Below are 54,545 nucleotides of genomic sequence, written 5' to 3'. Positions count from 1 at the left end.
CCTTCCTCACTGACCAGACGTTTGACCGAAGACAAAACGTCTTCGATCCCGGCTTTTACGACATTATCCGCCATTTTTCTCTACCGCTCTATCCTCAGGGTAGAGTGTAGCCAATCCTATCAAAGCGAACAACAGATAGTATTGCCCGTCAGTCCCGGCGCAACGCTTTTAGCACGCGATCCAGATCCTTACTCTGTTTGCTGACCTGAGCCGGCGCTTTTTTGACCAGATTGTAGTAGAGAGTCGGGTCGTAGATCTGCACCGCCAGTCCCAGACGCTCGGCCGTCAGCAGGCCCTGAGCCTGAAGCAGCTGATAAGCTGCCAGCGAACGCTCGGTCCGCGACGCGATCTCAGCCAGTTGCGCATCCAGCAAATCCTGCTGGGCCGTCAGCACATCCAATGTGGTTCGGGCGCCCAGTGTGGCCTCTTCCCGAATCCCATCAAAGGCTACCTGTGAGGCTCGAACGCGTTCGGTTGACGCCGTCAGACTGGCTGTCGCGGTTTCAAACCGGACATAGGCATCGGTCACGCCCTGCGTGATATCTTTTTGCACATTCAAAAGGTTCGCCCGCGACGCATCGCGTGTGGCCATGGCACGACGAACACTCGCCGCCAGTCGACCACCAGCATAAATTGGTTGGCTCAAGCTAAGAGCAACACCTGCAGTATTTTGATAATCGTCATCATCAAAGTCTTCTCTCACACCAACGTCAGCGCTCAAACTGACATTAGGACCGAGATTCGCGCGCTGCTGCTGAACGATAAGATCCAAAGCTCGCACCTGGTGCTGAGCGGACAGGATTGAAGGGTGGTTGCGCAATGCCAGATTGATTGCTTCAGATTGAGAGCGCGGCAGGTTCGGAAGGCTGGGCTGCCCTGATGTGCGACCCGGCCGCTTTCCGACAGCATTGACATATTCTGCTTGGGCAGTGCTTAGATCACCCTGCGCATCCGCAAGATCCGCACGTGAACTTGCCAGCTGAGATTCAGACAACGCCACATCGGTCCGGGTGACTTCACCTACTTCGAAACGGTCATTCGAAGCACGCAGCTCTTCGCTGGACAGATCAACGTTATTCTGGCGGATCTGAACGGTTTCTTCCTGAAGCAACACGCCTAGGTATGCCGTTGCGGCGCGGAACAAGACCTGCTGTTCAATATCAATTAGAGATTGCCGGGTGGACAGGACGGTCTCCTGCGCTGACTGCTTACCCAACACAGATGCCCCGCCATCATACAAAAGCTGGCTAAGCGTCAATCCGGAAAAGAAACGCGCCGGATTGGCCGTTGCAACAGACGCACCGGTTCGCGTCCTCGAGTAGTCCTGGCTTATATTCACTGTCCAGTTGATAATGGGGCGCAGAGCAGCCAGCGCAATCGCCACGTCTTCGTCTGCAGCCCGCAGCAACGCACGATTTTGCTCCAACAATCCGCTGGTGTTGTAGGCCCCGATAAACGCATCTGTAAGGTTATCAGCCCATGCCTGACGCAGCGGCATAACGCTTAAGGCCAGTCCTGCGGTCAATGCACACGCTCTGACCAGTTTGCCAGTCGCCGTCCTACGCATCACCAAATCCTCTCAACTCAAAAAATTTCTGCCCTGTCGGCAATTTGCGCCGTCATTTTCAACTAATCAAGGTGGCAGAACAAACTACCTTTGGACTATAGCGAAAATGCACTCTGATGGGAAAAGCTATCAAGTACCGGAGCACTGGCATTGAACGCATCGCGCCAACTGACGCGCCCACCCGCCTTGCGCCCGATGCGAACGACACCCAATCCGTCCTCAACAAACAGGCACGCAATGCGACCGCTATCCTTCAATTGATCCAGAAGAGCATCGGGAACCTGCTGCACCCCGCCTTGGATCATGATCACGTCATAAGGCCCGTGTTCTTCCGCGCCCTGCTCAAGCGGACCAACGTGAACCACGGCATTGTCAGCGGCGACTTCGGTCAGAGCGGTTTGTGCCTCACCCGCAAGCGCTTCGTCGCTTTCCACGGCAACAACCAGTTCCGCCATACGCGCGGCCACCGCTGTCGAGTACCCCAGCGCCGGCGCAATATCGAGCACGACCTCGTCATTACAAATGTTCAACGCATCCAACATCTTGGCCAGGGTCCGCGGCTCTAACAAACTACGCCCATTCCCCAGATTGATTACGTCTTCGACATAGGCGGCTTCGCGCTGCGAGTCCGGCACAAAATCCTCGCGCGGCACCGAGAGCATGGCATCAATGATAGGGAATTTCGTCACATCCGAAGGTCGCACCTGAGTATCAACCATTATGCGGCGTCGCGTTGCGAAATCTGTCATGTGATCTCTCGTCTGAAGTCTCAAGCCTGTTCGGCTTTTGCCACATCCCTTGGTCACCGGCAACGCCTCTATTGCCGCAATCCTCCATCTTCAACGATTGGGCTGAGTATGAAATCGCGGTATTTCGCACTTTGGTCCGGAAATTTCACGACTGTCCTCTGGACGCCCTGTCGCAAAGCTGCTAGAACGCCAAACACACCACGGCAAGTATCTGATTTTACTTGAAAAGGCGAGTTGGCGGAGTGGTGACGCAGCGGATTGCAAATCCGTGTACACCGGTTCGATTCCGGTACTCGCCTCCAATCTTTTCAATGACATAGCTACTGGCTTCCTTCTAGGGTATCAGTTTCACGTTCTGCCCCCTTTTCGTTCTTCTTCCTGTTACGCTTCTCTGAAGGTTGAAGCGCTCGCATGACCTGCCGCGCCTCGCCAGCGTATTTGCGCACCATGCGTTCAGTTGCATGACCGCTGAAAGACTTTATCTCGTCGTCCGAACAGCTGGCCCAAGCAAGCTCTTTGATGCCACGACATCGAAGTGCATGTAGATCAAACTCTTCGACACCTAAACGCTGACGGGCCTCGCGCATTACCTTTGCCATATATCTGTATTTCATCGCCTTACCGGTTTTTGTACGGAGGATCGGCTGATCCGGTGCAGGCGGCACGGGGAGCGCCGCGTAGGCTCTGTTGAGGGCTGCTTTTAATTCGTTGGTGCACGGCAACTCCAAAAAAACACCGGTTTTCCCCTGCCGAATTACCAGCGACTTCCATCAAAATCACCCCGGCAGAAACGCACCCAATGCCAGTGTCTCTTTTGGCCGAAGAGCGCTCAGTGCAACATCCCTACCAGGTCTTGCTCTCTTCCCAAGCGGGTGCGCAAAGGTGGCCCAAAGGGTGATCCGAGTTATTCAGAATAACCCTAAGCAGTTGTTAATTATAATGTTTTGCGGGTTTTGTGGTGCCCCCACACGGACTCGAACCGCGGACCTACTGATTACAAATCAGTTGCTCTACCAGCTGAGCTATAGGGGCGCTGACCGTCGATTACTGTCTCCGGACAGAGACTGCAAGCCGGAAATTTAGCATAGAGTTAGGGATTGTCGAATTTCCTTAGAAAGTGTGAAATCACTCGCAACGAAATGCCCGGTCTTGATAACAGTGAAGCAAAGCCGAAAACGGCTCTGCAGGACAGTCGGGCGCAAGGAACATGATGCATGTAGTCATTCACGCCGGGGTCCCCTACACGGATGCGGGGCAATTGCTGGCAAATCTCGCAGCTCACAAAGGCGCGCTGTACAAGGCTGGGACCTTACCACTAGGACCGCGCCGGTGCAGGCAATTCGTCAAGGTCATGTCCGACGCCATGGCGAGCGGTCTGCCTCTGGCAGAGACGCGCGAGCAGATGAATGCCGTGCTGCCTGATGCTGCGGATATTCAGCGTGTCGTTGTTTCCAGCGAAAAGTTCTTTGGGCCGATGCGCGCGGCCTTGCAACATGGGCAGATCTATCCTTTTGCGGGGAAGCGGGCTGCGTATACGCAGGACCTGCTGAACGGCGCGGAGATCGAAATCTTTGCCGGGCTGATGAACCCCGGCCTTTTCATCCCAAGGGTTTTGACAGCACTGGATCCAGCACGCACCAGATCAATATTGGATACGACAGACCTGAGCTGTCTCAGCTGGGTCACCATGATCGAAGACCTGGGCGATCTGGTTCCAGATGTCAAAATCACCCTTTGGGAGAACGAGGACTCGCCACTGATCTGGGGAGATATCCTGCGCGCTATGGCCGGTTTGCCCGACAGCATTGCCATCCCTGGGGAACATACCCTGCTCGCTTCTTTACTGACCGAACAGGGTAAACATCAGCTTTTGCCATTGATCCAGCAGGAACAATCCGGCGCGCGGCTTGCATCAGGCGCTGAACTGGCCGAGCTACTTGAGGCCCATGCTCAACCCGATCGGGTTGAGGAGGAATTGGATCTGCCCGGCTGGAGCACTGAAATCGTCAGTGCATTCTCAGAGCTTTATGCACAAGACATGGCAAAAATCCGAACGATGCCAAATGTACGAATATTAGAGGTCTGAAACAGTCAGACGCTCTACATCCCCAATGCCTCTTTGTACATTTCCAGCACTGCTTCTTCTTCGGCGATGTCGTCCTTGTCGCGCTTGCGCAAGGCGATGACCTTCCGCATGACCTTGGTGTCGTAGCCCCGAGCCTTGGCCTCGGCCATGACTTCTTTTTGCTGTTCAGCCAGATCCTTTTTCTCAGCATCCAGCCGTTCGAACCGTTCGATGAACTGACGCAGCTCTCCCGCTGTGACGCGGTAGTTGGCGGTGGCCTGATCTTCGGTCATGTCTTCCATAGGCGTCTCTCCCCAAGGCTAGAATCTGATGCTGTGACATCGGCACGATGCCGGATACAGTGCGACCGCCCCGGTCGCAAGCACGCAATCCCGAACCGGGCCCAAAGCACGCTTGTGCGAATTGCCTCGATCCTTTAAGCGCGGGTGCGGATCAGGCAGCTTTGCGGGGAACCATGTTTGAATTCATCACTTGGGGCGGGGCCGCCCTGTCCGTTGCCGGGCTTGCCGGGTTGGTCTGGTGCATTCTGCGCGTGATGAAAGCGCGCAAGGCCGGACTGTCTGATGATGAACTGCGTGCGGTTGTTCAGGGCGTTCTGCCCTGGAACCTCGGATCACTTTTCCTGTCGGTGATTGGCTTGATGCTGGTCATCCTCGGGATTTCCTTCGGATGACCTTGCGGAATTAGACAGGCATATTGTCAAACTGCGCTTCCATCGCATCTTCGCACAACGCCGAGTCCAGTCGACGCAAACGAGATGGGACATGCATGCCCTGACGGCGCATGCGATCAACGATCTTGCTCACACTCGGTTGCAGGGCCAGGCGCGTATCGAGACAGGCATTCTCGAGCTTTTGTTCAATCTCTGTGAATTCGGAAAACAGGGTATTCTGTTTCATATCGCTCCTCCCAGGTGGTGCCAGTATCTCCGATATAGGTAACGGGATTAAGACCAGAACAATCTAACCTCAGGTTGTGCGGAATCTTGCCGGGTAATTCGGCGGATTCGGCAATCTTTCCCGGTTCGGCTAAAGTTTAATCCAATATTGGTATGGCTGCCTTGACAGACATCAATTGCCAAATCGGCAGTTGAAACACATTCCATAGTCAATATATGTTATTTGGACCGGGACGGAGGATGATATGACCCCTAAAGTGCAGGCTTTTTTTGATGATCAAACCTTCACGGTTTCCTATGTCGTGCACGAACCCGAAGGCCGGGCCTGCGCCATCGTCGACAGCGTTCTGGATTTCGATCATGCATCAGGACGCACCGGGACGAAGGCCGCGGACGTCATCGTTAACTATATCCAGTCAAACGATCTGAAGGTCGAGTGGATCCTCGAAAGCCATGTCCACGCCGATCACCTGTCGGCCGCGCCTTATCTTCAGGAAAAGCTGGGTGGCAAAATCGGGATCGGCGATCAGATCGTGACCGTGCAGGACACCTTTGGCAAAGTATTCAACGAAGGCACTGAATTCCAACGCGATGGCAGTCAGTTCGATGCCCTGTTCAAGCAAGGCGATAGCTTTCATATCGGTCAGATGCGTGGGGATGTGTTGCACACGCCGGGTCATACCCCAGCCTGCCTGACCTATGTGATCGGCGACGCAGCTTTTGTTGGCGATACATTGTTCATGCCCGATTTTGGCACCGCCCGTTGCGACTTTCCGGGCGGGTCATCCTCAATCCTGTATGAATCGATCCAGAAAATCCTCGCCCTGCCTGATGAAACGCGGGTCTACGTGGGGCATGATTACAAGGCCCCAGGCCGGGATCAATACGCCTGGGAAACCACTGTGGGTGAGCAAAAAGCGCTCAACATTCATATCGGACAGGGGCGCAGCATCGAAGAGTTCGTGGAAATGCGCGATGCACGGGATGCAACGCTGGCGATGCCACGCCTGATCCTGCCGTCTCTGCAGGTCAATATGCGTGCGGGTCAGATGCCCCCGGCGGATGAGCAGGGCGATGTGATGCTCAAGCTGCCGATCAACAAGCTCTGACTCTGCGACATCAACATTAAGGACGTATCGGATATGGACGCATCTTGGGTGATAGGCCTTTTCGGCGGCCTGCTGATTGGCCTTGGCGGTGCGGTGTATCTGCTCGGCAATGGCCGCGTCATGGGGGCCAGCGGTATACTGGGCGGGCTGGTCGACGGCAGCGCGCGCAGCGAGAGCAGCGAGCGTCTGGCATTTATTGTCGGCTTAATCGGAATGCCCCTGCTGATGCGCCCATTGATCGCACCACAATCTGAAACGCATCTGACCGGAAATCTGCTGCTGGTCGTGATCGCAGGGCTGCTAGTGGGTGTCGGGACCCGCATCGCAAATGGTTGCACCTCTGGCCACGGCGTATGCGGCATCTCTCGGTTCTCACTGCGCGGCATTGTGGCAACACTGATTTACATCGCAGCCGGTGCGCTGACCGTTTTGGCCCTGCGGCACATGCTGGGGGTCATCTGATGCGCATCCTGATCGCTTTGATCGCAGGGGCTTTGTTTGGCACCGGCCTACTGGTTTCAGGCATGACCGACACAACTAAGGTTCAGGGTTGGCTGGATCTGTTCGGCGCCTGGGACCCGACGCTTGCCTTTGTCATGGGTGGGGCCATCCTGCCTATGCTGATCGCCTGGCGGATGACCAACGGAAGGCAACCCATCGTTGGCGGCCAGTTTCCAGCACCTCCACGCCCCGAACTGGACCGTCACCTGATCATCGGTTCTGCGCTGTTTGGCATAGGCTGGGGGCTTGTTGGGCTGTGCCCCGGGCCGGCAATGGCTTCGCTAAGCTATGGGGGCCTCGGCGGATTTCTGTTTATGCTGGCGATGATCACAGGAATGTTCATCGCACCTGGCCTTGGCGCACAGCTAGACAGGGCCGCAAACCCAACCTAAGGATTTGGCATGGAGATTCGCCCAATTACCCCCCGCTATGCCGTCTCACCGCAGATCACGGTTGAGGATGTGCCCGCCATCGCCCAAGCCGGGTTCGTCAAGGTAATTTGCAACCGACCCAATGCCGAGGTTCCCTCAGATATGCAATCCGACGCAATCGGCGAGGCCGTGCGCGCAGCCGGGTTGGAGTATGAGGTTCTGGAACTGACGCACCAGACCATGACGCCCGATAACGTGGCTCGGCAAAGGGATATGGCCGAAGCCTGTGGTGGACCGGTGTTAGCCTATTGCGCATCTGGCACGCGGTGTTCGGTCGTATGGGCCTTGGGCCAATGCGACCGTATGAGCACCGACGACATTCTAAATGCCACTACACGCGCAGGCTACCAGCTGGAAAACCTGCGTCCGGCATTGGATCATATGCGCAAGGCTGTGGACTAGGGTTCAGTTATATCCAAACGGCTAACTCACATCATCGGGGCCGCTTAGCCCCGCCAGCTGCGAAATCTCAGCCACCATTTGTTCCGAGTTCTCAAAACTCAGATCACCCTCTTGGGCTTCCAGAGTGTCCGGACCAGCGCGATAATCTGTGACATCGACGGCTTGGGCGCCCGATGGCATATCAGGTGCGTTTTGACTGGCCGAAGCTGCCTGGCTTTCGATAAATTCCTGCGTCTCAATCTCGGATAACGCAGCCAAACGGGCTTGTTCGTTAATCCGAACCGCACGCAAGCCGCCACATTGACCAAGCCGCCCAACCGCAGTCCGCGACCGATCGATGGCCAGAATTTCTGTCCGGTCGATGCGCGCGTGTTGCAGCGGCAGAATATCCCCAGCGTCAAGGCCTGAAAGATCAGACAGTGGCACATTCATGCGACATAAAACGGCGTTCAATTCGGCCCGGACAACGCCCGAAGATTGCTCCAGGCTGGGCCCCTCCTCCGCTTCGGGGATCAGGCAATCCTCTACGGGGGATGACTTTTGTGGCAACAAAACGCAGATATGTCCCTGCCGTATGCCACCTGCCAGGTCGACCGTCAGTTCGAACCCGCAATACATATCTTCAACCAGTGTCAGGCAGACGGATCGCAAATCTTGCGCACGAGACATGTATTCATAGCCGATCAGCCCCACATCATCCGATGCATTTTCGGCCAGTTCAGCCGCCTTGGCCAGCGCAGCTTCCAGCAGCGGTGCCGTCATTGCCGCATCCGTATTCGTGAACGCGCGCGCCTCTGGCGCAGTTTCGGTGACCTGACCAATGGTCTGGGTCTGCAAAATGGCCGAAACCGCATTTGGATCAAGGCAGGCGGCTGCAACTCCATCTGGCCCTTTCAGGAACAACAGCAGCCAGTCATCCCCGATCAAATTGACCAGATCATTGGCAGGCTGCAGTGATTGCTTTGCGCCAATCACTGCAAGGGGCAGGTTCAGCCGATCTGCTGCTGCCCGCGCGAATCCCAGACGCAGTGCGCGCAGCACTGAGCGCGACCGGTTCTTCAAATCCTCGCGCCCCGCTGACAGCTTACGCAACAGCGCAGTCTTCCCTGCCTCTGACATGACCAAAACTCACCAATTGTTCGAGCCTCTGACCCTTGATGTAACCCGGTGAGTGTTACAAAGTTCTTTACCCGCCCTTATTGCGCCGCTTGTTGATAGGCCAACGGCAGGCTGACCCGGAACGCAGCCCCGCCCTGCCCCGGCAGATAACTGATCTCGCCCCCAAGCCGCTGCATGATCTCGCGGCAGATCGCCAGCCCCAGCCCCGCGCCGCCGGCCTTATCGATCCCGATCCGCGCAAATTTCTCGAACACCAACGATTGGGCCTCGACCGGAACGCCGCTGCCGTTGTCAACGAAATCAATCACCACGCGTCCCCCGATATCATGGGCCGAAATCGTCAGAACGGGCTCATCCGCATCGCAGTATTTCTGCGCGTTGGAAATCAGGTTGATGACAACCTGCCCGAAGCGGTCGAGGTCGGTGTGTAGCGGAATACGTTCCGAAGCGCGTGTTCGGCGGATTGTCAGAGGTTTCGATGCTCCGGCCAGCGCGGTTGAAACCGCACGATCCAGCACCGAACGCAGGCTACCATCGCTCATGTTCAAGCTGACCTGACCATTTTCTAGCACGCTCAGATCCAACAGATCATCCAGCAAACGGGTTAGGCGTAAGGCTTCATCATGAATGGTTGCTGCAAATTTGGTCTGTTCCTCGTCGCTCAGCCCTCCGGTGTCGCGCAGGATTTCGGAAAACGCCCGGATCGAGGTCATCGGGGTGCGCAGTTCATGGCTAACCTGGCTCAGGAAGCTGTCTTTTTGTTCCGACATAAGGGTTAGCTTGGTGTTGGCTTCGCGCAGCTGCCGCGCGGTCCGGCTTAGCTCTGCCGACTTCACCTCCAGCTGACTGGAGTATTCCAACAATTGGGCGGATTCGTCCGCCACCGCCAACAAATCCTCGACCGAAATTGAGGCGCCTCCCACGATCTGACCAATCATGGCATGGGCCGTGGCCGCGCCAACCGAACCGCTGAGTTCACGTTCAAGCCGATTCAGGAAGCCCGGCGTGGGCTCGGGCAGGTGTGACCTCCCACCCTGATGCTCGGCTTCGGCCTGAAAGAACGCCTGCGCGGGACCGGTGCCCAGAATGCGCTGGGTCATGATCATCAAGTCTTCGCTTTGCGCCACCGACCCCGACCAGCCGCGCGGCGCAACGGAATGGTCAAAGACATTCACGAACTGGGCCCCCTGCAACCGCTCCAACGGGCTGGGGAAGCTAAGAAGCGACGCGACGCAAAAAGCAATTGTGTTCAAAGAGATCGACCACATCACGGTGTGGACCATCGGGTCCATCCCCTCGATTCCGAAGAGGGCCTGAGGACGCAGCCACCCTATCCCAAACGGGCCCTGTTCGATCACCGTTTGAGACATCCAAAGCCCACCCATACCCGGCAAGAGCAGCGTGTAGCACCAGAGCGCAAATCCCACCGTCAGCCCGGCCAAAGCGCCGATGCGCGTGGCCCCCCGCCAGAACAATCCACCTACAAGGGCGGGCAGCATCTGCGAGACCCCCGCAAAAGCGATCAACCCGATCGAGGCAAGCGCCGCGCCATCGCCGATCAGGCTGTAGTAGAAATATCCCAGCGCCATGACCGCAGCGATCGAAACCCGACGCGCCATCAAAACAATGGTCCGTACATCACCAGGGACAGATCCCACCCGTTCATGGGTATTCAGCCAGATCGGCATGACAATCTGGTTCGATACCATGGTGGAAAGCGCCATCGCCGTGATGATCACCATCGAAGTGGCCGACGAAAAACCACCGATAAATGACAACATGGCAAGCCAATCATTGCCCTGTGACAGCGGCACCGTCAGCACAAAGAGATCAGGGTTAGAACCAGGCGGTAAAAGGTCCAACCCGACGACCGCAATGGGAACAACAAACAGGCTCATCAGCAGCAGGTACAAGGGAAACGCCCAAGCTGCTGTCCTCAGATGGCCTTCATCGTCATTTTCAACGACCATGACCTGAAACATGCGCGGCAGACAGACAAAGGCTGCCGCAGACAGGAATATGAACGCAGTCCAGCGACCTGCGTCGATGTTCCATTGGCCAATTTCCGAGGCATCAATCCGATCCATCATTGGGCCAATCCCACCGGCAATGCCCCAGACGACAAACACACCAACGGCGATCAGGGCAAACAATTTGACCACCGATTCCACCGCAATCGCTGTGACAACGCCATGATGACGCTCGTTCACGTCCAGATTTCGCGTGCCGAATAGAATAGCGAAGACAGCCAAACCGGCCGCAACCCAGAATACATTTGATCCGCTTGGGTATAGGCCAGATGGATCAGCTTCGACAAATATCGAAAACGACAGGGTGATCGACTGAAGTTGCAGGGCAATATACGGCGTACCGGCAAGCACCGCCAAAATGGTGACACAGACCGCAAGGGTGTTTGATTTTCCGTAGCGGGAGGACAGAAGGTCGGCGATTGAGGTCACCCTCTGGCTGCGCGCAACCCGCACCAGCTTGCGCAATCCCCACCACCAACTGACCATCACCAGCGTCGGCCCCAGATAGATCGTCACGTATTCCAGACCGGACCGCGCGGCATTGCCAACCGCGCCGTAAAAGGTCCAGGCGGTACAATAGATCGACAAGGACAGCGTGTAGATTAGGGGCGAGCGTAGCCATTTCCCTCGCCCCGCCTCGGCCATTCTCTCAGCTGCGAAGGCCACACCAAACAGCAGCACCACGTAGCCTAGGCTGACCAATATTAGAATGTTAGGCGTCGCCATCAGTCTTTGTCCGCGCCAATATCGTCGCGAACGCCCAACCCTCTAGCGGTCAGGCCAAAGATCAGGCCAATCGCGATCAACACGCCCCAGCACACAAAAATATACAGCATAGCCGATGAAAGCGGCACAGCGTCGTCGCCCGCGCTCTGATCCGGCCAAAGCAGCGGCAGTGCCAAAAGCGCCGCACCCAGAAACGGCAATAACCGGGCGGCATCGGCCAGTCTGCGACGGCGGTAGCTTTGCCGCCCAAGGAATAGCGAAGACCGTTTGCCCTTTGGTATCTGGTCTATGTCGCTGTCAGGGGTCATGCCCGCGAGGCCTGAGCGTGTAGATCACGCACCGCAGTCAGCACCTCGGCATTTGAAAACGGTTTGGTCATGAAGCGGCTAACCCCGGCATTTTCGGCCATTTCCCGATCGCGGGATTGCCCGCGTGCCGTTAGCATCAAGACCGGCAAGCGTTGCATCCCGTCCAACTCGCGCAGGTCGCGCAGAATATCCATGCCGTTTTTTCCCGGTAGCATGACATCGAGGATGACAAGATCCGGGGCTGCGGCCTGAATCACCTGAACCGCATCAGACCCTTCGGCATGCGTTTCAACCTGCCAGCCTTCGCGTGTCAGCAAAAAGCGGATGGCCTCAGCGATGTTCGGCTCATCCTCGATCAACAGAACCTTACGGCTCATATTTTCAGTTCCTCCCCATGGCAGATCGCGCTCTTGGCACGCTGCCACCGCCAGATTAAGCGGTCAGTCATCGACCTGTCAAAAACCTTCGCTCAGAATCGAAGGCTCACGCCGCGATGTACAATCTCGGCTCGGGCACACCCGGCAACTGGCCCCGACATGGGTCAAAGCCGATGCCCCCTCTTCCTCGACCGGTCGCACCAGCATGACCGACCGATAAGCCGGGTCCTGATCATAGCCGGTCACCGCATGAGGCCAGGCGTAAGCGTGGCACTCGAACTCAGCCGCACTGCGCCCCAGTTGAGCGATTTGCTTTCGAACCGGCACCAGAGCGCGACTGAGAGCGGTGAACAAGGGCCATAACGGACAAGCCTCGCCATGGCGCGGCATGACAAAGCCAGGAAGCGGTTTCAGAAACAGTAGGCTGCCCGATGCATCGCACAAGGCCAGCCCTGCAGGGCGCGTCAAATCCTCCTCTGGCACAAAGGCTAAACGCCGCAAAACTGTGGGGATATCGACCGCGAAACGTTGCGCCAACGTGATAGGGTCAGGTTCGCCCTTAGCGAGAATTTGCTTTAACTCGGCAAGCGGTATCGCAATCGCGTCTTGTGCACACCAGCGTAGAATCTCTTGGGCGACAGAACGGGCGGTGGCGGTGTTCAGTCCGTCTAGGGCAATACTCTCAACCCCTGCCCCCGCTTCGAGTTCGGGAAAACTGTAGTTTCGGGCTGCAAAAAAGCTCTCAACCTCTTCCAGCGGGACACTACGGGGGGTCTTGGCCGCATCGCTTTCATCCAGATAAGACACCAGCGCCTTAGAGCTTTCGGCCAGGCGTTCAGCATCCTGATGTAGGTTCTTGTGAAACCGGTCCTGCCATTCGGTTTCGATATCCTGCGTGTCCGCCAGAATGGATGCAGTGGATCGAATGGCGGCAGCGGTTGTCAGAACCTCATGCATCGACGCGGCCAGATGCGGGTCATGTGTCAATCGGTCCGATAGCGTTTCGACCGTGCGTTCCAGTGACACGACGCGCTGATGCATTTGCGCCAGAACGCCGGCCCAGCCAGGAAAGCGACTGGCAAATTCCTCCAGCCCGTCAACCTCAGCCCGCTGTCCGACTGCATCTGCCGCGGCCTCTCGCAGTGCAGAAATCAGCGTCGCCTCGATCCCCTGGGTCAGCAGCGAGGGCTCTACATCCAAGGCTTCGGCAATATCGACTAGAAGCTTTCCTCCGATCCTGCGGCGGTTATGTTCAATCAAATTCAGATATGACGGCGAAATTCCAACGCGCTTTGCAAGCTCGGATTGTCTGAGCCCGGAGATCTGACGGCGTTCGCGGATCCGGCTACCGGTAAGCGTATCGCGCATCAAAGGCTTCTCCCTCGCCAAGCTTTCAATCACAGTCGAGCATTTTCAACATATCTTATTTAATCAATGTAGTTAAGGCAGAGTTTTCAGATAGGATTTACAAGATTAACAAAAGCAACAGTAAATCACCCACTTCAGATCCACAGCAAATTCTCATGACCTCTTCTATTTCCGACCAATTCCCGGCACGATATGACGATGAGTGACCCCGCCTTCGAATATGCCCCAATTGGGCTGGTTGAACTGGAAAACCGGATCATCCGGCGCTGCAATCTGCAGTTTGCGCGGACCTTCGGAGGGGGTGAGAGCGACTATCGCAACATGCCTCTGCTTCACCTCTACCCCTCCGTCGCGGATTGGGAAAGGATCGGCGCGCGCAGCTTGCAGGTGATGCGGGACACCGGGTATTACACCGATGAACGGGTGATGCGACGACGCAATGGCGATTTGTTCTGGTGTCGCGCACGCGGCAGGTCGCTGACACCGGATGATCCATTCCGTCATGGTATTTGGAGCTTTTCAGACATCTCGGAAGAACGCCCCCTGGTCGAACTGACCGTACGGGAACGCGAAGTGGCGATCCTGTCCTGCCGCGGCCTCTCGGCCAAGGAAATCGGTGTCGAACTCGGCCTCAGCTATCGCACGATCGAAGCCTACCGCGCACGCCTGCTGGAAAAGTTCGGCGCGCGCAAGTTATCAGAGCTCGTGGCGAAACTTTCAGGCATGCCGCTCTGACTGCACTCTACCCGCGCAAATTCCTTAAATTACCGCCTCAGACTGCGCTTTTCATGGCCCCAAGCTTAGCTTATAACGCTGCGTAATCAGACCAAAGCCCGCAGGTTTAGATGGGCCACTAGGGGAACCGTCGAGGACACTCATGACAGATACCAAGCACGACGCAGATGTAGCATTCATCAAGGCACTGGCCGAATTGCTGCGCGAAAACGACCTGACTGAATTGCAGGTGAAACGCGAGTATGGCGAAGAAGACAGCCTGAATGTGCGCGTCAGTCGCATGACACAGGCAGTCGCTGCGCCGGTTCAGGTCGCCGTTCCTGCCGCCGCCCCGACAGCCCCCGCCGCCGCACCCGCCCCTGCTGCAGCTGCCGCCGAAGCCCCTGCTGCACAAGAAGACCCGGCCAGCCACCCCGGCGCGGTCACCTCACCCATGGTGGGTACGGTTTACATGCAGGCCGAACCCGGCGCGCCGTCGTTCATTTCCGTCGGCGGAGCGGTGTCCGAAGGTGACACGCTGCTGATCGTCGAAGCGATGAAGACCATGAACCACATCCACGCACCCAAATCGGGTACCGTCAAACGCATCTTGGTTGGCGACGGCGACGCTGTGGAATTCGGCACTCCTCTGGTCATCATCGAGTAAGGCGGGCCCATGTTCGACAAGATCCTGATTGCCAACCGAGGCGAGATCGCCCTGCGCGTCATCCGCGCCGCGCGCGAGATGGGGATTAAGACGGTCGCCGTCCACTCCACCGCCGACAGCGACGCGATGCATGTGCGCATGGCGGACGAATCGGTCTGTATCGGCCCTCCGCCCAGCCCGCAAAGCTATCTGTCCGTCCCAGCCATCATCTCGGCCTGTGAGATCACCGGCGCGCAAGCGATCCATCCCGGCTATGGCTTCCTGTCAGAGAATGCCGAATTCGTGCAGATCGTCGAAGACCACGACATCACCTTTATCGGCCCTACCGCTGAACATATCCGCGTCATGGGTGACAAGATCACGGCCAAGGACACGATGAAAGCGCTGGGCGTGCCATGCGTTCCGGGTTCGGACGGCGGTGTTCCCACGCTGGAAGACGCAAAGCGCATTGGTGAGGAGTTCGGCTATCCCGTCATTATCAAAGCCACCGCTGGTGGCGGTGGTCGTGGGATGAAAGTCGCCCAAAACGCCGATGAAATGGAAAGCGCCTTCATGACGGCACGTGCCGAAGGCAAGGCCGCCTTTGGCAATGACGAGGTCTATATCGAAAAATACCTGACCACGCCGCGCCATATCGAAATACAGGTCTTTGGCGATGGCAAAGGCAAGGCCGTCCATCTGGGCGAACGCGACTGCTCGTTGCAGCGCCGCCACCAGAAGGTGTTTGAAGAGGCCCCCGGCCCCAGCATCACCCCTGAAGAACGCGCCAAGATCGGTAAGATCTGCGCCGACGCCGTGGCGAAGATCAACTATATCGGCGCGGGCACCATCGAGTTCTTGTATGAAAACGGTGAGTTCTATTTCATCGAGATGAACACCCGCCTGCAGGTGGAACACCCGGTAACCGAAGGCATTTTCGGCGTTGATCTTGTGCGCGAGCAAATCCGCGTCGCCTCAGGCCTGCCGATGTCGTTCACTCAGGACGATCTGGAAATCGAAGGCCACGCCATCGAGGTTCGGATCAATGCCGAGAAACTGCCCAATTTCTCTCCCTGCCCCGGTAAGATCACGGCTTATCATGCGCCGGGCGGTCTGGGCGTGCGGATGGATTCGGCACTGTATGACGGGTATTCGATCCCGCCCTACTACGACTCGCTAATCGCAAAGCTGATCGTACAGGGGCGCGACCGGGCCGAGGCGCTGGCGCGCCTTGAACGCGCATTGGGAGAGTTGATCGTTGACGGTATCGACACCACCGTGCCGCTGTTCCACGCGCTGCTGCAGGAACCTGACCTGCATAGCGGTGAGTACAACATCCACTGGCTGGAGCACTGGCTTGCGGAGAATATGGCAGACTAACCTGTCTGGAAGGCCGGATGGAACCAATCCTCCGGCCTTCGGGTTTTTCTAATGAGCCTGACTGCAGAACTTTTGCTGCATGGCTACTCCATCGGCATTTTTCCCATGGCAGAACATCGGGATGACCCTGAGCTGTTCTGGGTCGACCCAAAATACAGGGGCGTGTTCCCTCTGGACGGCTTTCATATCTCGCGCAGTCTGGCCCGGAGCCTGCGTAGATCCGGCTTTGACATCTCAATCGATCAGGATTTCAACGGCGTCGTCGATGGCTGCGCAGACCGGGTGGATACCTGGATCAACGGCGAGTTGCGACACCTTTATGATCAACTACACATGACAGGTCACGCCCATTCACTTGAGGTATGGGATAACGACAAGCTGGTTGGCGGCGTCTATGGCGTCGTGTTGGGGGCGGCTTTCTTTGGCGAAAGCATGTTTTCGAGGCGTACTGATGCCTCAAAAATCGCCCTGGCCTATCTGGTCGACCGGCTTAGACAAACGGGTTTCAAACTGTTTGATACGCAGTTCTTGACAACTCACCTTGCCTCGCTTGGCGCCATCGAAATTCCACGCGGTACATATCGTGAAGCACTTGAGGAAGCGATCAACGCAAGCGCTGATTTTTCCGCTGATATTCCTCAGTCAGCGGGTGGTGTGATACAGCGGATCACCCAGACATCATAGCGCGCATGATCCAAAGCATTCAGCGCCGGTGACGTCGCAATCATCCAACCGTCAAACAGCTGATCTGCTTTGCCTTTTTCCCAGATCGTCAGATAGGCAAACGCATCACCTGTGGGATTGTCCGCCGGGTACCTGCAATCCCCCAAGGCCACATCCAATCCAAACACGGGCTGGGTGTCGCCGTTTTGCATTTCGATATCGACGGTCTGGCCGTTTACTTTGTCCAAGCCGCGCAACATTGCACCAGGGCCGGATTCGACCTTCTGCTGAGCAGATGCAGCCGTTGCGCAGAACACGATTGCCATCAGCACCGAATGCTTCATTCGCTGCTGTCTCCGGCCACGAATTTGACCAGCAGTGAAATCAGGCTAACCGCGCCTTGGGTATCTTCAATCTCGTCCCCCGGCTCGAAAAAGAACGGTGAGCCGCCCGGCATGACCTCAACAAAATTGCCACCCAGAAGACCTTCGGACGAGATCACGATCGCGCTGTCATCCGGAACAAGGATCCCATCCGCAATCATAAAGGTCGTATCGGCGCGATAGGTATCTGGGTTCAGATCGACGTCGGTTACGGTGCCGATCTTGACCCCGGCCAAACGCACATCAGTGCCCACGCCGACCCCTTCAAGCGACCGGAAGGAGGCCCCCAGCTCATAACCCGCGCTGCTTTGCGACAGGCCCGTTGACTGGCTGGCGTAAACGCCAAATGACACGGCAACCGCCAGAACGGCACCACCGACGATGACTTCGGTCCAATTGTGGGTCGACATTGCTCGCCTCTGTTATTCGGGGCTCCAGGCCTCATAGTCTTTGCGCTCGACCGGATCGGGTCTGCGCAGCGATCCTGCCGGGGTGTAAGCCAGAGCGGTGCCCGTCAGGTTTTCCTGATGCGGTTTTTCCCAAGATTTATGAGGCAGCGGCTTATCGGTCGGCGGTTCATCCCAGGTGCGATGCAACCAACCGTGCCAGTCAGGATCAACCCGGCTGGCTTCGGCCTCGCCATTGAAAATCACCCAACGTTTGCTGTCATCCGAATTGCGATAGAAGACGTTGCCTTCGTTGTCTTCGCCAACTTTCACACCTTTTCGCGCAGTATAAATCTGGGTGTTCAGGGTTGCCCCGTTCCACCAAGTCACGGCCCGCAGAAGAGTGTTCAGAATGCCCATCAGGTGCCTCCGGCAAAGTGCTCGGGAATGGTATGGACCAAAGGCGCGCCAAGGTCCAGTGCTGCCCGTACGATCTGCTTAGTCAGGCAAGAATGCCGTCACTTCGATTTCGATCCGGTACTTCGGGTCAATCAAGCCACATTCGATCATCGTAGCCGCGGGTGGATTGTCGCCAAATGTTTCGGCCAGTGTGGGCCAACAAGCTTCGAACTCATGACGATCGGGCAGAATGTAAGTTACGCGCACCACATCCGAGAACCCTGCGCCCGCCTCTGACAGCGCTTTTTCGATGATCGACAAAGCGGATTTGCATTGAGCGACAACGTCCTCGCCCTGTCCAACCGTACCGGCGACATGCACCCATCCCCCAGCGACAACAGCGCGGCAATAGCCAACTTTGGCTTCGAATTCGCCACCAGAAGAAATTCGTTTCATTGCAATTTAACCTTTTTTGCGGGAATGGAGGGCGCGGCTTATCTATTGAAAGAGTGAGCGAGGCTCTGTCGCGCGCTCCGAGATATTGATAGCAAGATGCAGAAGGAACTGCGTCAATCAGGCGACGATGTCGCCCCACGACGACAAGGCCGCCAAAGCCCCTCAGCAGCTCTAGCGTTTAGCCAGCTGACGCAGATTCTGCCGTCTCGGCATAGATGATCAAAGGTTGTGCGACAGAAGTCACGGCTTCTTCGTTCACGACCACCTCGGTCACGTTCTTCATGCCCGGTAGTTCGAACATCGTGTCCAGCAAGATATCTTCAAGGATCGATCGCAACCCGCGCGCGCCGGTCTTGCGTTCGATCGCTTTTTTGGCAATCGCTTTCAACGCATCATCAGTAAAGGCCAACTCGGCGTCTTCGAGCTCGAAGAGGCGTTGATATTGCTTGACCAATGCGTTTTTGGGTTTGGTCAGAATGGTGACAAGTGCGTCTTCGTCCAAATCTTCCAAAGTCGCCAGAACCGGCAGGCGGCCAACAAATTCCGGGATCAGGCCGAATTTCAGCAGGTCTTCGGGTTCCAGATCCTTGAATATCTCACCCACGCCGCGATCATCATTGTCGCGCACATCGGCGCCGAAGCCCATGGCCGAGCCCTTGCCACGCTGTGCGATAATCTTGTCGAGCCCCGCGAAGGCTCCACCGCAGATGAACAGGATATTCGTGGTGTCCACCTGCAGGAATTCCTGCTGCGGGTGCTTGCGCCCGCCCTGTGGCGGAACGCTGGCCACCGTGCCTTCCATCAGTTTCAAAAGCGCTTGCTGAACCCCCTCGCCCGACACGTCACGGGTGATCGAGGGGTTTTCGGACTTGCGCGTGATCTTGTCGACCTCGTCAATATAGACGATCCCGCGCTGCGCGCGTTCGACATTGTACTCGCTCGCCTGCAGCAGTTTGAGGATGATGTTCTCGACATCTTCACCCACATAGCCCGCCTCGGTCAGAGTGGTTGCATCTGCCATCGTGAACGGGACATCCAGAATGCGCGCCAGCGTCTGGGCCAGCAATGTCTTGCCGCAACCCGTTGGGCCGATCAACAGAATGTTGGATTTCGCCAGTTCAATATCACCACCGGCCTTTTGCGCGTGGTTCAGACGTTTGTAGTGATTGTGGACCGCAACCGAGAGAACGCGTTTTGCCGTGGCCTGACCGATGACGTAGTCGTCCAGCACCTCACAAATGTCCTTGGGTGTTGGCACCCCATCAGAGGATTTCAGCCCGCTGGCTTTGGTCTCTTCCCGAATGATGTCCATGCATAGCTCGACACATTCATCGCAGATGAAAACGGTCGGACCTGCGATCAGCTTGCGCACCTCATGCTGGCTTTTTCCACAAAAGCTACAGTAGAGCGTGTTTTTGCTGTCACCGCCTGAATTCGTCGCCATGATCTACCTTTCGGGCTTGGTCCACTGGCCCCCAATGAAGGCCGCGCTTGCGCATGTTCATGCAGCTTAGGCCAGCACTGTGGCGGCTACAATCTCAAAAATGCGCCCGACGCCGATGGCGCCAGGCATGTTTGTTAGGCTTCTTCCGTGTCCATCTTGGCGCGGTTCTCGACGATCTCGTCGATATGGCCCCAGTCTTTCGCCTCTTCCGGGCTCATGAAATTGTCACGATCCAGCGCTTTTTCAACCGCCTTTTTTGTCTGCCCTGTATGGCGCACATAGATGTCATACAGGCGATCTTTCAGTTTCTGCGTCTCGGCCGCATGGATCATGATGTCGCTGGCCTGACCCTGATAGCCGCCGCTGGGCTGGTGCACCATGATGCGGCTATTGGGCAGCGAAAAGCGCATACCCTTCTCGCCACCGGCCAGCAGAACCGACCCCATCGAGGCCGCCTGACCGATCACCAATGTCGAACATTTCGGCTTGATGTACTGCATTGTGTCGTAGATCGACAAACCACTGGTCACCACGCCGCCGGGCGAATTGATGTAGATCGAGATTTCCTTGTTCGGGTTTTCCGCCTCAAGATGCAGCAGCTGCGCCACCACAAGATGGCTCATCCCGTCATGGATCGGACCGTTGATGAAAATAATCCGCTCTTTCAGCAAGCGTGAGAAAATGTCATAGGCGCGCTCACCCCGGCTGGTCTGCTCAACAACCATGGGGACAAGCGTATTCATGTAGGTTTCTACGGGATCGAACATTCTTAACCTGCCTGCTTTGCTATGGATCGGGAGAGTATCCCAACAAGTGTTACCCGAGTCTTAGTGTTGCCTTTGGGGGGCTGCAAGGGGTGCACCTCACTTCGCAGGCCGATTGTGAGATTGTTGATCGCGGGCGTTGCGTCGGGCCATATTCAATTGGCTCTGCCGCTTTTGCCACGAACAGCGCCGCTGATGCTGGCCCCGCTTGGGAAAAGGTGCTACCGAAATCATGAACGACCACCAAGGAGACGAATATGATCCGAGCAATCCTGATTGGCCTGAGCCTGTTTGCCCTGACCGCCTGCGAAACCGCCAAAGGCGCGGGCAAAGATATCGAAAACGCGGGGGATGCAATCCAGAATGCGGCCACCGAGGTTCAAGAGAACATCTGACAAGCCCAGTATATTGCGGAGCCGCGCCAGAATTCATCAACATATTGTTGATCTTCTGATCCAGAACCACTAGTCTTGGCACTACAGGTGCATAGACGCGGCACTGCATTATCTGACACAAAGACGGGGTTCTTTCGTTCACACGAAGGAACCCCGTTTCCATTCGAAGGGGTCTTGGATGATGGCCTGTATGGAACCAGAATAGGAAAAGGCGTCAGGTGCGCAGACGCGGTCTTTGCATGTATCCTTGCGGACACTCCTGACGCCTTACCGGTTCAGCGCACCCCAAGGGGCACCCTGATCCAGTTGCCTCAGCCCCTTTCGAAGCTGCGACTGCCGCTTCGACCCGAAGGCCGTTACAGCGCCCAAGACCCATTTTGAGAAGCTGATCTATCGACCCGGGATCTGACACCCAACTCGACCGCTCAGCAACCGGTAAGCCCCTGCAAACCCGAGCAAATCCTAAAACTCACCCAATCCTGCGTTGGCCCCCTGGCCCTTGCGCCCCGCTGCCTGTTCCGAGGAAGTGCTGCGGTGATCTCACTGTTACATTGCGGCCTGAAACCAGCAAGAAAATAGCACTGCAGCATGAAAATTAGACGGGGATAACCTGTTGATATCCGCCGGGAGGAGGATGTGGATAAATCGAGAAGTTTTGCAACTTGGCCTGCTTGCGCGTGGAAAAGTCCGAAAGGATCGAAAACGCTCAAATCTCAGGCGATGCTGCACCTGCGAAGGCCATATACAATCGCAAACCGACGAATCCCGCTGTGGTTGAGCCCGAATCGAAGAACGACTCGCCCTGCCGGCTGGGGCTCTGAGAAGCGTCCCGACCTGATCATAAATACCTACTAAACGCTGCCCGCGCAGGCAGCTGGTACCCCCTACTCTCGATCAGGCCGGAGACGCTTCGGTTCGCCTGTCAGTCCAGAACAGTGCTGTAGGTCGTTCTGATCCGCAGGCTACGGCGTAAATCCCCGCTGTCCTGTTAAACAGATTGGGAGGGCGTGGGCCGGTTGCAACTTTTCTAAGGAAAGCTTCATCTTCGCTTCAGCGCGACTTTAGTCGCTGGCAGCGGTTGATCGTAGAAATGAAAGCCGCGCCGAACCGAGGGGATGAGCGGCGTCTTGGAATTCGTCCAGTGGAGGAATTCAGCCGCGAACGGGCCGAGCCCTGGGGCGCAAACGCGCTTGCAACGGTTGATCAACAGTGCGTAGGGCCGCGACCGACCCGAGGGGAAGCGCAAACGCGCCGCCCGTTTTACCGGAGGCAAACCTTCGGTTTGACGGGGGCGGGTCGGCGCGGCCCGGCGGTGCCGCCGGGCGGGTGGATTCCGCGCAAAGTAAATTGCAACCACGCATCACTCTGTGTTTTCAAGCAAAGAAAAACCTACTATTGGCACAATTTCGTTTATCGTTCTGCAAACAGAAAAATGTGAGGGCACAATGAAGGAACTATATACCATCGGATATGAAGGTTCCTCAGTCGAGAACCTTATCGAAACGCTTGTCGCATTGCAGATCAAGGTGCTGGCAGACGTTCGTGAGTTGCCGATTTCGAGAAAAAAAGGGCTTTCGAAGAACAAGCTTGCAGAACGTTTGGGTGAAGTAGGCATTAAATACATACACTTCAGAGCATTGGGAGACCCCAAGGAAGGTCGTGAGGCGGCCAAATCCGGTAACTTTACTAAATTCGAATCCATTTTTCTTAACCATTTTGAAACTCAAAATGCGCAAGATGCATTCAGTGAGCTTCTCATGATTGCTGCCGACGAAAAAACTTGCATGATGTGCTTTGAAAGATGCGCAACCCATTGCCATCGCTCCTACATTGCGGATGCGGCTGCATCTGAAAACTTTGAAATTTTTAATTTAGTCGCAGACAGACCAGAGCAGTATCAAAAAGATGGAATTGAAATCCCGCGTTACCATCCTCGTCAAAGCCTCGCCGCAGCCGAGTAAGAAACACTCAGAAACAGTTTGCTGTGCGGGGTTGCGCGAAGACGGGACTTGGAAGAGGCTTTTTCCCATTCGCTTTAGGCGTCTAGCTGGCAGTCAAGCTTTTTCGCGGTGGGACATCGTGGATTTTACCTATAGCCCTCCCAGAGATGACAAACGGGCCGAAAGTTGCAAGGTGCACGAAGAAAGCATCAGAATTGTAGGCAAGTGCAAACGATCAGAGGAAAAGTCTAGCCTCATTGAACGAGCTATTCAGCCTTCTGAAAAGTCGGCGATTGAGAGCGGTCATTCGTTAGCGCTCGTTCGGCCTACCGATGTTTCTTTATCTTGGGAGCGCTTATCCAAATCTGAAATTGAAGCTGACCGGCAAAAGTTTGCAGAACAAGCTAAGCAGCTATCGCTCTTAGAAGAGGAGCTTGCAGCTTACGAACCCTGCCCTTTCAGGTTTAAACTTCGGTACGAAGATGCTGATGGTGAACATACCAAGACCTGTGCAGACTGGGAGACATCAGCTGCGTATTTTAACCTTCGCCACTCTTACTCAGAACCCCAAGTGCTCCAGCATCTACAACGAACCTATTGTGATGAATATGTCGAAACCGGATTAGTGTTGGCACTTGGTAACATGAAGAGACGTCCCCAAACGTGGCAACTTCTTGGAGTGTTTCCAGTTAAGGAACCGCCTCAAAAAGACCTGTTTAGCCTCTGAACACTCATGGGATCGGACAGCCTTAGCTATCCATCTTCAGCGCTGAAATAAACGCCTCCTGCGGAATATCCACCTTCCCGAACTGGCGCATCTTCTTTTTCCCCGCCTTCTGCTTGTCCAGCAGTTTGCGTTTCCGCGTGGCGTCGCCTCCGTAACACTTCGCGGTCACGTCCTTGCGCAGCGCCGAGAGGGTCTCGCGGGCGATGACCTTGCCTCCGATGGCGGCCTGGATCGGGATTTTGAACATGTGGCGCGGGATCAGGTCCTTGAGCTTTTCACACATCGCCCGGCCCCGCATCTCGGCCCGGTCGCGGTGAACCATAGTTGACAGCGCGTCGACCGGTTCGTCATTCACCAGCACCGACATCTTGACCAGATTGTCCTCGGTATAGCCGGTCATCTGGTAGTCGAACGAGGCATAGCCCTTGGTCACCGATTTCAGGCGATCGTAGAAGTCAAAGACGACCTCATTCAGCGGCAGGTCATAGACGACCATGGCGCGGCTGCCCGCATAGGTCAGGTCCAGCTGGATGCCGCGGCGGTCCTGGCAGAGTTTCAGCACATCACCGAGATATTCATCAGGCACCAGAATGGTCGCCTTGATGCGAGGTTCCTCGATATGGTCGACCTTCGACGGATCGGGCATATCGGCGGGGTTGTGCAGCTCGATCATCTCGCCGTCCTTCATGTAGACGTGATAGATCACCGACGGCGCGGTGGTGATAAGCTCGATATCATATTCGCGTTCGATACGGTCGCGGATGACTTCAAGGTGCAGAAGGCCGAGGAAGCCGCAGCGGAAGCCAAAGCCAAGCGCTGCTGAGGTTTCCATTTCAAAGCTGAAGCTGGCATCGTTGAGCGCCAGTTTGTCGATTGCGTCGCGCAGGTCTTCGAATTCGGAACTGTCGACGGGGAAAAGGCCACAGAACACCACCGGCTGCGCGGGCTTGAAGCCGTCCAGCGCGTCCTCGGTGCCGTTGCGATCATTGGTGATGGTGTCGCCGACGCGGGTGTCGCGAACCTGTTTGATCGAGGCGGTGAGAAAGCCGATCTCACCGGGGCCCAAGGAGTCGACCATCTCCATCTCAGGCCGGAAGACGCCGACGCGGTCCACATGGTGCAGGGTGCCGTTCGACATGAACTTGACCCGCATGCCCTTTTTCAGCGTGCCGTCCATGATGCGGACCAGAACGATCACGCCCAGATAGGCGTCGTACCACGAATCCACCAGCATCGCCTTGAGCGGCGCGTCGAGATTGCCCTGCGGTGCGGGCAATTGCTGCACGATGGCCTCCAGCGTCTCATGGATGCCCTGCCCCGTTTTGGCCGAGACCTGAATGGCGTCGGTCGCGTCGATGCCGATCACATCCTCAATCTGTTCGGCCACACGGTCACAGTCGGAGGCCGGCAGGTCGATCTTGTTCAGCACCGGCACAATCTCATGATCGGCGTCGATGGCCTGATACACATTCGCCAGCGTCTGCGCCTCGACCCCTTGGGTCGAGTCCACGACGAGCAGAGAGCCCTCGACCGCGCGCATGGAGCGGCTGACCTCATAGGCGAAGTCCACGTGGCCGGGGGTGTCGATCAGGTTCAGCACGTATTTCTCGCCATTATCGGCGGTATAGTCGATGCGGACCGTGTTGGCCTTGATGGTGATCCCACGCTCGCGCTCGATATCCATGCTGTCGAGCAGCTGTTCCTTCATGTCGCGATCCTTGACCGTTCCGGTCTCTTGGATGAGCCGGTCAGCAAGGGTGGATTTGCCATGGTCGATATGCGCGACGATGGAGAAATTGCGGATATGAGCGAGGTCTGTCATGGGTTGGGGATATGTAGAGGAATCGTGGGTTGGTCAAGGTGGATTGGAATACGACAATGAATGCGCCAGAAGCTGAACTTCCAATTTCTGAACTAGCCTGGCTCGACCAACGGCCTCGCGATGAGCGATTGCCTGTTTTAGCGCGACACGCTTTGCGTTGTTTTAGTTTTTCGAACGACTTCATAATTCATTCACACTGTACAGAAGAAACTGAGAAAGTTGCGCTAAGGGCAGCCAGACTCTGTATCGCGCTATGCACAAACAGCGCGAACCTTTTTGAAGACGACGTCTCCATCAAAGATATTCGCGTTCTTTCGTCGGAAAACTCCGCACAAACCACTGGGATGCTTTTCCGGCACCCCGTGGGTATGTCGGCTCTAAACTCTATTATCTCTGCCTTTGAGGGCCAAAACGACGAACGCTATTCCGAATGTGTGCGACATTCTTTGCATGATGCCGCTGAGGTGAGTCCTCAATTGCCACTTGCATTCGCTGCCGATGTTGATCGCCTTAGAACTGGGGACGCCCTACCACACAAGCAAAAAGCACTTGACGAAGCCTCCGAAGAAGCAACCAAATTCGGATTGCATGATCATGTTTTATGGCCGGAACACCCAATTGGTGTCAGCCACTTTGACACTCCGAAACGCCACGGACCATGGGAGTTCTGGCGTTCTTGGCACAAGAGCTTTTTCCACGGAGTGCCCATCGATTGGGGGCTTCAGCGGCAGATATCTATGATAGATGGCGAGATTTGGAATGCAGGCCCGAAGATTGTAGCGCACGCTATCGACAACCTATTGGCAAGGTGGGAGGTCGAGAAAGCTCTCAGGGAGTTGAAAGATCATCGGAGAGTCCAATCAGCAACGCGCCACGGCATCGGTGGGAACAACCCACCTGAGAGTATTAAAGAAAAGAGTTTTTTCGGTTCCGTGACATTGCTTTGGGAAGCCACAGAAGAACTCTCAGAGGCGCTTGAACAGGAAAACCCTGAACGGGAATGGGTCGAGAAAATTCTCGAGAAGCTCAAAACTGGCTTCTTAGCTCTCGCCAAGTGGATTGGGCGCAAGGCCGACCTCGCGGTGGATTCGGTTATCGTAACTGCGATAAAGCAAAGTGGGCCGTTGGTAGGCGGTTACTACGCGCTCGATAAGCTAATAAAAGCCATCGAAGACTGGTTGCCTTACTTGCCCTGACCGGTGCCGGGCTGAAGCCCGGCCTACGGGGTGGGGTGTTTCCGACTCGTGTATTCACTTTTTCGCATCCCATGATTGATCCCGATTCCAGTTTGATTCATACTCCGCCGCAGACTGAGAGGGGCGCAAGACCCCTCCGGGCAGGCAAAGAACGAGGCTCTAGCATGAAACAGTTCCTCCTCATCGCATTTTGTGCGGCATCGCTGACGGCGGTGGCTCCGGCAGCGGATGCGACACAGATCAAACGGGCGTGTTTGGCGTCGGACCGAGAGGCGGCGACGCGGGCGCGGTGCTCTTGCATCCAGCGCGTGGCGGATCAGGCGTTGACGCGTGGCGACCAGAAGACCGTTGCCAAGTGGTTCGAAGACCCCCATCAGGCGCAGGAGTTGAAGATGTCGCAGACCGCGCGCGATGATGCGCTGTGGGATCGGTATCAGAACTTTGGCCAGATGGCGCAAGCGATCTGCAGCTAACCCCTGTCAGTCCTTGACCTGCCCCGCCCTGCGCCCCAGAAAAGGCGCAGCGAAAGGTATGTGAGATGGTGATGAAAGGGCTGACCCTGCGGGGCCTCGAAGTATTCGAGGCACTGGCGCGGACCGGATCGGTGGCGCAGGCGGCCGAGATCACGGGGCTCAGCCAGCCCTCGGTTTCCCAGCAATTGCGCAATCTGGAAAAGGCCTTGGGCACAGATTTGGTCGACCACGGACGGCGGCCGATGCGGCTGACGCAGGCCGGGCGCAGCTTTTTGACGCGCGCGCAGGCGGTTTTGGCTGAGCTGCAAATGGCCCAAAGCGAATTGACCGTGATGGATCTGGGGCATCTCACCACTTTGTCCATCGGCCTGATCGACGATTTCGACAATGACCTGACGCCGCGTTTGGCGACCCTGCTGGCCGACAGTCTTACCCGGTCGAAATTCAAGCTGATCACCCTGCCCAGCCTTGACCTGTTTGCCGAATTGGACGCACAGCGGCTGCATCTGGCGGTTTCCGCCCATAGCGGCGAAGTGCTGGAAGGTGTCATTGAATACCCGCTGGTGCAGGACCCGTTCATACTGGTCGCTCCGGCTGGCGCGGGTGATGCGCAGACCGTCGTGCAGGACCTGCCTTTTCTGCGCTACGCGCGTGAGCAGCTGATCAGCCGCCAAATCGAAGGCCATCTGGCCCGTCAGCAGATTGACTATGAAGAACGGTTCGAGATCGGCTCGCACCTCGCGCTGATGGCCATGGTCGCACGCGGTCTGGGCTGGGCCATTACAACGCCGCTGGGCTATATGCGCGCGGCGCGGTTTCACGACGAAATGCAGGCCCATCCCTGCCCGTTTGGCGCATTTGCTCGCACCATTTCATTGTTCACCCGAACGGACTGGTCCGATCAGGTGCCACAAGAGGTGGCGGGCATGATGCGGCGCTTGATGCAAAGCCAGATCATTGATCCGGCGACGGCGAAACTGCCCTGGCTCAGTGATCAATTGAAGGTGCTGGACGACCCATCCAAGTGATCGACCAGCCCGGCGACGGCGATCTCGATCAAATCCAACGCCCCGTCAAAATCCCGCGTATAGTAAGGATCGGGTACATGATCGGCACGGGCTTGGGGCGCGAACTCTGTCAACAGCCGAACGGGCGTGTCGTTTCCATCCGGCCTAAGGGCTTCGATATTCGCGATGTTGTCGGCATCCATTCCTATGATCAGGTCGAACTGATCAAAATCCTCAGCCACAAACTGCCTGGCGCGCAGATCGCCTAGCTCAACGTCGCGCGCGCGAGCCGCGTTTTGCATAGCGCCATAAGGCGGGTTGCCAATATGCCAACCCGCAGTTCCAGCACTGTCGGCCGTGTGATGCGGGGCTTGGGCGCGAAACACACCCTCGGCCGCAGCTGACCGACAGATATTGCCCAAACACACAAAGAGGATACGCTGTGTCATAAGCAATCTTCTATCGCGCAGAGGGCAAATGGAAAAGATCGTCATTCTCACCGGAGCAGGTATTTCCGCTGAAAGCGGGCTCAGCACTTTTCGGGATGAAGGCGGGCTATGGGCGCAACACAGGATCGAAGACGTCGCGACGCCCGAGGCGTTTGCCCGCAATCCGGCGTTGGTTCAGGGCTTCTACAATGCCCGCAGGGTTCAGGCCGCCCAGGTACAACCCAATGCTGCGCATCGGGCCCTTGCGCGGTTGCAACAGGATTGGCTGGGCGATGTGGTCATCGTCACACAAAATGTGGATGGCTTGCACGAGGCTGGCGGCGCTTCAGGAGTGATCCATATGCATGGTATCCTGTCTGGTGCATTATGTGCAGCTTGTGGCCATCGATGGACCGCACCTCCAGAAATGGCCCCTGACGAGCCCTGCCCGGCCTGCAACGCCCCGTCCGGGCGGCCTGATATCGTCTGGTTCGGCGAGATGCCCTATCATATGGAAGACATTTTCGATCATCTCACCACTGCTTCGATCTTTGCTGCAATCGGCACGTCTGGTCAGGTCTACCCCGCCGCTGCCTTTGTGCACGAAGCGCAGGCAGCCGGGGCCCACACGATTGAAATCAATCTTGAGCCGACAGGCGGTGGTTTCGATGAACGGTTGCTGGGCAAAGCAACCGAAACTGTACCAAGATGGGTTGATCGGTTGCTGATGGCAAAGACTTAAGACAACATGGGTGGCAAATTGCACGACCAAATGCATCACCTCCTTCAGAGGAAACCGCACCATGACAGATCAAGACCCAAAAACCGGTGAAATTCTCGAAGACGGCAGCATGGCCGACCGCGACCAGCTTAGCGCTCAGTTGTCCAGTCTTTGGTGGACCTTCTTAATTCGCGGCGTTTTGGCCGGGGCTGTTGGAATTGCCGCACTGTTCTGGCCCTCTGGCAGCATTGCCTTGCTGCTGCGTCTGGTTGGGGGCCTGCTGATCATTGATGGCGGGTTAACGCTGCTGGGCGTCGGACGCCGGGGCCTGTTGGGCGGCGCGGCCATTGGCGCAGTGCTGATCGGCCTAGTTTTGCTAATTTGGCCCGAGGGCACCGTGAAGCTGGCCTTCTTCCTGTTGGGGGCCTGGGCGCTGATTATTGGTATCGGCTCGCTGGCTGCGTCGCAGCAGATGCATGAGCGTGATCCGCAACGCGGTTCGATGCGCGGTTCGGGGATTGCGGCACTGATCGTGGGTCTGGTGTTGATGATCTGGCCCGCCATTGCGCTGGTCGCGCTGGGATGGGCGATTGCCTTCTCGGCGCTTGCCATTGCGGTTGTCATGTTCTGGCTGGCAAACCGTCTGCGCAGCGCCAACGACCGGATCGGCATGAAGACCATTCATCGCTAGGGACTAACACTTGCCACTATGCAAACAGGCCGGGCATTGCCCAGCCTGAGGCATGGATGACGGCCGCAAAGCGGCCCGAAGACAGGCGTTGCTGCTAGTTCGAATGGGATTCGTGGTCGTGACCATGCTTGTCCTGGCGCTCCAGATCCACTGGAACGTCAAGCACGACCTCTCCGGCCTGCTCAAACACCAATGTAACAGGAACCGTGGCACCATGCTCGAATGGAGCCTTCAACCCCATCAGCATCACATGCGCACCACCGCGTTTGAGCATGTAGGTCTCGCCTGCCGGGATGGTAAAGCCTTCCTCGACATGGACCATCTGAGCCACGCCGTCATCATTGATCTTATGCGTGTGCAACTCTACCCGGGCTGCGGCATCTGATGTTGCACTGATCAAGCGGTCATCCGTCTCGCCCTGGTTCTGGATCATCATGAACGCGGCGCCCGCCTTGGCGGTTTTGCCGGATGAACGGGCGTAGGCGTCGTCAACAACGATCTGGCTGTCAGCAAAGGCTGGAACGGCCAGAAGAACGGTTGCAAAAGTGGCGAACAGGGTTGTTCTGAGGGACATTGTGTCTCTCCTTATCTGTTTGGTCGTCTGAAAACTATGAATGGGATCAGACCAGGACAGGAGGTGCACGCGCAGGTGTGTCCGGGACGGGCGATGCGACAAGGTTGCCTTTTTCGCGCAAAGGCGTGGGAAGCCGATGCGCCGGGACCTCGGGCTGCGCGGGTTGTGCATCCGCAACCGCCCCCAACAGGGTCAGCGCATAGTCGGGGCAATAGTGTGGTGGGGCTGTAGGCTGTCCATTTGCGTCAACATAGACAACAACGGGGCCGTTTCCGGTACATAGGACCATCTGGCCCGTCGCCATATCCACGCCACGCGACGCCGCAATGCTCTGCCCGGTCAGAACCAGTAGCAAAGACAAAATTACCGGCAAAAACTTATGAAACGCAGAGCTCATCCTGACCTGCATATAGGCCAGACAGATGAAACGCTTCAAGCGCCAAACGGTCGCGCTTGAAGCGTCTCTTAGTAATCCAGCCCAGGCCGTTTAACGACCCCCTTAGTCAGACTGGTATGGGAGCGATTCACCTGACGCTGAATACGCGTGCAGGCCAAAATTGCTTTTTTGAGAACGGTCGAAAGCAACAGGAAAATATAGAAACTCTTTAACGACATCACTCGGCCCCCACCCAAAGAATGTAGTCAACATACGCCCTACATCTGCGCGCGTATGTGAACTGTTTCACGGTCGTTACAATTTATTTGAACTTTTTTGGGGCCCGAGCTGAATCGCAAAACGAAAAACCCCGCGCCAATCCGGTACGGGGTCATTCAAGCGGAATGTCAAAGAAGGTTACGCCGACGCTTGTGCCTTGGCGATTTCCTTTTTCACTTTCAATGCGTTCGCAGACAGCTCTTCGTCCTTGGCTTTCGCCAGGAACGCGTCCAGACCACCGCGGTGGTCGACAGAACGCAGGGCAGCCGCCGAAATACGCAGCTTTACGCCACGACCCAAAGTCTCCGACTGCAGGGTGACATCGTTCAGATTCGGCAGAAAACGACGACGAGTTCTGTTTTTGGCGTGGCTGACATTGTTGCCAGTCATCGGGCCTTTTCCGGTCAGTTCGCAACGGCGCGACATGGTTTCTTCCTTTGTTTCTGGAGGCCGGGCAAAACGCCTGCGGCCAAATCACAAGGGGCGCAACCCGAAGTCGCGCCCGAAAACTGGTTGGATGCGTGTAGTGGGAATCGCAGGTAGGGTCAAGACAGGTAACGCGGAATATTTGCGCCCCCTATGCCTTCACCACATGCGAGTGTGTTCGGCGCATGCAACAGAGGTTTATCGTTCTTTATATGGCGCGAGATCAGTTGGGCCTGCTGTTTGCCCCGTGGGATTAGGCGCGCCGGGTCAGGGCTGTGATCGTGATCCGCCAGCTCCGGGAATATCTTGAATACCTCACGCCGCGCGGCGGCGCTGAGCGATTTCAACGCCTCGGGCCCGGTATACAAGCTCTCGGTTGGGGCGCCTTCGGCATAGATCACCTCATGCCGGTCAAACAGCAAGTGGAAATACTCGACCGATTGCACCTCGTGATCCACATAGATACCCGGCAGTGAGGTCAGCTTGATCGCCGGAATAAGAACTTCAGCTGCTCCGAACATGCGCTGCGCGATTTTGGATTGAACCAGCATCCGGTGCTGGCGCGAGACCAGCAAATCGCGGCGAGGCGTCCCCTGCCCCAAGGCGCCTGCCACGATGCGCACCGGGCGCAGTTTGGGGTCCTGTTCAAGGTCACGGGTTGTGAACGCCCGCCGCCCTGCCCAACGCACTGTTTGGGATCCCAAACCAACCGTCTGGACCCTGTCCCCGGCCGAGATGTTCTGAATCGGGCAAAATCCACAATCCGTCGCGATCAGAGTATCGCGGGTAAAGCACGGAAACCCGGCACCATTTTCGAATCCTGTATACGTGACAGTTGTTCCCGACGGCAGGGTAAACGAACCGCTGGACAGCGAATAGCTCGTGCCAGCCACAACTGTGATTGTGCCGAACGTACTGTCAGTGATCACGGTGCCTTCGGGTAGGTTCAGCGTATCGGTACCACCGCCGCCTTCGACTGTACCTGACACGCTGGTGCTTTGGAAATCGAGCGTATCGTTGCCATTCCCCAATGCGATGCTGCTGATGTCGGACCCACGGACAACGACGGTATCCGCGCCCCCTCCGGCATTCAGTGTTCCGACTGTGCTGCCGGTGATGGTAATATCGTCACTACCCCCGTTGCCACGTACAACCCCGATAACCGTGCTGTTCGTAACCGTGATCTGGTCGCTGCCACCACGGCCGCGAATATTGTTAATCGGTGCACCCTGAGGGGTACCATTCAACGTACCGTTGTCATCGGTAACGTCGATTATGTCATTGCCATTGGTACCCCTTATATTGGGCATGGTCCTCTATTCCCAAGCAGCAGGCAGGTCTAAGATAGCAACCATTTACACGACCAGATCGGCACGATCCGATAGAATACGCAACCATATTGCGATGAGACGCCGCGCGCATCAAGGCCCGGGCCCAAACATCCGAACACTGATCAGATGGCAGAGAGTTTTGATAACATATGCCGCGCAGCGGTCGTGGGGCTGATCGTACCTTGACCCACCTCAGTGCTCAGCTCATCCATTTCCCGGCGCGCCTCGGGTGTGTCGAGACGGGCCAGCAGAGCATGCCGAACCTCTTGATCAAACCAGTAGCGGGCCTGTGCAGCTCGGTTTGCAGTCCAAAACCCGTTGTCCCGCCGCCATTGGCTGAGCGACAGTATTTCTGCCCAGGCTTGGTCGAGGCCGTGTTCTTCAATAGCTGAGACTGTCATCGCTTTGGGAAACCCCTCCGGGTCCTGCGGGCGTTTGCGTAACAGGCGCAGGGCACCGGCATAATCCGCGCAGGTGCGTGTCGCCGTCGCCTTCAGGTCACCATCGGCCTTATTGATAAGGATGATATCTGCCATCTCCATTATTCCGCGTTTGACGCCCTGCAACTCATCTCCGCCCGCCGGAGCAAGCAGCAGCAGGAACAGATCGGAGAGCTCGGACACCACGGTTTCCGACTGGCCGACCCCCACGGTTTCGATCAGCACGACATCATTTCCTGCCGCCTCACACAGCGCGATGGCTTCGCGCGTGCGACGGGCAACGCCACCTAACTGGCTTTGGCTGGGTGAAGGTCGGATAAAGGCGTTTGGGTCACGGCTCAGACGTTCCATCCGGGTCTTGTCACCCAGGATCGATCCGCCCGACCGGGCCGAGCTTGGATCAACCGCAAGAACAGCAACACGCAGGCCTTGCCCGGTCAACATCATGCCAAAGCTTTCGATAAAGGTGGATTTCCCAACGCCGGGTGTACCCGACAAGCCAATCCGCAGAGATTGTCTGCCTGATTGCGCCAGATAACTCAGAAGCTCCGAGGCCTGCTCCCGATGATCTGCACGGATGCTTTCGACCAGCGTGATTGCGCGCGCCAGAGCTCGGCGTTCACCTTGCATGATCCTTTCACCCAATTCAGCTATGTCCATCCGCCCGGCCTTTTTTGGAGATTTGCCCTAAATGACGGTGCCGCGCCGTAATTGTCCAGAGCACATCCAGTGTTTTGGCTGGGCCTTCTGGACGTTGACCGGCGCTTTGGCGATAAGGCGGTATGACACGACTGCCGATAGACGACGCGCTGCCCGACCTGATTTCAGCCCTTCGGGACCATGGGCGCGCCGTTCTTCAAGCCCCGCCCGGCGCGGGTAAGACAACCCGCGTTCCTCTGGCAATGCTAAAGGCCGGGCTGTGCACCGGCAAGATCGTAATGCTGGAACCCCGCCGTCTGGCCGCACGCGCTGCGGCTGAACGCATGGCCGAAACACTGGGTGAGCGCGCGGGTCAAACCGTCGGCTACAGGGTCCGTGGTGAGGCCAAAACCTCGAACGCCACACGGATTGAGGTCGTGACCGAAGGCATCCTGACCCGAATGATGCAATCTGACCCTGATCTTCCCGGTGTCGGGGCCGTGATCTTTGATGAGTTTCACGAACGATCCCTGAACGCTGATCTGGGTCTGGCATTATGCCTTGAGGTCGCCGGGGCGCTTCGCGATGACCTTATCCTGGTGGCGATGTCGGCCACGCTGGACGCTGAGCCTGTCGGGCGGTTAATGGAAGCCCCTCTCGTGACCTCGGAAGGGCGCAGCTATCCGGTTGAAACCCGCTGGCTTGACCGCCCGCTGGGCCCACAGGCCAGACGGTTGGATGCGCTGATTGATCTGGTTGAAACAGCGGTGTTCGAAACGGAGCAGATCGGCGGCGGCGTTCTGGTTTTCCTGCCCGGCGAAGGTGAAATCCGACGGGCCGAAACAGCGCTCAGCCAGCGCTTGCCAAAGACCTGCAAATTGCGCCCCTTGTTTGGCGCCCTGCCCTTTGCCGCCCAGCGCGCGGCCATCGCACCGGTTGAGGCCGGACGCAAAATCGTGCTGGCAACGTCAATCGCAGAAACCTCGCTGACCATCCCCGACATCCGTGTGGTCGTGGATATGGGCCAAGCAAGGCGGGCGCGGTTCGATCCGGGCTCGGGCATGTCGCGGCTGGTGACCGAGCGTGTCACGCGGGCCGAAGCCACCCAGCGAACTGGCCGCGCGGGCCGCGTGGCCGAAGGCGTCTGCTATCGGTTGTGGTCAAAGGGCGAGGAAGGTGCCTTGCAGGCCTATCCGCCCGCAGAAATCGAGGCCGCTGATCTGACCGGGTTGGCGCTAGAGCTTGCCTTATGGGGTGCAGAAGCTGGCGATCTTGCGTTTCTGACCCCTCCGCCTGATGGCACACTGGCCGAGGCACGATCCCTGTTGCGAATACTTGGCGCGCTGGATGACAAAGGACGCATCACAGATCACGGGCGGCGTTTGGCATCCCTGCCCTTGCACCCACGTTTGGGCCATATGCTGGTTCGCGCCGGAACACAGTCAGCCCCGCTGGCTGCGTTACTGGCAGAACGAGATCCCCTTAAGGGCGCTCCGGTCGATCTGACCTTCAGGATGGCTGCGATACGCGATACACGCGCCTTTCAAAGGGAAAAGCCCTGGCAGGTCAATCCAAGCGTAGTGGATCGGATCAAGGGCGAAACGAAACGTCTGCGCGCGATGGTCCAACCTCAGGACGAAACCCTCAGCGCCGCAGCAATGGCAGCACTCGCCTATCCCGACCGGATCGGGCAACGGCGCAAAGGGGATACACCACGCCATGTCCTGTCGGGCGGCAAAGGCGTGGTGCTTGAAAACGACGATACCCTGGCCAATGCGCTCTATCTTGTCGTGCTCGACACCGATGGGAACCCACGCGAAGCCCGCGTGAGGATGGCGGTTCAGATTTCCGAACGCGATATCCGCGATCAGTTCGCCGACCAGCTGTGTTGGGTTGATACCTGCGCCTGGTCCAAGCGCGAACGGCGCGTGATCGCACGTCAGCAGGAACGGCTTGGCGCAATCACCCTGAGCGACCGCCTGTGGAAAGACGCCCCCGATGACACCGTGGCACAAGCTATGTTGGACGGTGTGCGCGATCTGGGGCTGCGTCTGGAAGGCGCCGCCGCGCGTTTTGCCGCGCGGGTCGAACTGGTGCACGCCGACGGAGTCGATCTGCCGGATTTTTCAATCGAAGGGCTGATGTCTTCTCTCGAAGATTGGCTATTGCCTATGCTGTCTGGCGTGCGCAGCGCCGAAGACTGGAAACGCTTTGACCTACTACCCGCGCTTCGGGCGCGGCTGGATTGGGAACAGATGCAAGAGTTGGATAAGCGCGCGCCGGGGTCTTTCATCACGCCATTGGGGCGCAAAGTGCCAATTGACTATGGCACCGACGTACCCGAAATCGCGGTTCGCCTGCAGGAGCTTTTCGGGGTTGCGCATCATCCCGTTGTCGCAGGCGCGCCGCTTAAGATCACCCTGCTGTCCCCTGCACAGCGCCCAATTCAGATCACGCGGGATTTGCCCGGGTTCTGGTCCGGGTCCTATGCGGATGTCCGCAAAGATATGCGGGCGCAGTATCCCAAACACCCCTGGCCCGAAGATCCAACGCAAGCAGACCCAACCTTGCGCGCCAAACGTCGCAAAAGCTGAGGCAGATCGGGGGCATCAACCACCAAATCCCACAAAAAGACACATATTTCCTTAAAAATGGGTAAAATATTAATCTTTTGGTCACGGATTTGTTGAAATATCCTGGCTCAATGGTTAACTGAACGGCCGAAGAATCGAGAAAAGCACCTGATATTTTGACTATGTCACATTGGTTTCGCAACATATGGGAAGAGGTCGCAAAACCCCTGTTTCTGCGCCCGCGCCGGGTGCAATTTGCAGCCCTGTGCACGCGACAAACCGATGCGGGCCCCGAGGTTCTGCTGATTACCAGCCGCGATACCGGGCGTTGGATAATTCCAAAAGGTTGGCCGATTGATGGGCTGGATGGCGCAGAAACCGCCGCGCAAGAAGCCTGGGAAGAGGCCGGTGTTGAAGCTGACATGGTTGAAAAGAACCCGTTCGGCCACTTCACCTACGACAAAATACTGAAAGACGGTTCCGCACAGCCGGTTCTGACAAGCGTCTATCGTGTTGCGGTGCGCGCGCTGGCCGATGAATTCCCCGAAGTTGGCCAAAGAAAGCGCAACTGGGTTACCCCCAAAACGGCGGCCACTTTGGTCAGAGAGCCGGAATTGCAGGCCTTGCTACTGAAGATCGAGTAGCACGTGTCGCAACCGGTAAGAACTCGCCGCCCCGGCACTCGGAAACCACGGGAAAATTAAGTCCGCAAAGTCTAGTATCGCGCGGCCGCGCATGGTGCTCAGTTGAAGGTCTTGATGGGGCTAATTAACTTGGTCGGTCCGGCAATCCGGAGCAAGCATTGATCGTTCATGCTGCTGCGGAGATAGTCCGGCAACATAGATCGACGTTGGAAAACGCCCGCTGTCAGCGCCCGGGCAAATCCGCCAAGAACATCAAAGGCACAGTCTTGTCCAGACTGATCTACCTGCCTCTGACGGCCTTTGCCTCGGGCCGTATCTCCTGTGGGCGCATGGGCGGGGTGGGTCGCTGTTGGATCAAATCAGAGACTCGAGCACAAATTGGTGTATTCATGCCTGTTTGCTCTGCGAGACGCATAACCTCACCTTGAAGGCTATCGATTTCCGTTTTGCGACCCTGCATCAAATCATAGGCCATCGAAGTGCGTGCGGTTGGGTCAATCGTCAGCATCTTCGACGCAACACGCATAAAGATCGGCGTTGGCAGACGCAGAATGAAAGGTGTCAGGTTGGCGGGTAGCGGCGTGGTCGACGCGACCGGCTTGCCCGCAGCTTTCAGCACATTCAATGCCTCGGCCATTTGATCGGCCATCAGGCGGCGCCACTGGCGATCCATCAGCTGATCGACAAGTGTTAGTCCGGACAAGGCGTTCAGCGCGTTGTTTAAGTTGATGACCAGTTTGCCCCACTGGACCGCTTCGATCTGATCGCTTGCCGAGATTGGCAGATTAGGGCTGTTCAGGCGTTCAGCAAGGTTCCCAGGGCCGGTCTGAACTACGATGTCACCGGATGTGGCACAGTGGTAGGTTGCGGGTTTAATCGGGACCACATTAAACGGCACCATGCCCGCACGCACGTCATAGTCGGGCAATGCGTCGCGCAGGGTTTGGGCATTCTGCATCCCATTTTGCCAAGAAAGAACGGGCACCCCTTGTGCCGCATGAATGGCAATCAGACCTGCCATTTCAGGCGTGGCCCCTGATTTTACCGTCACGATGATCGCATCGGCACCACCGAGGCACTCAGGATCATCGCTTAGAGTCAGCTTCTGCGCGGGCAGATGGCGATGCAGCCCCGCATAGTTGGTAACCGTCAAGCCCTGCTCTCGGATCGGTTCCAATACCCGGGACCGCCCAAGCAATGTGACCTCGTGACCGGCATCGGCCAGCAGCGCGCCGCAATAGCATCCGATACTGCCGGCCCCAGCAATGACAATCTTCATGGCGATCCCTCCGCTTTGGAAAGGATCACCGGGTTCTCAGCCCGGGACAAGCCCATCGCCCAATGACGTCGCGTTCACCGTGCAAGGCGGGGTTTGGTGCGTTCCAATTCCTCTGAAATCGGAATGAACTCCTGATCATCCCCGGGCGGCAGATGGAAGGCGCCATTGGCCCAATCTGCGGTTTTCCACTCGCGCGTTGCGGTTTCGATCTTTTCTTTAGACGAGGATACAAAGTTCCACCAGATGTACCGGTCCTCGTTCAATGTCGCGCCGCCCAACAGCATGAGCCGCGCGCCAAGAGGCCCTGCCGTGACCGAAAGTTTGTCTCCCGGACGGAAAACCATCATGCGCCCCGCGTCAAATCTGTCTCCGGCGATCTCAACCTGACCTTCGGTGACATATACGCCGCGATCTTCATGATCGTCAGGCAGCGGGAAGGTTGCGCCAGGGTCGAGTTGAACATCCAGATAGAAGGTTTCAGACAGCATGGTCACCGGGCTTGTTTCGCCATAGGCTGTACCCAAGATCAGCCGCGCGCTGACACCCGCATCCTGAATATGCGGCAATGCAGCCTGTTTGTGATGCTCGAAATCAGGGGCCATGTCTTCATGTTGTTCTGGCAGTGCGATCCAGGTCTGGATACCAAACAGACTGTTTCGCTTGCCTCGGGTCTCATCGCTGGTGCGTTCTGAATGGGTCACGCCGCGTCCGGCAACCATCCAGTTGACCTCACCCGGATAGATCATCTGGTGGGTTCCCAGGCTGTCGCGGTGCTCGAACTCACCCTGATAAAGATAAGTCACGGTACCAAGCCCGATATGAGGGTGCGGGCGCACGTCTATTCCACCTTCTGTAATAAATTCTGCAGGTCCCATTTGATCGAAGAAAATGAAAGGTCCCACAAGCTGCCGCTGAACCGAAGGGAGTGCGCGGCGCACTTCGAACCCTCCGAGGTCGCGTGCACGCGGGATGATCAAAGTGTCCAATGCCGGGTTTTCGGAAAGGCATTCGGGATTGTGGGTCGGATTCCAACTCATTCCTGCTCTCCCAGTCGGGCGGCCCGAGGGGCCATGTTGCGTTCGTAAATGTGAATATAGGGCGAAAAGCGCGCAGAAAAAGCGCATCAGCGCACAGTTTGCGTGCAGGGAGATATCAGTATTCGCAACAGGCACCGAACCTCACAGAGGCGTGAGGACGAAACCTTGCGATTCCATTCGACTCGACCTCGGAATCGTCCGCGCATGTGCTATCTTTGGATATAGAGGCATTGAGCCAAGGGCTGCATTAGGTTCGACAGGAGAGTATCTATGACCCGCCTACTAATCACGCGCCGGAACCTGATCGCGACCGGAACCGCCGCATTAGCAGGCGGATTTACACCGGCACTGGCGGCTGGCGTTGCTCCTACACTATCGATGCGAGGTGGGTCGAACAATTATCGCCCGGGCGCTCCGATCGTTGAACGGATCGGTGGCGGCGGCTTTTGGATGACAGGCACGGTGCGTCGCGCGGGCGATGGGGCTCCCTTGCCGGGTCAACGCATCCAGATCTGGGCCCATACCACCGAAGGGCACGAGCGCGATCCGCAAAGCCATGGCGCGACACTAACGGATGCAAATGGTGAGTTCCGGCTGGAAATGCCACAAATCGTTCCAGCCTTTGGTCAACCGCATGGTCACCTGGCCTATGACAGTGGCGCCTTTGAGACTGTGTTCCTGCGCCCCGTGATGTCCAGCTCTAAGGATAAAACGCTGGCTGCGCATTTCGTGTTGCAACCGATCTGACCCACGTGATCCTTAAAGTCGTACTCTGGGCGAGCCTGTTGACCGCACTGTTCATTCCTTTGATGGTCGCAGGCTTCAGCCCATTGCTGGCATGGCGCGACCCTGTCTACATTGCGGCTGGTTTTTCGGGGATCATCGGCCTGGGTCTTCTCTTGGTTCAGCCCCTGCTCGCCGCCAGAGACCTGCCTGGCCTGACCCCAATGACCAGCAGAAACCTGCATCGCTTGTTGGGCGTCACGCTGATCATCGCCATTTTGTTGCATGTCGGAGGTTTGTGGATCACCAGCCCGCCTGACGTTATTGATGCCCTGCTATTTGTATCACCGACGCCATTTTCAGCCTGGGGTGTTGTCGCGATGTGGGCCGCCTTTGGCGCCGCTGTGCTGGGCCTTTACCAAACGCGTCTACACCTTAGGTTTCGCATTTGGCGGCTGGGTCATGCGGGTCTCGCAACCATCACCATTCTCGGCAGCGTGATCCATGCGATGCTGATCGAAGGCACCATGGGTATTATGAGCAAGGCCGCACTCTGCGTTCTGGTGGTTTTGGCGACCGCGCGGGCGCTCGCCAAATTGCGGGTATGGGATGTGAAGCGAAGGGCTTAGACGCCTAGACACCAGCGCATCACCGCCTTTTGCGCATGCAGGCGGTTTTCGGCCTCATCAAAGATGACCGAGTTTGGGCCGTCCATAACCTCGGATGTTGCTTCTTCTTCACGGTGTGCGGGCAGGCAATGCATGAACAGCGCATCCTGTTTCGCATGGGACATCAGTTCAGCGTTGACCTGATAAGGGCGAAGCAGGTTGTGGCGACGCTCTTTCGCGGACTGAGAATCATGCATGGACACCCAGGTATCCGCCACAATCAGGTCAGCCCCTTCAACAGCTTTATGTGGGTCGCGTTCGACGACGACCTTTGAGCCCCGCTGACGCGCAAAGCCCATGAACTCTTCTTCGGGGTCGAACTGAGCCGGGCCAGTAAAGGTGAAGTCAAACCCGAACTGTCCGGCAGCATGCAGGAACGAGGCGCAAACATTGTTACCGTCCCCTGTCCAGACGACCTTTTTGCCTTTGATCGGTCCGCGATGTTCTTCGAAGGTCAGGACATCGGCCATGATCTGGCAGGGGTGGGTCCGGTCGGTAAGCCCGTTGATCACGGGCACGTCCGAATACTCGGCCATTTCGGTCAGAATGGTTTCGTCAAAGGTCCGGATCATGATCATATCCACATAGCGCGACAGAACGCGGGCGGTGTCGGCGATGGTTTCGCCATGGCCCAGCTGCATGTCCTTCCCTGACAGAACCATAGTCTGCCCGCCCATCTGGCGGACGCCTACATCAAAGGAAACACGCGTCCGGGTTGATGGTTTTTCAAAGATCAGCGCAACCATGCAGCCCTTGAGGGGCTGTTCATCATCCGGCGCGGCTTTGCGGCGACCCAAACGGGCCTGTTTCATTGCGCTGGCCTGATCGATCATCGCTCTAAGGGACGCGGTATCGGTTTTGTGGATATCAAGGAAATGGTTCATGACGTATCGCTTTTGGTTGTCGACGGACGGGGGCTCTGCCCCCGAACCCCCGAGGTATTTTTGAACAGAAGAAGGGTCAGGCGGTGGCAAGTTGGCCTTCGACCTGTGCGGCGGCCTTGTCGAGGCGGATCAGGGCTTCGGCGATGTCATCCTCGCTGAGGGTCAAGGGCGGTAGCAAGCGGATCACGTTGTCGGCGGCGGGCACAGTAATGACCTGGTTGTCATAACCTGCGTTGACGACGTCGATATTGGCCGCACTACATTTCAGGCCCAACATCAAGCCAGATCCGCGCACCTCTTCAAAGACATCCGGATGTGCGGCAACCAGACCTTCGAGCTTCTGACGCATCAAGCCCGCTTTGCGGTTAACGCTTTCAAGAAATGCGGGCGTGGCAACCTGATCAATCACGGCGCAGCCAACGGCGCAACCCAGCGGGTTACCTCCGTAGGTGGAGCCATGAGTGCCTGCGGTCATGCCGCTGGCAGCCTCTTCTGTGGCCAGCACTGCGCCCAAAGGGAAGCCTCCGCCAATGCCTTTGGCGACCATCATGATATCCGGGGTGATGCCCGCCCATTCATGCGCGAAGAGTTTGCCAGTGCGGCCCACACCGCATTGCACCTCATCCAGGATCAGCAGGAGGCCGTTTTCATCACAGATCTGGCGAAGGGCTTTGAGTTCAGCGTCGGGAACGGGACGGATGCCTCCTTCACCCTGAACTGGCTCAATCATGATCGCCGCTGTTTTTTCGGTGATGGCGTTGGTGACGCCGTCGAGATCTCCGAACCTTAGATGCACAAAGCCGGGCAGCAGAGGGCCAAAGCCCTTGGTCATCTTCTCGGACCCTGCAGCGGCGATACCAGCCGAGGAGCGGCCATGGAACGAGCCATCAAAGGTGATGATCTCGACCTTCTCGGGCTGACCCTTGTCATAGAAATACTTGCGGGCCATTTTTACGGCCAGTTCGCAGGACTCGGTGCCCGAGTTGGTGAAGAACACGGTGTCGGCAAAGGTATGTTCGACCAGCTTATCGGCCAGCGCCTGCTGCTGCGGGATTTGATAAAGGTTCGAGACATGCCAGAGCGCATGCGCCTGTTCTGTCAGCGCATTGACTAGCGCGGGATGCGCATGGCCCAGCGCGTTCACCGCGATCCCGGCGCCGAGGTCCAGAAAACGTCGGCCATCCGCCTCGATCAGCCAGGCGCCTTCGCCCTTCACAAACGTCAGGGGCGCACGGTTATAGGTCGGCAGAACGGACGGGATCATCGGATCATCCTTTTCAAGTAGCTTAAGCCCTGTGAGTGATACACCGGGGCCATGGTCGTCAACTAATTTGGTGAGATTTGCGGCGCTTTGCACGGCGCAAAGAGATCAAACTGAGCGGTTACGCAGAAAAGCGTCGGCGTCGGAGGCGCAGGATATGTGCGGTTTTGATCATGCGGGCCGTATAGCGGCCCTTAGCGGTTCTGGAAACCCATAATTTGCGTCGCGCAAGAAATATTGCTTGGTATCGCTGCGCCTTGCAGTTACGTCTTGCCATTCTTTGCGCTCTGCCCCACCGGTAGACCATGTTCGAACCCAAGGATCAGAATCCGCCGCTGGCCGCCCTGCTGATTTTCGCCGCCAGTGCCTTTATTGCTGCAACGACCTTGTTGGCCAAGGCGTTGGGAACAGAAACGCTCGGCCCGCCGCTTCACCCAATGCAAATCAGCCATGGGCGATTTCTGTTTGCGTTTGTGGTGATAGTCAGCGCAGTAGGGATTCTGCGACCGCAGTTGCGGCGCCCCCATTGGGGGCTTCATATTGGTCGAACAAGCTTTGGCTGGCTTGGCATCACGCTGATGTTTGCCTCGGTCGCGTTCATTCCAATCGCTGATGCAACCGCAATTTCCTTCTTGAACCCCGTCTTTGCGATGGTGCTTGCAATTCCTTTGCTGAAAGAGGGTGTTGGACCATGGCGCTGGCTGGCTGCTGCTGTATCGCTGACAGGTGCGTTGATCCTGCTACGCCCAACCCCTGAAAGCTTTCAGCCCGCAGCATTGTTAGCCTTGGCGGCGGCCGCCGTAATAGGGATGGAACTGATTTTCATCAAAAAACTCTCAGGCAAAGAAATTCCCATCCAAATCCTACTGGTGAACAACGCGATGGGATTGGCCATTGCATCCGTTGCGGTCGTCTTCGTCTGGCAAATGCCTAACCCAGCACAATGGGCTGCGCTAATTGGAATCGGTGTGTTGATGGCCTGTGCCCAAGCCTGTTTCGTGAATGGTATGGCGCGTGCGGATGCCTCATTCGTGGCGCCGATCAGCTATGCAACACTGATCTTTGCAGCGATCTATGATTTTGCCGTGTTTCGCGTCGTGCCGGATCCGGTCAGCATCATCGGCTCGTCCATCATCATTGCCGGAGCGTTGATCCTGGTCTGGCGTGAAGCGCGGCAGCGTCAGGCCTTGAGTCGGTAACCCTTGCGCAACATCCACCATGTCATCGTACAGACCAGCAGAATGGCCAGGCTGCACACAATGCCCCCCAAAACGGGAGAGCTGTCCGACACACCGATCATGCCATATCGCAACCCGTCGATCAGATAGAAAACCGGGTTTACATGGCTGATCGCGTTCAGAACCGGAGGCAGGGCGTCGACGGAATAGAATGTGCCCGACAAAAACGCCAAAGGTGTAACGATGAAATTGGTTATCGCAGCCATCTGATCAAACTTGTTGGCAAATATACCGGCGAACAGGCCCAACGCGCCCATGAAAGCGCCTCCGAGAAGCACAAAGACCAGTGTGACCAAGGGATTCTGCGGAGCGATCGACAGGAACACCCAAAAGGCCAGGGCCACAACGCAGGCGATCAATGCGCCCCGTGCGATCCCACCTGCCAGGTAACCCAACATAATCTCAAGAGGCGACAGGGGCGGCATCAACGTATCAACGATATTGCCCTGCACTTTGGCGATCACCATCGAAGAAGACGTATTGGCAAAGGCGTTTTGAATCACTGTCATCATCATGATGCCCGGCGCAAGAAAGGTCAGGAATGGCACACCCATCACATCCGGCCTGCTGGGACCGATGGCGATGGTAAAAATCAGCAGAAACAAACCAGCCGTCACCAAAGGGGCTAGTAGAGTTTGTGTCCAGACCGCCAGAAAGCGCAGAGTTTCGCGCTGCGCCAGCGTATAAAGCCCCATCCAATTCACCGCGCCGAACCGGCGTGTGCCCTGATCCACAAGATTCTGCATGTCTGCCCCATAGCTGATTCGAAGACCGCTTGTAACTCGGCCCGCAGTGATTAGAATAGGGCGCTGAAACGAATTCCCAAGGCGGCCCGAATCCGGGGCCGCTTTCCGCTTTTGAAAGGCAAATGATGTCCTGGACTGACGAGCGTGTAGAGCTGCTGAAGAAGATGTGGGGCGAGGGCCAGTCGGCCAGCCAGATCGCAAAAGAACTGGGCGGCGTAACCCGCAACGCGGTGATCGGCAAGGTACACCGTCTGGGCCTGTCCAACCGCGCAACTGGCGCAGCTCCGGCGAAATCCGAACCTAAGGAAAAGCCTGCCCCCTCACCCAAGGTCGAGGCGAAGCCCAAAGCTGCGCCCAAGACTGAACCCGCTCGCCCCACACCAGCGCCTGCAGCCGAGTCAAAACCTGCGGTTCCCGCCCGCCGGCAGATCATCCCGGCCGGCCAACCGTTGCCGCCGCAGCCTTCGGCCAATGAAATCAGCCCCGAGGCATTGGCCAAGGTCAACGAGGTTGAGAAGAAGGCCAAGAAGCTGACGCTGATGGAACTTACCGAAAAAACCTGCAAATGGCCCGTGGGAGACCCGGCAACCGATGATTTCTGGTTCTGCGGTCTGCCGGTTGAGCCCGGAAAACCCTATTGCGAGGCCCATGTAGGTGTGGCGTTCCAGCCCATGAGCTCACGCCGCGACCGACGGCGTTAGAGCCAATGCGCCAGGGCTCCACAACGTTAGAGGATACCTGGCTTACCCGCGCAAAGCGCCTGCTGGCGCTGGCCGAAACAGGCCAGCATTTCACAAAAGACCCGTTCGACCGCGAACGCTATGACGAGATCGCAAACATGGCCCGGTCCATGCTGGCTGATCTTGGCCAAGTGCCCATATCAAAGATTGAAGCGCTGACCGTCGATCATACAGGCGGCTATGCCACCCCCAGCATCGACATTCGCGGCGCCGTTATCCGCAATGGGCACATCCTGTTGGTGCGCGAGCGCAGCGATGGAAAATGGGCCCTGCCCGGCGGATTTGCAGACATCGGCAGTTCACCCGCCGAGAATATCGAGCGGGAGGTCTGGGAAGAGGCGCGCCTGCGTGTTCAAGCCCGCCATTTATATGCGCTGCGCCACAAGGCGCGGCACCCCTATCCTCCAGACGTTCGGGATTTCTACAAACTGTTCTTCCTGTGCGACGAGTTACAAACCCAGTCCCCGGAACCCGGCCCGGAAACCAGTGAGGCGCGGTTCTTTCCGGCTGCGGCGCTGCCCGAGCTTTCTTTGACACGCAACATCGAGAGCGACATCAATGCTGCCTTTGAAGCTGCCAAAGCTGACAGTCCGAGTGTGCAATTTGATTGATCGCAGTGTGACCACTGAAGCAGATCCGCGTGTCTGGACTCATCGCGCCGGATAGGACGCTCCGTTTGACATCGGCACCCAACCCGGCAGGTCCTGAGGCGATACCGAGACGTGCAGCTGTTCGGAACGATCCTGCCCGACCCTGCGATGCTTGCGTAGCAGGAAAATCTTGCCCCATCCCCGCCACGTGCCCACCGAAGGCGCACCGGCATCTGTCGGGAACCGGTCCCTCCACCCGTCTGGCAAAGGCAGCCCATGTCGCTCGGCCTTATCCAGCATCCAGATCATCGAGATATTGCTAAGCGGTCGTGCCTGTTCGAACCCGTTTAGCTGACCACCTACATCTCCATGGCTGCCGCGGAACCAGACCTGTTCAACATGGCCTTTGAAATCGGGTTTGCACTGCCAGAGCACCGGCTCATAGACTTCACGCGTCTCATCCAGGGCCATGGCGTGATAGCCATGGCGTGTGGCTTGGCCCAGGTGATGGTTGTGGAACGCGTGCCTGTCTTCCGCCCAGCGCCACAACAATGGCAGACGCAACCCAAGCGCCTTTACCGTATCCCAGACGCCAATCATCTCGATGGCAAGGTCGTCATGGCAAAACTTTCGCCGAAAATCTCGCGCCGCCGTGCCAGAAGGGTTACACTCATAGTGGCGGTAGGCCTGTTTGATATTGCGCTCCGTTGCGTGCTCGGCCTTAAGCAGGCCGATCATATCGATCACCCCGGCCAGGCTGCGCACGCCATAGGCACCGCGTGAGTAACCCATGAAATAGATACGATCCCCCGGTTTGTACCGCGATGCCAGATACCCATAAGCGCGCCTGATTTGCCGGTTGATCCCACGCCCCATCATCACATCCAGCGAGGATTTCCAGCTGTCCCATTGCACGCCAGCTTCATAGAAAACAGACACTTGACTGCCCATCTCCTTGCACAGTCGGTAAGTCTGACCCGCATGGGTTTCGAACCCCGGTTCGAGCGTCGACATGGTCCCGTCCAGAATGATGACATGGCTGATCGGTTCGCGATGCCGCACTTCGGCAGAATGCTCGGACCGCAATGGCCGCCCAAGCCATCCCAGAACCTTTCTGCTTAGCCGCGACAAAACCATATCTCAGCCACTCCTGTACTCTGTAAGGTTGCGCGCGCTCCTCAGCATCGCACCTCCCCTGACCCTAGTCGCATACGCACCAATAGCCTCTGCATCTGCATCTCACCCCCGCAACACCCACGAGCGTCCAGCTTAAGGCGCGCTGATAAACGCGGCATGGAGATAAACTTAAGGATGGGCATCCTGCCCCTGCTGGGCAAGGCACCCAACGAAACCGTGAGCCTCTGCGCCATCATCCCGATCCTAGTCAGCCATTTGGGCAGCATCATGGCCAAGTCCGTCACCTGTTTCAGAGTCCTCAATTGAACCACCATATGTCTGAATATATTACGAAAGTTCAAAACCTGTGCAAATCTCCAGAAAGCGTCTGTTATCTGGTCACGAAACTGACAGCAAAGCTACACCTTGCCCCGCCGCGCGGCCCTGTGACCACACCGTAAGAGTGTGATCGACCCGAGCATCCGTTGTCTGTGGCGTGGTTCACGGTCGCGATGAACTTCGCCGCTGAGGGGAATTGGCGGCAAAGCCTTCCACTTTCGCAAACCTTTCGCTATTGCAGGCGCTGACCCTCAATTCGATGACGCAGGACGCACCCCATGGCGATGGAAAAGACATTCAACGCGGCCGAGGCCGAGGCCCGCATCTATGAGGCCTGGGAACAGGCCGGAGCCTTCAAGGCAGGCGCGAACCGCTCGCGCGATGAGAGCTTTACCATCATGATCCCGCCGCCCAACGTAACGGGCGCGTTGCACGTGGGCCATGCGTTCAACAACACGCTGCAAGACATCCTGATCCGCTGGCACCGGATGCGCGGCTTCGACACGCTGTGGCAGCCCGGTCAGGACCACGCGGGCATCGCCACGCAGATGCAGGTGGAAAAGATGCTGGCCGCCACGCAGCAGCCCAGCCGCACTGAACTGGGGCGTGAGAAATTCCTTGAGAAAGTCTGGGAATGGAAAGGCGAATACGGCGGCACGATCATTGAGCAGTTGAAACGCCTCGGCTCCTCCTGCGACTGGTCGCGTAACGCCTTCACTATGGCAGGCGCTGCGGGCGATCCGCGCACGGGGCACGAGAATTCGGCCAATTTCCACGATGCAGTGATCAAGGTTTTCGTCGACATGTACGAAAAGGGCCTGATCTATCGCGGCAAGCGTCTGGTCAACTGGGACCCGCATTTCGAGACCGCGATCTCGGACCTTGAGGTCGAGAATATCGAAGTCGCAGGCCACATGTGGCACTTCAAGTACCCGCTGGCCGGTGGCGAGACCTACACCTATGTCGAGAAGGACGAGGACGGGAATATCGTTCTTGAGGAAGAGCGCGATTATATCTCGATCGCCACGACCCGCCCTGAAACCATGCTGGGTGACGGCGCGGTTGCGGTTCATCCATCGGATGAGCGTTACGCGCCAATCATCGGCAAACTCTGCGAAATCCCGGTTGGTCCGAAAGAGCATCGCCGCCAGATTCCGATCATCACCGATGACTACCCCGATCCCGATTTCGGCTCGGGCGCGGTGAAGATCACCGGTGCACATGATTTCAACGACAACATGGTCGCCAAGCGCGGCGGCATTCCGATGTACCGCCTGATGGACACCAAAGGCGCGATGAGGGCTGACGGTGCGCCCTACGCTGAAGAAGCGGACAAGGCGCAGGAATACGCGCGCGGGCGGGCGTTCACCGAAAACGAGATCGACGCGATCAACCTGATACCCGACCACCTGCGCGGGCTCGACCGGTTCGAGGCGCGCACAAAGGTCGTGGAAGAGATCACCGCAGATGGTCTGGCCGTCATGACGCGCGCGGATGATCCGCGTCTGGGTTCGACCGCTTTGAAGCCGGATCACGAAGGCGCGGACAAGCTGGTGCCGCTGGTCGAGAGCAAACCGATCATGCAGCCCTTCGGCGACCGCTCGAAAGTGGTCATCGAGCCGATGTTCACCGACCAGTGGTTCGTCGACGCCGAAAAGGTCGTCGGCCCTGCGCTGGACGCGGTCAAGGACGGCACGGTCAAGATCATCCCCGAGTCGGGCGAGAAGACTTATTACCACTGGCTGGAAAACATCGAGCCCTGGTGCATCTCGCGCCAGTTGTGGTGGGGGCATCAGATTCCGGTTTGGTATGGGCCGGGTCTTCGAGCTAAAGGGCACAACAAAAAGACGCGAGAGGTTCATTGGAGCTATGAGCCTCAAAACCTCCGCATGTATTGTGCCGCGAACTTCGAAGAAGCTGCTCGGATGTGCGCTGAAGAGCACCGAGATGTCGATGGGGCACTGATCTACGATGTCTTCGAAGCTGGATCGTTCAAAGATGCGCAAGATAGACTTGTCAATTTCTCGGACAACGCGCCAGAGCTCGGACGAATTGGCCTTATCCGCGACCCAGACGTCCTCGACACCTGGTTCTCCTCCGGCATCTGGCCCATCGGCACGCTGGGCTGGCCCGAGCAGACCGAGGAGCTGGAACGCTACTTCCCCACGGACGTTCTGATCACTGGCTTCGACATCCTGTTCTTCTGGGTCGCCCGGATGATGATGATGCAACTGGCCGTGGTCGATCAGATCCCGTTCCACACCGTCTACCTGCACCAGCTCGTCCGTGACGAGAAGGGCAAGAAGATGTCCAAGACCACCGGCAACGTCATCGACCCGCTTGAAATCGTGGACGAATTCGGCGCCGATGCGCTGCGCTTTACCAATGCCTCGATGGCGGCGATTGGCGGCGTGCTGAAACTGTCGCGCGAGCGCATCACCGGCTATCGCAACTTCGGCACCAAGCTGTGGAATGCCGTCCGCTTTGCCGAGATGAACGAGGTGTTCACCGATGCCGTGCCGCAACGGGACGTGGCCGATCTGAAGCCCAAAGCCGCCGTGAACCGCTGGATCATCGGCGAGACCGCCCGCGTGCGGGAAGAGGTCGATGCTGCACTGGAAAGCTATCGCTTCAACGACGCGGCCAACGGGCTTTACGCCTTTGTCTGGGGCAAGGTCTGCGATTGGTATGTGGAGCTGTCAAAACCCTTGCTGCAAGGCGATGACGCCGAGGCTCAGGCCGAAACCCGCGCTACGATGCGTTGGGTTCTGGATCAGTGCATGGTCCTGCTGCACCCGATCATGCCCTTCATCACCGAAGAGCTGTGGGGCCTGACCGGCGACCGTGCCAAGATGGTCGTTCACGCCGACTGGCCGACCTACGCCGCCGCTGACCTGATCGACGCCGATGCGGATCGCGAGATGAACTGGGTGATCTCGGTGATCGAAAACACCCGCTCGGCCCGTGCGCAGATGCGGGTTCCGGCTGGCCTCTATGTGCCCATGCTGGTGACCGAGATCGACGCGAACGGCCAAGCCGCATGGGATCGCAACGAAGCGCTGATCAAACGTCTGGCGCGGATCGACAGCCTGACCAAAGCCGACGAGCTGCCCAAAGGCACGATCTCGATCGCTGCGCCCGGTGCGTCCTTCGGCTTGCCGTTGGCAGACATCATCGACATCGGCGCGGAAAAGGAACGGTTGGAAAAAGCCAAGGGCAAACTGGCCAAGGAACTCGGCGGCCTGCGCGGCCGTCTGAACAACCCCAAATTCGTGGCCTCCGCCCCGGAGGAAGTGGTTGTAGAGGCCAAAGCCAACCTTGCCGCCCGCGAGGAAGAAGAGGCGAAACTGAACGAGGCTCTTGCCCGTCTGGCCGAAATCGCCTGATCTTCATCTTTCCACAATCGCCCAACTCGAAAACCCCGCCACACGTTATGGCGGGGTTTTCCTTTTCTCTGACGCTTTTGGCCTTGTTGCCTGCAGGCTGCGGTTGTTAGCAAATGCAAGTGGCAACCCCTGAGGACGCAATGACACAGCGCTTTCCCCCGATGCAGACGGTTTCAACCGGGTTGGTGGTCGCTATCGTTGGGTTCTTTAGCTCGTTCCCGATTGTCTTGCAGGGCTTGGCCGCCATGGGTGCCTCACCCGCTCAGGCCGCATCCGGCCTGATGAGCGCGGCCATCGCAATGGGATTGGCCGCCATCGTTCTAAGCACAGTCTACAAGCTGCCAATCAGCGTCGCGTGGTCCACCCCGGGGGCTGCGCTGCTGGCTGTTTCGGCCACGCCGGTGGAGGGCTATTCCGGCGCTATCGGAGCGTTCTTATGCGCCGGAGCTCTGACGGTTCTGGCCGGGCTCTGGAAACCGCTGGGACGCCTGGCGGCGGCGATCCCGACTACGCTGGCTCAGGCGATGCTCGCTGGCGTGCTTTTGCCACTTTGTCTGGTGCCTTTCAAAGCAGCGGTAGAGATACCTTGGCAGGCCCTGCCGGTGATTCTGATCTGGTTCATCGCAGGTCGTTTCAATCGTCTATTCGCCGTTCCTGCCGCTGTGATCGCGGCGGCCATTGTGGTGACGTTGAATGCCGGGGACGCCCAGTTGCTGCCCGATCAACTGGTGACCGCCCCGGTATGGACCACGCCTACGTTTTCAGTCGCGTCCGCAATAGGGATAGGCGTGCCGCTTTTCATCGTGACAATGGCTACGCAGAACATTCCCGGTGTCGCCGTGATCCGCAGCTTTGGCTACAAGCCAGACGCAGGTCGGTTGTTCTCGGCCGTTGGGGGCGCAAGTCTGCTCTCCGCTCCTTTTGGCGCACCCGCAACCTGCCTGGCCGCAATTACCGCTGCGATGTGTTCGAACGAAGACAGTCACCGCGACCCTGCCCTGCGCTATTGGTCCGCGATCATGGGGGGCGTGTTCTACTGCCTGTTCGGTATCTTTGCCGTCGCAATCACCAGCTTCGCAGCTAATGCCGACCCGCTGTTGATGGGCACGTTGGCAGGTGTGGCGCTGATAGGGGTGATGGCCAATGCCTTGCACGCATCACTGGATGTGCCAGCCGAGCGCGAGGCCGCCATTCTGACTCTGGCCATTACGGCTTCGGGCGTCAGTGTCTTTGGTCTGGGCGCTGCGGTCTGGGGATTGTTGGCAGGTGGTATCGCTTATCTTGTGACAAACAAAATACGCTGATCCCTTTCGTCTAGTTTTCGATATTGATACGATACACGCATGTTCGGATCGCTTGGAAAACTGGTTGAACGCCAGATCAAAAAGGCGCAGGCCGAGGGCCAGTTGCAGGGCCTTGATGGCGAAGGTGCCCCGTTGCCTGACCGTTCGGGCGAGGCGCAGGGCGATCCTGCGATCGCAGCCGGTCATCGGATCATGGCACAGGCCGGGGTTCTGCCTGAAGAATTCGATGTCAAAAAGCAACTGGATGCGGCGCGCAAGGAATATGCAACCCTGTCCGACCCCGAGGCGCGCAAAGCGGCAATGGCCAGGATCGCAGATCTGGAGATGCGGTATCATATGGCGCGCGATGCGCGACGCGCTTTTATGCGTTGATCATTTGAATTCCGGTTTTCGACCTTGCATCTGAGCCATGACAACTTCCATCTGATCGGGCTTTCCGATCAGGTCCACTTGCTCTGAAGACTCGGCCAACAAAACATCCTGGCGGCCCCGGGTTTCGGCCACCCCGATCAGCCGTTTGGCGGCCCGGATTGCAGAGGGGCTTTGACCAGCGATGTTTTCGGCGATTGCCAAGGCTTCGGTCAGCGGATCATCAGACAGCTTTGTCACTAACCCCCAGGCCGCCGCCTGAGATGCGCCGATGGGACGGGCAGTATAGGTCAACAGCCGCAGAACATCCGAGCGAACCAGCCGAGGCAGCAGGACCATGCCGCCCATGTCCGGTATGATGCCCCATTTCATTTCCATCACGGCCAGTTTGGCCTCGGGATGCGCGATGCGGATATCTGCGCCCAGTGCGATCTGCAGCCCGCCGCCATAGGCCACGCCCTGAATGGCGCAGATCACTGGAACCGGAACACGGCGCCAGATCAAGGCCAGCTCCTGCATCTCATTGGCGTCTTCGTGGCTGCGGGTCATCAGCCATTCGGTCGGGTCTTTATGCGCCATGCTTGCAAAGCTGGCCATGTCGAGCCCGGCGCAAAAACTTTTGCCCTCGCCAGACAGGACAACAGCGCGTGCATCGGATGTGGCGACCTCTTGACCGGCACCCAACAAGGCCTTGATCATCGCGTCGTCCAGCGCGTTCATCTTGTCGCCCCGCGTCAGGGTGACATGGGCAATGTGATTGCGGTATTCGACGGATACGCGTGCCATGATGGCCTCCCAACACTGTTTGGACCAACATGGCCCGAAATGGGGGTTCAGTTCCACTGCGACGTCAGGGCAATGCACATGCTTGCCCCAACTGTGCGCATACGTTTATCTGCGCCTATGACTGGACCACGCTATACATCGCTTACCCAAACACTGCCCGCAACCGTGCCGTTTGTTGGCCCTGAAACGCAGGAACGTCAGCGCGGTGCGCCGTTTTCGGCGCGCCTTGGCGCAAATGAGAACGTATTCGGCCCCTCGCCCCGTGCGATTGAAGCCATGCGTGGGGCAAGTGCCGAGATCTGGATGTATGGTGATCCCGAAAACCACGATCTGCGCAACGCTCTGGCGGATCATTATGGGATCGCCCCCGAGAACATCGTTGTTGGCGAAGGGATCGACGGGTTGCTGGGATATCTGGCGCGCCTGATTGTCGAGCCGGGCGATGCGGTTGTGACCTCGGATGGAGCCTACCCGACCTTTAACTACCATGT

At 57.5% G+C, this 54,545-nt stretch carries 60 protein-coding genes and 2 tRNA genes (2 of these 62 running past the window's edge); 30 read left to right on the top strand and 32 right to left on the bottom strand.

Annotation, left to right across the window (positions count from 1 at the left end; genetic code table 11):
* From ACR0EL_RS00585 to ACR0EL_RS00575, 3 genes are all read right to left on the bottom strand, one after another.
* Positions 1-74, bottom strand: partial view of a hypothetical protein gene (locus tag ACR0EL_RS00585; RefSeq protein ID WP_480497315.1) — the 5' portion only. Its footprint begins 763 nt before the window's first position; only the first 74 of its 837 coding nucleotides appear in the window; its start codon is at positions 72-74; its stop codon lies off the left edge, out of view.
* 74 nt (positions 75-148) lie between these two features.
* On the bottom strand, positions 149-1,567 hold the full coding sequence (locus ACR0EL_RS00580) for a TolC family outer membrane protein (protein ID WP_353006207.1): 1,419 nt from the start codon (positions 1,565-1,567) through the stop codon (positions 149-151).
* A 95-nt stretch (positions 1,568-1,662) separates the two neighbouring features.
* Entirely contained in the window at positions 1,663-2,316 is a 654-nt protein-coding gene (locus ACR0EL_RS00575; RefSeq protein WP_353006205.1) for a protein-L-isoaspartate O-methyltransferase family protein, read from the bottom strand.
* A 228-nt stretch (positions 2,317-2,544) separates the two neighbouring features.
* Between ACR0EL_RS00575 and ACR0EL_RS00570 the strand changes: the two genes are divergently transcribed.
* Positions 2,545-2,618, top strand: a tRNA-Cys gene (locus ACR0EL_RS00570).
* An 18-nt stretch (positions 2,619-2,636) separates the two neighbouring features.
* Here the strand turns inward: ACR0EL_RS00570 and ACR0EL_RS00565 are convergent.
* Both ACR0EL_RS00565 and ACR0EL_RS00560 read right to left on the bottom strand, forming a co-directional pair.
* The gene (locus ACR0EL_RS00565; protein ID WP_480498389.1) at positions 2,637-3,071 is read right to left on the bottom strand and encodes a tyrosine-type recombinase/integrase; all 435 of its coding nucleotides are present in this window, start codon (positions 3,069-3,071) and stop codon (positions 2,637-2,639) included.
* 201 nt (positions 3,072-3,272) lie between these two features.
* A tRNA-Thr gene (locus ACR0EL_RS00560) sits at positions 3,273-3,348 on the bottom strand.
* A 175-nt stretch (positions 3,349-3,523) separates the two neighbouring features.
* Between ACR0EL_RS00560 and ACR0EL_RS00555 the strand changes: the two genes are divergently transcribed.
* The gene (locus ACR0EL_RS00555; protein ID WP_480497312.1) at positions 3,524-4,402 is read left to right on the top strand and encodes a hypothetical protein; all 879 of its coding nucleotides are present in this window, start codon (positions 3,524-3,526) and stop codon (positions 4,400-4,402) included.
* 14 nt (positions 4,403-4,416) lie between these two features.
* On the opposite strand, the gene ACR0EL_RS00550 is transcribed toward ACR0EL_RS00555, so the two are convergent.
* The gene (locus tag ACR0EL_RS00550) at positions 4,417-4,683 is read right to left on the bottom strand and encodes a DUF2312 domain-containing protein (protein WP_170530827.1); all 267 of its coding nucleotides are present in this window, start codon (positions 4,681-4,683) and stop codon (positions 4,417-4,419) included.
* A 173-nt stretch (positions 4,684-4,856) separates the two neighbouring features.
* On the opposite strand from ACR0EL_RS00550, the gene ACR0EL_RS00545 reads away from it, so the two are divergent.
* Positions 4,857-5,075 carry a hypothetical protein gene (locus ACR0EL_RS00545; RefSeq protein WP_170530829.1) on the top strand — a complete coding sequence of 73 codons (219 nt, stop codon included), beginning with the start codon at positions 4,857-4,859 and terminating at the stop codon, positions 5,073-5,075.
* 10 nt (positions 5,076-5,085) lie between these two features.
* On the opposite strand, the gene ACR0EL_RS00540 is transcribed toward ACR0EL_RS00545, so the two are convergent.
* Positions 5,086-5,301: a hypothetical protein gene (locus ACR0EL_RS00540; RefSeq protein ID WP_170530831.1), complete on the bottom strand. Its 216-nt coding sequence runs from the start codon at positions 5,299-5,301 to the stop codon at positions 5,086-5,088.
* Between the two features lie 244 nt (positions 5,302-5,545).
* Here ACR0EL_RS00540 and ACR0EL_RS00535 point away from each other — a divergent pair, with 244 nt between their 5' ends.
* The 4 genes from ACR0EL_RS00535 to ACR0EL_RS00520 are packed head-to-tail and all read left to right on the top strand — an operon-like array spanning position 5,546 to position 7,743.
* A complete protein-coding gene (locus ACR0EL_RS00535) occupies positions 5,546-6,409 on the top strand; it encodes an MBL fold metallo-hydrolase (RefSeq protein WP_480497309.1) in 864 nt (287 codons plus the stop codon).
* Positions 6,410-6,442: 33 nt separating this feature from the next.
* The gene (locus tag ACR0EL_RS00530; RefSeq protein WP_480497307.1) at positions 6,443-6,871 is read left to right on the top strand and encodes a YeeE/YedE family protein; all 429 of its coding nucleotides are present in this window, start codon (positions 6,443-6,445) and stop codon (positions 6,869-6,871) included.
* Positions 6,871-7,302 (top strand): DUF6691 family protein, encoded by a 432-nt coding sequence (locus tag ACR0EL_RS00525; protein ID WP_480497306.1) that lies wholly within the window; start codon positions 6,871-6,873, stop codon positions 7,300-7,302. The genes ACR0EL_RS00530 and ACR0EL_RS00525 overlap by 1 nt, the downstream gene beginning before the upstream one ends.
* 9 nt (positions 7,303-7,311) lie before the next feature.
* On the top strand, positions 7,312-7,743 hold the full coding sequence (locus ACR0EL_RS00520) for a protein tyrosine phosphatase family protein (protein WP_480497304.1): 432 nt from the start codon (positions 7,312-7,314) through the stop codon (positions 7,741-7,743).
* A gap of 21 nt (positions 7,744-7,764) precedes the next feature.
* Here the strand turns inward: ACR0EL_RS00520 and ACR0EL_RS00515 are convergent, their stop codons facing one another.
* The 5 genes from ACR0EL_RS00515 to ACR0EL_RS00495 form a co-directional block, all read right to left on the bottom strand.
* Positions 7,765-8,862, bottom strand: coding sequence for a FliM/FliN family flagellar motor C-terminal domain-containing protein (locus tag ACR0EL_RS00515; protein ID WP_480497302.1), 1,098 nt, complete (start codon positions 8,860-8,862; stop codon positions 7,765-7,767).
* A gap of 77 nt (positions 8,863-8,939) precedes the next feature.
* Positions 8,940-11,618, bottom strand: a complete 2,679-nt coding sequence (locus tag ACR0EL_RS00510) for an ATP-binding protein (RefSeq protein WP_480497300.1) — start codon at positions 11,616-11,618, stop codon at positions 8,940-8,942.
* Positions 11,618-11,926, bottom strand: coding sequence for a hypothetical protein (locus tag ACR0EL_RS00505; RefSeq protein WP_480497298.1), 309 nt, complete (start codon positions 11,924-11,926; stop codon positions 11,618-11,620). Before ACR0EL_RS00505 ends, ACR0EL_RS00510 begins: the two co-directional genes overlap by 1 nt.
* The gene (locus ACR0EL_RS00500) at positions 11,923-12,303 is read right to left on the bottom strand and encodes a response regulator transcription factor (protein ID WP_353006183.1); all 381 of its coding nucleotides are present in this window, start codon (positions 12,301-12,303) and stop codon (positions 11,923-11,925) included. Before ACR0EL_RS00500 ends, ACR0EL_RS00505 begins: the two co-directional genes overlap by 4 nt.
* Before the next feature lie 78 nt (positions 12,304-12,381).
* Positions 12,382-13,671 carry a helix-turn-helix domain-containing protein gene (locus ACR0EL_RS00495; protein WP_480497296.1) on the bottom strand — a complete coding sequence of 430 codons (1,290 nt, stop codon included), beginning with the start codon at positions 13,669-13,671 and terminating at the stop codon, positions 12,382-12,384.
* A 198-nt stretch (positions 13,672-13,869) separates the two neighbouring features.
* On the opposite strand from ACR0EL_RS00495, the gene ACR0EL_RS00490 reads away from it, so the two are divergent.
* From ACR0EL_RS00490 to aat, 4 genes are all read left to right on the top strand, one after another.
* Positions 13,870-14,406 carry a LuxR C-terminal-related transcriptional regulator gene (locus ACR0EL_RS00490; RefSeq protein ID WP_353006179.1) on the top strand — a complete coding sequence of 179 codons (537 nt, stop codon included), beginning with the start codon at positions 13,870-13,872 and terminating at the stop codon, positions 14,404-14,406.
* A gap of 142 nt (positions 14,407-14,548) precedes the next feature.
* Positions 14,549-15,052, top strand: coding sequence for an acetyl-CoA carboxylase biotin carboxyl carrier protein (gene accB, locus ACR0EL_RS00485; protein ID WP_353006177.1), 504 nt, complete (start codon positions 14,549-14,551; stop codon positions 15,050-15,052).
* Positions 15,053-15,061: 9 nt separating this feature from the next.
* Positions 15,062-16,411 (top strand): acetyl-CoA carboxylase biotin carboxylase subunit, encoded by a 1,350-nt coding sequence (accC, locus tag ACR0EL_RS00480; RefSeq protein WP_480497294.1) that lies wholly within the window; start codon positions 15,062-15,064, stop codon positions 16,409-16,411.
* 51 nt (positions 16,412-16,462) lie between these two features.
* Positions 16,463-17,095, top strand: a complete 633-nt coding sequence (gene aat, locus ACR0EL_RS00475; RefSeq protein WP_480497292.1) for a leucyl/phenylalanyl-tRNA--protein transferase — start codon at positions 16,463-16,465, stop codon at positions 17,093-17,095.
* Here aat and ACR0EL_RS00470 read toward each other — a convergent pair.
* From ACR0EL_RS00470 to ACR0EL_RS00445, 6 genes are all read right to left on the bottom strand, one after another.
* Positions 17,050-17,418 (bottom strand): DUF2155 domain-containing protein, encoded by a 369-nt coding sequence (locus tag ACR0EL_RS00470; protein WP_480497290.1) that lies wholly within the window; start codon positions 17,416-17,418, stop codon positions 17,050-17,052. The two genes, aat and ACR0EL_RS00470, sit on opposite strands and share 46 nt — an antisense overlap.
* On the bottom strand, positions 17,415-17,867 hold the full coding sequence (gene mlaD / locus ACR0EL_RS00465; RefSeq protein WP_480497288.1) for an outer membrane lipid asymmetry maintenance protein MlaD: 453 nt from the start codon (positions 17,865-17,867) through the stop codon (positions 17,415-17,417). The genes ACR0EL_RS00470 and mlaD overlap by 4 nt, the downstream gene beginning before the upstream one ends.
* A 12-nt stretch (positions 17,868-17,879) precedes the next feature.
* Positions 17,880-18,263: an NADH:ubiquinone oxidoreductase subunit NDUFA12 gene (locus ACR0EL_RS00460; protein ID WP_480497286.1), complete on the bottom strand. Its 384-nt coding sequence runs from the start codon at positions 18,261-18,263 to the stop codon at positions 17,880-17,882.
* Positions 18,264-18,341: 78 nt separating this feature from the next.
* On the bottom strand, positions 18,342-18,698 hold the full coding sequence (locus tag ACR0EL_RS00455; RefSeq protein WP_480497284.1) for a RidA family protein: 357 nt from the start codon (positions 18,696-18,698) through the stop codon (positions 18,342-18,344).
* Between the two features lie 178 nt (positions 18,699-18,876).
* Positions 18,877-20,142, bottom strand: a complete 1,266-nt coding sequence (clpX, locus tag ACR0EL_RS00450) for an ATP-dependent Clp protease ATP-binding subunit ClpX (RefSeq protein ID WP_353006165.1) — start codon at positions 20,140-20,142, stop codon at positions 18,877-18,879.
* Positions 20,143-20,276: 134 nt separating this feature from the next.
* Positions 20,277-20,909 carry an ATP-dependent Clp protease proteolytic subunit gene (locus ACR0EL_RS00445; RefSeq protein ID WP_480497281.1) on the bottom strand — a complete coding sequence of 211 codons (633 nt, stop codon included), beginning with the start codon at positions 20,907-20,909 and terminating at the stop codon, positions 20,277-20,279.
* A 254-nt stretch (positions 20,910-21,163) separates the two neighbouring features.
* Between ACR0EL_RS00445 and ACR0EL_RS00440 the strand changes: the two genes are divergently transcribed.
* From ACR0EL_RS00440 to ACR0EL_RS00430, 3 genes are all read left to right on the top strand, one after another.
* Positions 21,164-21,301: an entericidin A/B family lipoprotein gene (locus ACR0EL_RS00440; protein WP_353006163.1), complete on the top strand. Its 138-nt coding sequence runs from the start codon at positions 21,164-21,166 to the stop codon at positions 21,299-21,301.
* 1,445 nt (positions 21,302-22,746) lie between these two features.
* Positions 22,747-23,262 (top strand): DUF488 domain-containing protein, encoded by a 516-nt coding sequence (locus ACR0EL_RS00435; RefSeq protein ID WP_480497279.1) that lies wholly within the window; start codon positions 22,747-22,749, stop codon positions 23,260-23,262.
* A gap of 118 nt (positions 23,263-23,380) precedes the next feature.
* On the top strand, positions 23,381-23,968 hold the full coding sequence (locus ACR0EL_RS00430; protein WP_480497277.1) for a hypothetical protein: 588 nt from the start codon (positions 23,381-23,383) through the stop codon (positions 23,966-23,968).
* Positions 23,969-23,990: 22 nt separating this feature from the next.
* On the opposite strand, the gene lepA is transcribed toward ACR0EL_RS00430, so the two are convergent.
* Positions 23,991-25,790: a translation elongation factor 4 gene (lepA, locus tag ACR0EL_RS00425; protein WP_480497275.1), complete on the bottom strand. Its 1,800-nt coding sequence runs from the start codon at positions 25,788-25,790 to the stop codon at positions 23,991-23,993.
* A gap of 56 nt (positions 25,791-25,846) precedes the next feature.
* Here lepA and ACR0EL_RS00420 point away from each other — a divergent pair, with 56 nt between their 5' ends.
* The 3 genes from ACR0EL_RS00420 to ACR0EL_RS00410 all read left to right on the top strand — a co-directional run bounded on the left by ACR0EL_RS00420 (position 25,847) and on the right by ACR0EL_RS00410 (position 28,487).
* On the top strand, positions 25,847-26,986 hold the full coding sequence (locus tag ACR0EL_RS00420) for a hypothetical protein (protein ID WP_480497273.1): 1,140 nt from the start codon (positions 25,847-25,849) through the stop codon (positions 26,984-26,986).
* 164 nt (positions 26,987-27,150) lie between these two features.
* Positions 27,151-27,459: a hypothetical protein gene (locus ACR0EL_RS00415; protein WP_353013611.1), complete on the top strand. Its 309-nt coding sequence runs from the start codon at positions 27,151-27,153 to the stop codon at positions 27,457-27,459.
* Positions 27,460-27,524: 65 nt separating this feature from the next.
* Positions 27,525-28,487 (top strand): LysR family transcriptional regulator, encoded by a 963-nt coding sequence (locus tag ACR0EL_RS00410; RefSeq protein ID WP_480497271.1) that lies wholly within the window; start codon positions 27,525-27,527, stop codon positions 28,485-28,487.
* On the opposite strand, the gene ACR0EL_RS00405 is transcribed toward ACR0EL_RS00410, so the two are convergent.
* Positions 28,454-28,915, bottom strand: a complete 462-nt coding sequence (locus ACR0EL_RS00405; protein ID WP_480497269.1) for a low molecular weight protein-tyrosine-phosphatase — start codon at positions 28,913-28,915, stop codon at positions 28,454-28,456. The two genes, ACR0EL_RS00410 and ACR0EL_RS00405, sit on opposite strands and share 34 nt — an antisense overlap.
* Positions 28,916-28,943: 28 nt before the next feature.
* Between ACR0EL_RS00405 and ACR0EL_RS00400 the strand changes: the two genes are divergently transcribed.
* Both ACR0EL_RS00400 and ACR0EL_RS00395 read left to right on the top strand, forming a co-directional pair.
* Entirely contained in the window at positions 28,944-29,636 is a 693-nt protein-coding gene (locus ACR0EL_RS00400) for an NAD-dependent deacylase (RefSeq protein WP_480497267.1), read from the top strand.
* Between the two features lie 61 nt (positions 29,637-29,697).
* Positions 29,698-30,306 carry an HdeD family acid-resistance protein gene (locus ACR0EL_RS00395; RefSeq protein WP_480497265.1) on the top strand — a complete coding sequence of 203 codons (609 nt, stop codon included), beginning with the start codon at positions 29,698-29,700 and terminating at the stop codon, positions 30,304-30,306.
* A 94-nt stretch (positions 30,307-30,400) separates the two neighbouring features.
* Here the strand turns inward: ACR0EL_RS00395 and ACR0EL_RS00390 are convergent, their stop codons facing one another.
* The 5 genes from ACR0EL_RS00390 to meaB form a co-directional block, all read right to left on the bottom strand.
* Positions 30,401-30,880, bottom strand: coding sequence for a copper chaperone PCu(A)C (locus ACR0EL_RS00390; protein ID WP_480497263.1), 480 nt, complete (start codon positions 30,878-30,880; stop codon positions 30,401-30,403).
* Between the two features lie 46 nt (positions 30,881-30,926).
* Positions 30,927-31,277, bottom strand: coding sequence for a hypothetical protein (locus tag ACR0EL_RS00385; protein WP_480497261.1), 351 nt, complete (start codon positions 31,275-31,277; stop codon positions 30,927-30,929).
* A gap of 396 nt (positions 31,278-31,673) precedes the next feature.
* The gene (gene rpmB, locus ACR0EL_RS00380; RefSeq protein WP_039532366.1) at positions 31,674-31,961 is read right to left on the bottom strand and encodes a 50S ribosomal protein L28; all 288 of its coding nucleotides are present in this window, start codon (positions 31,959-31,961) and stop codon (positions 31,674-31,676) included.
* Positions 31,962-32,080: 119 nt separating this feature from the next.
* A complete protein-coding gene (locus ACR0EL_RS00375; RefSeq protein WP_480497258.1) occupies positions 32,081-33,271 on the bottom strand; it encodes a Hint domain-containing protein in 1,191 nt (396 codons plus the stop codon).
* A gap of 143 nt (positions 33,272-33,414) precedes the next feature.
* Positions 33,415-34,392, bottom strand: a complete 978-nt coding sequence (gene meaB / locus ACR0EL_RS00370) for a methylmalonyl Co-A mutase-associated GTPase MeaB (RefSeq protein WP_480497256.1) — start codon at positions 34,390-34,392, stop codon at positions 33,415-33,417.
* A 122-nt stretch (positions 34,393-34,514) separates the two neighbouring features.
* Between meaB and hrpB the strand changes: the two genes are divergently transcribed.
* Both hrpB and ACR0EL_RS00360 read left to right on the top strand, forming a co-directional pair.
* Positions 34,515-36,965, top strand: coding sequence for an ATP-dependent helicase HrpB (hrpB, locus tag ACR0EL_RS00365; RefSeq protein ID WP_480497255.1), 2,451 nt, complete (start codon positions 34,515-34,517; stop codon positions 36,963-36,965).
* Positions 36,966-37,126: 161 nt separating this feature from the next.
* A complete protein-coding gene (locus tag ACR0EL_RS00360) occupies positions 37,127-37,588 on the top strand; it encodes an NUDIX hydrolase (protein WP_480497253.1) in 462 nt (153 codons plus the stop codon).
* A gap of 280 nt (positions 37,589-37,868) precedes the next feature.
* On the opposite strand, the gene ACR0EL_RS00355 is transcribed toward ACR0EL_RS00360, so the two are convergent.
* Positions 37,869-38,867, bottom strand: a complete 999-nt coding sequence (locus ACR0EL_RS00355) for a 2-dehydropantoate 2-reductase (RefSeq protein WP_480497251.1) — start codon at positions 38,865-38,867, stop codon at positions 37,869-37,871.
* 74 nt (positions 38,868-38,941) lie between these two features.
* Positions 38,942-39,904 carry a pirin family protein gene (locus ACR0EL_RS00350; protein WP_480497249.1) on the bottom strand — a complete coding sequence of 321 codons (963 nt, stop codon included), beginning with the start codon at positions 39,902-39,904 and terminating at the stop codon, positions 38,942-38,944.
* 270 nt (positions 39,905-40,174) lie between these two features.
* Between ACR0EL_RS00350 and ACR0EL_RS00345 the strand changes: the two genes are divergently transcribed.
* Together ACR0EL_RS00345 and ACR0EL_RS00340 are read left to right on the top strand one after the other, a co-directional pair.
* Positions 40,175-40,651, top strand: a complete 477-nt coding sequence (locus ACR0EL_RS00345; RefSeq protein ID WP_480497247.1) for a twin-arginine translocation pathway signal — start codon at positions 40,175-40,177, stop codon at positions 40,649-40,651.
* Positions 40,652-40,689: 38 nt separating this feature from the next.
* On the top strand, positions 40,690-41,256 hold the full coding sequence (locus ACR0EL_RS00340) for a ferric reductase-like transmembrane domain-containing protein (RefSeq protein WP_480497245.1): 567 nt from the start codon (positions 40,690-40,692) through the stop codon (positions 41,254-41,256).
* Here the strand turns inward: ACR0EL_RS00340 and argF are convergent.
* Complete coding sequence (argF, locus tag ACR0EL_RS00335) at positions 41,253-42,179, bottom strand: ornithine carbamoyltransferase (protein WP_353013640.1); 927 nt, start codon at positions 42,177-42,179, stop codon at positions 41,253-41,255. The genes ACR0EL_RS00340 and argF overlap by 4 nt on opposite strands.
* A gap of 76 nt (positions 42,180-42,255) precedes the next feature.
* Positions 42,256-43,443, bottom strand: coding sequence for an acetylornithine transaminase (locus ACR0EL_RS00330; RefSeq protein ID WP_480497243.1), 1,188 nt, complete (start codon positions 43,441-43,443; stop codon positions 42,256-42,258).
* A 302-nt stretch (positions 43,444-43,745) separates the two neighbouring features.
* Between ACR0EL_RS00330 and ACR0EL_RS00325 the strand changes: the two genes are divergently transcribed.
* The gene (locus ACR0EL_RS00325; protein WP_480497241.1) at positions 43,746-44,639 is read left to right on the top strand and encodes a DMT family transporter; all 894 of its coding nucleotides are present in this window, start codon (positions 43,746-43,748) and stop codon (positions 44,637-44,639) included.
* On the opposite strand, the gene ACR0EL_RS00320 is transcribed toward ACR0EL_RS00325, so the two are convergent.
* Positions 44,621-45,424, bottom strand: coding sequence for an ABC transporter permease (locus tag ACR0EL_RS00320; RefSeq protein WP_480497239.1), 804 nt, complete (start codon positions 45,422-45,424; stop codon positions 44,621-44,623). The genes ACR0EL_RS00325 and ACR0EL_RS00320 overlap by 19 nt on opposite strands.
* Positions 45,425-45,549: 125 nt before the next feature.
* Here ACR0EL_RS00320 and ACR0EL_RS00315 point away from each other — a divergent pair, with 125 nt between their 5' ends.
* On the top strand, positions 45,550-46,125 hold the full coding sequence (locus ACR0EL_RS00315) for a GcrA family cell cycle regulator (RefSeq protein ID WP_480498387.1): 576 nt from the start codon (positions 45,550-45,552) through the stop codon (positions 46,123-46,125).
* 5 nt (positions 46,126-46,130) lie between these two features.
* The gene (locus ACR0EL_RS00310; protein WP_480497237.1) at positions 46,131-46,775 is read left to right on the top strand and encodes an NUDIX hydrolase; all 645 of its coding nucleotides are present in this window, start codon (positions 46,131-46,133) and stop codon (positions 46,773-46,775) included.
* A 39-nt stretch (positions 46,776-46,814) separates the two neighbouring features.
* On the opposite strand, the gene ACR0EL_RS00305 is transcribed toward ACR0EL_RS00310, so the two are convergent.
* Positions 46,815-47,891: a DUF2235 domain-containing protein gene (locus ACR0EL_RS00305; protein ID WP_480497234.1), complete on the bottom strand. Its 1,077-nt coding sequence runs from the start codon at positions 47,889-47,891 to the stop codon at positions 46,815-46,817.
* Between the two features lie 596 nt (positions 47,892-48,487).
* Between ACR0EL_RS00305 and ACR0EL_RS00300 the strand changes: the two genes are divergently transcribed.
* The 3 genes from ACR0EL_RS00300 to ACR0EL_RS00290 all read left to right on the top strand — a co-directional run bounded on the left by ACR0EL_RS00300 (position 48,488) and on the right by ACR0EL_RS00290 (position 53,271).
* On the top strand, positions 48,488-51,595 hold the full coding sequence (locus ACR0EL_RS00300; protein WP_480497232.1) for a valine--tRNA ligase: 3,108 nt from the start codon (positions 48,488-48,490) through the stop codon (positions 51,593-51,595).
* 140 nt (positions 51,596-51,735) lie between these two features.
* Positions 51,736-52,899: a benzoate/H(+) symporter BenE family transporter gene (locus tag ACR0EL_RS00295; RefSeq protein WP_480497230.1), complete on the top strand. Its 1,164-nt coding sequence runs from the start codon at positions 51,736-51,738 to the stop codon at positions 52,897-52,899.
* A 39-nt stretch (positions 52,900-52,938) separates the two neighbouring features.
* Positions 52,939-53,271 carry a DnaJ family domain-containing protein gene (locus ACR0EL_RS00290; RefSeq protein WP_353013656.1) on the top strand — a complete coding sequence of 111 codons (333 nt, stop codon included), beginning with the start codon at positions 52,939-52,941 and terminating at the stop codon, positions 53,269-53,271.
* On the opposite strand, the gene ACR0EL_RS00285 is transcribed toward ACR0EL_RS00290, so the two are convergent.
* The gene (locus ACR0EL_RS00285) at positions 53,272-54,054 is read right to left on the bottom strand and encodes a crotonase/enoyl-CoA hydratase family protein (RefSeq protein WP_480497229.1); all 783 of its coding nucleotides are present in this window, start codon (positions 54,052-54,054) and stop codon (positions 53,272-53,274) included.
* A gap of 117 nt (positions 54,055-54,171) precedes the next feature.
* Between ACR0EL_RS00285 and ACR0EL_RS00280 the strand changes: the two genes are divergently transcribed.
* Positions 54,172-54,545: the 5' portion of a pyridoxal phosphate-dependent aminotransferase gene (locus tag ACR0EL_RS00280; RefSeq protein ID WP_480497227.1), read on the top strand. The gene runs 748 nt beyond the window's last position; the window shows 374 of its 1,122 coding nt (coding positions 1-374); it begins with the start codon at positions 54,172-54,174; the stop codon falls past the right edge of the window.

The sequence above is a fragment of the Ruegeria sp. AH12 genome (assembly GCF_056541465.1).
The sequence above is the reverse complement of the archived record's forward strand: the minus strand, read 5'-3'. Positions and strand labels throughout refer to the sequence as shown.

Bases quoted from the DNA above. Each gene is read 5' to 3' on its own strand.
- ACR0EL_RS00580 (WP_353006207.1), bottom strand. From the start codon at position 1,567: ATGCGTAGGACGGCGACTGGCAAACTGGTCAGAGCGTGTGCATTGACC.
- ACR0EL_RS00575 (WP_353006205.1), bottom strand. From the start codon at position 2,316: ATGACAGATTTCGCAACGCGACGCCGCATAATGGTTGATACTCAGGTG.
- ACR0EL_RS00555 (WP_480497312.1), top strand. From the start codon at position 3,524: ATGATGCATGTAGTCATTCACGCCGGGGTCCCCTACACGGATGCGGGG.
- ACR0EL_RS00550 (WP_170530827.1), bottom strand. From the start codon at position 4,683: ATGGAAGACATGACCGAAGATCAGGCCACCGCCAACTACCGCGTCACA.
- ACR0EL_RS00545 (WP_170530829.1), top strand. From the start codon at position 4,857: ATGTTTGAATTCATCACTTGGGGCGGGGCCGCCCTGTCCGTTGCCGGG.
- ACR0EL_RS00540 (WP_170530831.1), bottom strand. From the start codon at position 5,301: ATGAAACAGAATACCCTGTTTTCCGAATTCACAGAGATTGAACAAAAG.
- ACR0EL_RS00535 (WP_480497309.1), top strand. From the start codon at position 5,546: ATGACCCCTAAAGTGCAGGCTTTTTTTGATGATCAAACCTTCACGGTT.
- ACR0EL_RS00530 (WP_480497307.1), top strand. From the start codon at position 6,443: ATGGACGCATCTTGGGTGATAGGCCTTTTCGGCGGCCTGCTGATTGGC.
- ACR0EL_RS00525 (WP_480497306.1), top strand. From the start codon at position 6,871: ATGCGCATCCTGATCGCTTTGATCGCAGGGGCTTTGTTTGGCACCGGC.
- ACR0EL_RS00520 (WP_480497304.1), top strand. From the start codon at position 7,312: ATGGAGATTCGCCCAATTACCCCCCGCTATGCCGTCTCACCGCAGATC.
- ACR0EL_RS00515 (WP_480497302.1), bottom strand. From the start codon at position 8,862: ATGTCAGAGGCAGGGAAGACTGCGCTGTTGCGTAAGCTGTCAGCGGGG.
- ACR0EL_RS00510 (WP_480497300.1), bottom strand. From the start codon at position 11,618: ATGGCGACGCCTAACATTCTAATATTGGTCAGCCTAGGCTACGTGGTG.
- ACR0EL_RS00505 (WP_480497298.1), bottom strand. From the start codon at position 11,926: ATGACCCCTGACAGCGACATAGACCAGATACCAAAGGGCAAACGGTCT.
- ACR0EL_RS00500 (WP_353006183.1), bottom strand. From the start codon at position 12,303: ATGAGCCGTAAGGTTCTGTTGATCGAGGATGAGCCGAACATCGCTGAG.
- ACR0EL_RS00495 (WP_480497296.1), bottom strand. From the start codon at position 13,671: ATGCGCGATACGCTTACCGGTAGCCGGATCCGCGAACGCCGTCAGATC.
- ACR0EL_RS00490 (WP_353006179.1), top strand. From the start codon at position 13,870: ATGAGTGACCCCGCCTTCGAATATGCCCCAATTGGGCTGGTTGAACTG.
- accB (WP_353006177.1), top strand. From the start codon at position 14,549: ATGACAGATACCAAGCACGACGCAGATGTAGCATTCATCAAGGCACTG.
- accC (WP_480497294.1), top strand. From the start codon at position 15,062: ATGTTCGACAAGATCCTGATTGCCAACCGAGGCGAGATCGCCCTGCGC.
- aat (WP_480497292.1), top strand. From the start codon at position 16,463: ATGAGCCTGACTGCAGAACTTTTGCTGCATGGCTACTCCATCGGCATT.
- ACR0EL_RS00470 (WP_480497290.1), bottom strand. From the start codon at position 17,418: ATGAAGCATTCGGTGCTGATGGCAATCGTGTTCTGCGCAACGGCTGCA.
- mlaD (WP_480497288.1), bottom strand. From the start codon at position 17,867: ATGTCGACCCACAATTGGACCGAAGTCATCGTCGGTGGTGCCGTTCTG.
- ACR0EL_RS00460 (WP_480497286.1), bottom strand. From the start codon at position 18,263: ATGGGCATTCTGAACACTCTTCTGCGGGCCGTGACTTGGTGGAACGGG.
- ACR0EL_RS00455 (WP_480497284.1), bottom strand. From the start codon at position 18,698: ATGAAACGAATTTCTTCTGGTGGCGAATTCGAAGCCAAAGTTGGCTAT.
- clpX (WP_353006165.1), bottom strand. From the start codon at position 20,142: ATGGCGACGAATTCAGGCGGTGACAGCAAAAACACGCTCTACTGTAGC.
- ACR0EL_RS00445 (WP_480497281.1), bottom strand. From the start codon at position 20,909: ATGTTCGATCCCGTAGAAACCTACATGAATACGCTTGTCCCCATGGTT.
- ACR0EL_RS00440 (WP_353006163.1), top strand. From the start codon at position 21,164: ATGATCCGAGCAATCCTGATTGGCCTGAGCCTGTTTGCCCTGACCGCC.
- ACR0EL_RS00435 (WP_480497279.1), top strand. From the start codon at position 22,747: ATGAAGGAACTATATACCATCGGATATGAAGGTTCCTCAGTCGAGAAC.
- lepA (WP_480497275.1), bottom strand. From the start codon at position 25,790: ATGACAGACCTCGCTCATATCCGCAATTTCTCCATCGTCGCGCATATC.
- ACR0EL_RS00420 (WP_480497273.1), top strand. From the start codon at position 25,847: ATGAATGCGCCAGAAGCTGAACTTCCAATTTCTGAACTAGCCTGGCTC.
- ACR0EL_RS00415 (WP_353013611.1), top strand. From the start codon at position 27,151: ATGAAACAGTTCCTCCTCATCGCATTTTGTGCGGCATCGCTGACGGCG.
- ACR0EL_RS00410 (WP_480497271.1), top strand. From the start codon at position 27,525: ATGGTGATGAAAGGGCTGACCCTGCGGGGCCTCGAAGTATTCGAGGCA.
- ACR0EL_RS00405 (WP_480497269.1), bottom strand. From the start codon at position 28,915: ATGACACAGCGTATCCTCTTTGTGTGTTTGGGCAATATCTGTCGGTCA.
- ACR0EL_RS00400 (WP_480497267.1), top strand. From the start codon at position 28,944: ATGGAAAAGATCGTCATTCTCACCGGAGCAGGTATTTCCGCTGAAAGC.
- ACR0EL_RS00395 (WP_480497265.1), top strand. From the start codon at position 29,698: ATGACAGATCAAGACCCAAAAACCGGTGAAATTCTCGAAGACGGCAGC.
- ACR0EL_RS00390 (WP_480497263.1), bottom strand. From the start codon at position 30,880: ATGTCCCTCAGAACAACCCTGTTCGCCACTTTTGCAACCGTTCTTCTG.
- ACR0EL_RS00385 (WP_480497261.1), bottom strand. From the start codon at position 31,277: ATGAGCTCTGCGTTTCATAAGTTTTTGCCGGTAATTTTGTCTTTGCTA.
- rpmB (WP_039532366.1), bottom strand. From the start codon at position 31,961: ATGTCGCGCCGTTGCGAACTGACCGGAAAAGGCCCGATGACTGGCAAC.
- ACR0EL_RS00375 (WP_480497258.1), bottom strand. From the start codon at position 33,271: ATGCCCAATATAAGGGGTACCAATGGCAATGACATAATCGACGTTACC.
- meaB (WP_480497256.1), bottom strand. From the start codon at position 34,392: ATGGACATAGCTGAATTGGGTGAAAGGATCATGCAAGGTGAACGCCGA.
- hrpB (WP_480497255.1), top strand. From the start codon at position 34,515: ATGACACGACTGCCGATAGACGACGCGCTGCCCGACCTGATTTCAGCC.
- ACR0EL_RS00360 (WP_480497253.1), top strand. From the start codon at position 37,127: ATGTCACATTGGTTTCGCAACATATGGGAAGAGGTCGCAAAACCCCTG.
- ACR0EL_RS00355 (WP_480497251.1), bottom strand. From the start codon at position 38,867: ATGAAGATTGTCATTGCTGGGGCCGGCAGTATCGGATGCTATTGCGGC.
- ACR0EL_RS00350 (WP_480497249.1), bottom strand. From the start codon at position 39,904: ATGAGTTGGAATCCGACCCACAATCCCGAATGCCTTTCCGAAAACCCG.
- ACR0EL_RS00345 (WP_480497247.1), top strand. From the start codon at position 40,175: ATGACCCGCCTACTAATCACGCGCCGGAACCTGATCGCGACCGGAACC.
- argF (WP_353013640.1), bottom strand. From the start codon at position 42,179: ATGAACCATTTCCTTGATATCCACAAAACCGATACCGCGTCCCTTAGA.
- ACR0EL_RS00330 (WP_480497243.1), bottom strand. From the start codon at position 43,443: ATGATCCCGTCCGTTCTGCCGACCTATAACCGTGCGCCCCTGACGTTT.
- ACR0EL_RS00325 (WP_480497241.1), top strand. From the start codon at position 43,746: ATGTTCGAACCCAAGGATCAGAATCCGCCGCTGGCCGCCCTGCTGATT.
- ACR0EL_RS00320 (WP_480497239.1), bottom strand. From the start codon at position 45,424: ATGCAGAATCTTGTGGATCAGGGCACACGCCGGTTCGGCGCGGTGAAT.
- ACR0EL_RS00315 (WP_480498387.1), top strand. From the start codon at position 45,550: ATGTCCTGGACTGACGAGCGTGTAGAGCTGCTGAAGAAGATGTGGGGC.
- ACR0EL_RS00310 (WP_480497237.1), top strand. From the start codon at position 46,131: ATGCGCCAGGGCTCCACAACGTTAGAGGATACCTGGCTTACCCGCGCA.
- ACR0EL_RS00305 (WP_480497234.1), bottom strand. From the start codon at position 47,891: ATGGTTTTGTCGCGGCTAAGCAGAAAGGTTCTGGGATGGCTTGGGCGG.
- ACR0EL_RS00300 (WP_480497232.1), top strand. From the start codon at position 48,488: ATGGCGATGGAAAAGACATTCAACGCGGCCGAGGCCGAGGCCCGCATC.
- ACR0EL_RS00295 (WP_480497230.1), top strand. From the start codon at position 51,736: ATGACACAGCGCTTTCCCCCGATGCAGACGGTTTCAACCGGGTTGGTG.
- ACR0EL_RS00290 (WP_353013656.1), top strand. From the start codon at position 52,939: ATGTTCGGATCGCTTGGAAAACTGGTTGAACGCCAGATCAAAAAGGCG.
- ACR0EL_RS00285 (WP_480497229.1), bottom strand. From the start codon at position 54,054: ATGGCACGCGTATCCGTCGAATACCGCAATCACATTGCCCATGTCACC.